General features: G+C 69.2%; 60 protein-coding genes (2 of these 60 running past the window's edge). 12 read left to right on the top strand and 48 right to left on the bottom strand.

Annotated features, from left to right (window positions below; translation table 11 throughout):
* The 39 genes from rpsE to DEJ27_RS10800 form a co-directional block, all read right to left on the bottom strand.
* On the bottom strand, positions 1 to 615 hold the 5' portion of the coding sequence (rpsE, locus tag DEJ27_RS10990) for a 30S ribosomal protein S5 (protein WP_110859501.1). 210 nt of this gene lie to the left of the window's left edge; 615 of the gene's 825 nt are visible here — the first part of the coding sequence; its start codon is at positions 613 to 615; its stop codon lies off the left edge, out of view.
* The gene (gene rplR, locus DEJ27_RS10985; RefSeq protein WP_027466725.1) at positions 612 to 986 is read right to left on the bottom strand and encodes a 50S ribosomal protein L18; all 375 of its coding nucleotides are present in this window, start codon (positions 984 to 986) and stop codon (positions 612 to 614) included. Before rplR ends, rpsE begins: the two co-directional genes overlap by 4 nt.
* A 2-nt stretch (positions 987 to 988) precedes the next feature.
* Entirely contained in the window at positions 989 to 1,525 is a 537-nt protein-coding gene (gene rplF / locus DEJ27_RS10980; RefSeq protein ID WP_017885518.1) for a 50S ribosomal protein L6, read from the bottom strand.
* A gap of 6 nt (positions 1,526 to 1,531) precedes the next feature.
* Positions 1,532 to 1,930, bottom strand: a complete 399-nt coding sequence (rpsH, locus tag DEJ27_RS10975) for a 30S ribosomal protein S8 (RefSeq protein ID WP_017885519.1) — start codon at positions 1,928 to 1,930, stop codon at positions 1,532 to 1,534.
* A 153-nt stretch (positions 1,931 to 2,083) separates the two neighbouring features.
* Positions 2,084 to 2,674: a 50S ribosomal protein L5 gene (gene rplE / locus DEJ27_RS10970; RefSeq protein WP_110859500.1), complete on the bottom strand. Its 591-nt coding sequence runs from the start codon at positions 2,672 to 2,674 to the stop codon at positions 2,084 to 2,086.
* Positions 2,674 to 3,033, bottom strand: a complete 360-nt coding sequence (rplX, locus tag DEJ27_RS10965; RefSeq protein ID WP_017885522.1) for a 50S ribosomal protein L24 — start codon at positions 3,031 to 3,033, stop codon at positions 2,674 to 2,676. Before rplX ends, rplE begins: the two co-directional genes overlap by 1 nt.
* A 3-nt stretch (positions 3,034 to 3,036) precedes the next feature.
* The gene (rplN, locus tag DEJ27_RS10960; RefSeq protein ID WP_017885523.1) at positions 3,037 to 3,405 is read right to left on the bottom strand and encodes a 50S ribosomal protein L14; all 369 of its coding nucleotides are present in this window, start codon (positions 3,403 to 3,405) and stop codon (positions 3,037 to 3,039) included.
* Positions 3,406 to 3,436: 31 nt separating this feature from the next.
* Positions 3,437 to 3,721, bottom strand: coding sequence for a 30S ribosomal protein S17 (gene rpsQ, locus DEJ27_RS10955; protein WP_017885524.1), 285 nt, complete (start codon positions 3,719 to 3,721; stop codon positions 3,437 to 3,439).
* Positions 3,721 to 4,041, bottom strand: a complete 321-nt coding sequence (gene rpmC, locus DEJ27_RS10950) for a 50S ribosomal protein L29 (RefSeq protein ID WP_017885525.1) — start codon at positions 4,039 to 4,041, stop codon at positions 3,721 to 3,723. Before rpmC ends, rpsQ begins: the two co-directional genes overlap by 1 nt.
* Complete coding sequence (gene rplP, locus DEJ27_RS10945; protein ID WP_017885526.1) at positions 4,041 to 4,460, bottom strand: 50S ribosomal protein L16; 420 nt, start codon at positions 4,458 to 4,460, stop codon at positions 4,041 to 4,043. The genes rpmC and rplP overlap by 1 nt, the downstream gene beginning before the upstream one ends.
* Positions 4,461 to 4,462: 2 nt before the next feature.
* Entirely contained in the window at positions 4,463 to 5,275 is an 813-nt protein-coding gene (gene rpsC / locus DEJ27_RS10940) for a 30S ribosomal protein S3 (protein ID WP_017885527.1), read from the bottom strand.
* Positions 5,275 to 5,667 (bottom strand): 50S ribosomal protein L22, encoded by a 393-nt coding sequence (gene rplV, locus DEJ27_RS10935; protein WP_035809257.1) that lies wholly within the window; start codon positions 5,665 to 5,667, stop codon positions 5,275 to 5,277. The genes rpsC and rplV overlap by 1 nt, the downstream gene beginning before the upstream one ends.
* Before the next feature lie 25 nt (positions 5,668 to 5,692).
* Entirely contained in the window at positions 5,693 to 5,974 is a 282-nt protein-coding gene (rpsS, locus tag DEJ27_RS10930) for a 30S ribosomal protein S19 (protein ID WP_017885529.1), read from the bottom strand.
* An 11-nt stretch (positions 5,975 to 5,985) separates the two neighbouring features.
* The gene (gene rplB, locus DEJ27_RS10925) at positions 5,986 to 6,825 is read right to left on the bottom strand and encodes a 50S ribosomal protein L2 (RefSeq protein ID WP_027466728.1); all 840 of its coding nucleotides are present in this window, start codon (positions 6,823 to 6,825) and stop codon (positions 5,986 to 5,988) included.
* 18 nt (positions 6,826 to 6,843) lie between these two features.
* Complete coding sequence (gene rplW, locus DEJ27_RS10920; protein WP_027466729.1) at positions 6,844 to 7,143, bottom strand: 50S ribosomal protein L23; 300 nt, start codon at positions 7,141 to 7,143, stop codon at positions 6,844 to 6,846.
* Positions 7,140 to 7,799, bottom strand: coding sequence for a 50S ribosomal protein L4 (gene rplD / locus DEJ27_RS10915; protein ID WP_027466730.1), 660 nt, complete (start codon positions 7,797 to 7,799; stop codon positions 7,140 to 7,142). Before rplD ends, rplW begins: the two co-directional genes overlap by 4 nt.
* A 2-nt stretch (positions 7,800 to 7,801) precedes the next feature.
* Positions 7,802 to 8,458: a 50S ribosomal protein L3 gene (rplC, locus tag DEJ27_RS10910; RefSeq protein WP_027466731.1), complete on the bottom strand. Its 657-nt coding sequence runs from the start codon at positions 8,456 to 8,458 to the stop codon at positions 7,802 to 7,804.
* Between the two features lie 12 nt (positions 8,459 to 8,470).
* Entirely contained in the window at positions 8,471 to 8,779 is a 309-nt protein-coding gene (rpsJ, locus tag DEJ27_RS10905) for a 30S ribosomal protein S10 (protein ID WP_017885534.1), read from the bottom strand.
* A 521-nt stretch (positions 8,780 to 9,300) separates the two neighbouring features.
* Positions 9,301 to 10,128, bottom strand: a complete 828-nt coding sequence (locus DEJ27_RS10900; protein WP_110859499.1) for a DarT ssDNA thymidine ADP-ribosyltransferase family protein — start codon at positions 10,126 to 10,128, stop codon at positions 9,301 to 9,303.
* An 80-nt stretch (positions 10,129 to 10,208) separates the two neighbouring features.
* Complete coding sequence (locus DEJ27_RS10895) at positions 10,209 to 11,186, bottom strand: DNA topoisomerase IB (protein ID WP_110859498.1); 978 nt, start codon at positions 11,184 to 11,186, stop codon at positions 10,209 to 10,211.
* A 174-nt stretch (positions 11,187 to 11,360) separates the two neighbouring features.
* A complete protein-coding gene (gene tuf, locus DEJ27_RS10890; RefSeq protein ID WP_110859497.1) occupies positions 11,361 to 12,548 on the bottom strand; it encodes an elongation factor Tu in 1,188 nt (395 codons plus the stop codon).
* 147 nt (positions 12,549 to 12,695) lie between these two features.
* The gene (gene fusA / locus DEJ27_RS10885) at positions 12,696 to 14,813 is read right to left on the bottom strand and encodes an elongation factor G (RefSeq protein WP_110859496.1); all 2,118 of its coding nucleotides are present in this window, start codon (positions 14,811 to 14,813) and stop codon (positions 12,696 to 12,698) included.
* Between the two features lie 97 nt (positions 14,814 to 14,910).
* Complete coding sequence (gene rpsG / locus DEJ27_RS10880; RefSeq protein ID WP_017885539.1) at positions 14,911 to 15,381, bottom strand: 30S ribosomal protein S7; 471 nt, start codon at positions 15,379 to 15,381, stop codon at positions 14,911 to 14,913.
* Between the two features lie 5 nt (positions 15,382 to 15,386).
* The gene (gene rpsL / locus DEJ27_RS10875; protein WP_017885540.1) at positions 15,387 to 15,755 is read right to left on the bottom strand and encodes a 30S ribosomal protein S12; all 369 of its coding nucleotides are present in this window, start codon (positions 15,753 to 15,755) and stop codon (positions 15,387 to 15,389) included.
* 228 nt (positions 15,756 to 15,983) lie between these two features.
* Positions 15,984 to 17,159: a hypothetical protein gene (locus tag DEJ27_RS10870; protein WP_111090911.1), complete on the bottom strand. Its 1,176-nt coding sequence runs from the start codon at positions 17,157 to 17,159 to the stop codon at positions 15,984 to 15,986.
* 35 nt (positions 17,160 to 17,194) lie between these two features.
* Positions 17,195 to 17,680 carry a DUF6121 family protein gene (locus DEJ27_RS10865; protein ID WP_110859494.1) on the bottom strand — a complete coding sequence of 162 codons (486 nt, stop codon included), beginning with the start codon at positions 17,678 to 17,680 and terminating at the stop codon, positions 17,195 to 17,197.
* 27 nt (positions 17,681 to 17,707) lie between these two features.
* The gene (locus tag DEJ27_RS10860; RefSeq protein ID WP_111090910.1) at positions 17,708 to 18,256 is read right to left on the bottom strand and encodes a hypothetical protein; all 549 of its coding nucleotides are present in this window, start codon (positions 18,254 to 18,256) and stop codon (positions 17,708 to 17,710) included.
* 224 nt (positions 18,257 to 18,480) lie between these two features.
* Positions 18,481 to 19,158, bottom strand: coding sequence for a type 4a pilus biogenesis protein PilO (locus DEJ27_RS10855; RefSeq protein ID WP_110859492.1), 678 nt, complete (start codon positions 19,156 to 19,158; stop codon positions 18,481 to 18,483).
* Positions 19,155 to 19,883 (bottom strand): hypothetical protein, encoded by a 729-nt coding sequence (locus DEJ27_RS10850; protein WP_110859491.1) that lies wholly within the window; start codon positions 19,881 to 19,883, stop codon positions 19,155 to 19,157. The genes DEJ27_RS10855 and DEJ27_RS10850 overlap by 4 nt, the downstream gene beginning before the upstream one ends.
* Positions 19,880 to 20,932 carry a type IV pilus assembly protein PilM gene (gene pilM / locus DEJ27_RS10845; RefSeq protein ID WP_110859490.1) on the bottom strand — a complete coding sequence of 351 codons (1,053 nt, stop codon included), beginning with the start codon at positions 20,930 to 20,932 and terminating at the stop codon, positions 19,880 to 19,882. Before pilM ends, DEJ27_RS10850 begins: the two co-directional genes overlap by 4 nt.
* Positions 20,933 to 20,967: 35 nt before the next feature.
* Complete coding sequence (locus DEJ27_RS10840; protein ID WP_110859566.1) at positions 20,968 to 21,810, bottom strand: A24 family peptidase; 843 nt, start codon at positions 21,808 to 21,810, stop codon at positions 20,968 to 20,970.
* Entirely contained in the window at positions 21,807 to 23,702 is a 1,896-nt protein-coding gene (locus DEJ27_RS10835; RefSeq protein WP_110859489.1) for a hypothetical protein, read from the bottom strand. Before DEJ27_RS10835 ends, DEJ27_RS10840 begins: the two co-directional genes overlap by 4 nt.
* Complete coding sequence (locus tag DEJ27_RS10830) at positions 23,699 to 24,403, bottom strand: PilW family protein (RefSeq protein WP_027466743.1); 705 nt, start codon at positions 24,401 to 24,403, stop codon at positions 23,699 to 23,701. Before DEJ27_RS10830 ends, DEJ27_RS10835 begins: the two co-directional genes overlap by 4 nt.
* Complete coding sequence (locus tag DEJ27_RS10825; RefSeq protein WP_146238509.1) at positions 24,403 to 25,854, bottom strand: prepilin-type N-terminal cleavage/methylation domain-containing protein; 1,452 nt, start codon at positions 25,852 to 25,854, stop codon at positions 24,403 to 24,405. The genes DEJ27_RS10830 and DEJ27_RS10825 overlap by 1 nt, the downstream gene beginning before the upstream one ends.
* A 73-nt stretch (positions 25,855 to 25,927) precedes the next feature.
* Positions 25,928 to 26,386, bottom strand: a complete 459-nt coding sequence (locus tag DEJ27_RS18120; protein WP_309146760.1) for a prepilin-type N-terminal cleavage/methylation domain-containing protein — start codon at positions 26,384 to 26,386, stop codon at positions 25,928 to 25,930.
* Positions 26,387 to 26,569: 183 nt separating this feature from the next.
* Entirely contained in the window at positions 26,570 to 27,793 is a 1,224-nt protein-coding gene (locus DEJ27_RS10815) for a type II secretion system F family protein (RefSeq protein ID WP_110863226.1), read from the bottom strand.
* Positions 27,793 to 29,391, bottom strand: coding sequence for a type IV pilus twitching motility protein PilT (locus DEJ27_RS10810; protein WP_309147036.1), 1,599 nt, complete (start codon positions 29,389 to 29,391; stop codon positions 27,793 to 27,795). The genes DEJ27_RS10815 and DEJ27_RS10810 overlap by 1 nt, the downstream gene beginning before the upstream one ends.
* 20 nt (positions 29,392 to 29,411) lie before the next feature.
* On the bottom strand, positions 29,412 to 31,079 hold the full coding sequence (locus tag DEJ27_RS10805) for a GspE/PulE family protein (RefSeq protein ID WP_110859486.1): 1,668 nt from the start codon (positions 31,077 to 31,079) through the stop codon (positions 29,412 to 29,414).
* Positions 31,080 to 31,257: 178 nt separating this feature from the next.
* Positions 31,258 to 32,286, bottom strand: a complete 1,029-nt coding sequence (locus DEJ27_RS10800; protein ID WP_110859485.1) for a GNAT family N-acetyltransferase — start codon at positions 32,284 to 32,286, stop codon at positions 31,258 to 31,260.
* Between the two features lie 85 nt (positions 32,287 to 32,371).
* On the opposite strand from DEJ27_RS10800, the gene DEJ27_RS10795 reads away from it, so the two are divergent.
* Positions 32,372 to 32,767 (top strand): VOC family protein, encoded by a 396-nt coding sequence (locus tag DEJ27_RS10795; protein WP_017885546.1) that lies wholly within the window; start codon positions 32,372 to 32,374, stop codon positions 32,765 to 32,767.
* Between the two features lie 129 nt (positions 32,768 to 32,896).
* Here DEJ27_RS10795 and rpoC read toward each other — a convergent pair whose 3' ends face one another.
* The 6 genes from rpoC to DEJ27_RS10765 all read right to left on the bottom strand — a co-directional run bounded on the left by rpoC (position 32,897) and on the right by DEJ27_RS10765 (position 44,134).
* Positions 32,897 to 36,778: a DNA-directed RNA polymerase subunit beta' gene (gene rpoC / locus DEJ27_RS10790; RefSeq protein WP_110859484.1), complete on the bottom strand. Its 3,882-nt coding sequence runs from the start codon at positions 36,776 to 36,778 to the stop codon at positions 32,897 to 32,899.
* Positions 36,779 to 36,822: 44 nt separating this feature from the next.
* Entirely contained in the window at positions 36,823 to 40,311 is a 3,489-nt protein-coding gene (rpoB, locus tag DEJ27_RS10785) for a DNA-directed RNA polymerase subunit beta (RefSeq protein ID WP_110859483.1), read from the bottom strand.
* A 451-nt stretch (positions 40,312 to 40,762) separates the two neighbouring features.
* Positions 40,763 to 41,398: a hypothetical protein gene (locus DEJ27_RS10780; protein ID WP_111090909.1), complete on the bottom strand. Its 636-nt coding sequence runs from the start codon at positions 41,396 to 41,398 to the stop codon at positions 40,763 to 40,765.
* 332 nt (positions 41,399 to 41,730) lie between these two features.
* Positions 41,731 to 42,390 (bottom strand): response regulator transcription factor, encoded by a 660-nt coding sequence (locus DEJ27_RS10775; protein WP_111090908.1) that lies wholly within the window; start codon positions 42,388 to 42,390, stop codon positions 41,731 to 41,733.
* The gene (locus DEJ27_RS10770; protein ID WP_110859480.1) at positions 42,387 to 43,601 is read right to left on the bottom strand and encodes a sensor histidine kinase; all 1,215 of its coding nucleotides are present in this window, start codon (positions 43,599 to 43,601) and stop codon (positions 42,387 to 42,389) included. Before DEJ27_RS10770 ends, DEJ27_RS10775 begins: the two co-directional genes overlap by 4 nt.
* On the bottom strand, positions 43,598 to 44,134 hold the full coding sequence (locus DEJ27_RS10765) for a hypothetical protein (protein WP_110859479.1): 537 nt from the start codon (positions 44,132 to 44,134) through the stop codon (positions 43,598 to 43,600). The genes DEJ27_RS10770 and DEJ27_RS10765 overlap by 4 nt, the downstream gene beginning before the upstream one ends.
* A gap of 130 nt (positions 44,135 to 44,264) precedes the next feature.
* On the opposite strand from DEJ27_RS10765, the gene DEJ27_RS10760 reads away from it, so the two are divergent.
* The 6 genes from DEJ27_RS10760 to DEJ27_RS10735 all read left to right on the top strand — a co-directional run bounded on the left by DEJ27_RS10760 (position 44,265) and on the right by DEJ27_RS10735 (position 49,805).
* The gene (locus DEJ27_RS10760; RefSeq protein WP_110859478.1) at positions 44,265 to 45,107 is read left to right on the top strand and encodes a spermidine synthase; all 843 of its coding nucleotides are present in this window, start codon (positions 44,265 to 44,267) and stop codon (positions 45,105 to 45,107) included.
* 109 nt (positions 45,108 to 45,216) lie between these two features.
* Complete coding sequence (locus DEJ27_RS10755; RefSeq protein WP_146238508.1) at positions 45,217 to 45,933, top strand: DUF308 domain-containing protein; 717 nt, start codon at positions 45,217 to 45,219, stop codon at positions 45,931 to 45,933.
* A 140-nt stretch (positions 45,934 to 46,073) separates the two neighbouring features.
* A complete protein-coding gene (locus tag DEJ27_RS10750; RefSeq protein ID WP_110859476.1) occupies positions 46,074 to 46,904 on the top strand; it encodes a hypothetical protein in 831 nt (276 codons plus the stop codon).
* Complete coding sequence (locus DEJ27_RS10745; RefSeq protein WP_110859475.1) at positions 46,901 to 47,392, top strand: SprT-like domain-containing protein; 492 nt, start codon at positions 46,901 to 46,903, stop codon at positions 47,390 to 47,392. Before DEJ27_RS10750 ends, DEJ27_RS10745 begins: the two co-directional genes overlap by 4 nt.
* Before the next feature lie 47 nt (positions 47,393 to 47,439).
* Positions 47,440 to 48,135 carry a CGNR zinc finger domain-containing protein gene (locus tag DEJ27_RS10740; RefSeq protein WP_110859474.1) on the top strand — a complete coding sequence of 232 codons (696 nt, stop codon included), beginning with the start codon at positions 47,440 to 47,442 and terminating at the stop codon, positions 48,133 to 48,135.
* Positions 48,136 to 48,545: 410 nt separating this feature from the next.
* Complete coding sequence (locus DEJ27_RS10735; protein WP_110859473.1) at positions 48,546 to 49,805, top strand: Nramp family divalent metal transporter; 1,260 nt, start codon at positions 48,546 to 48,548, stop codon at positions 49,803 to 49,805.
* 28 nt (positions 49,806 to 49,833) lie between these two features.
* Here the strand turns inward: DEJ27_RS10735 and DEJ27_RS10730 are convergent, their stop codons facing one another.
* Together DEJ27_RS10730 and DEJ27_RS10725 are read right to left on the bottom strand one after the other, a co-directional pair.
* Positions 49,834 to 50,136: a DUF427 domain-containing protein gene (locus DEJ27_RS10730; RefSeq protein WP_110859472.1), complete on the bottom strand. Its 303-nt coding sequence runs from the start codon at positions 50,134 to 50,136 to the stop codon at positions 49,834 to 49,836.
* A gap of 42 nt (positions 50,137 to 50,178) precedes the next feature.
* On the bottom strand, positions 50,179 to 50,784 hold the full coding sequence (locus tag DEJ27_RS10725; RefSeq protein ID WP_258369843.1) for a hypothetical protein: 606 nt from the start codon (positions 50,782 to 50,784) through the stop codon (positions 50,179 to 50,181).
* 91 nt (positions 50,785 to 50,875) lie between these two features.
* Here DEJ27_RS10725 and DEJ27_RS10720 point away from each other — a divergent pair, with 91 nt between their 5' ends.
* The 4 genes from DEJ27_RS10720 to DEJ27_RS10705 all read left to right on the top strand — a co-directional run bounded on the left by DEJ27_RS10720 (position 50,876) and on the right by DEJ27_RS10705 (position 53,205).
* The gene (locus DEJ27_RS10720; RefSeq protein ID WP_027466757.1) at positions 50,876 to 51,514 is read left to right on the top strand and encodes a GNAT family N-acetyltransferase; all 639 of its coding nucleotides are present in this window, start codon (positions 50,876 to 50,878) and stop codon (positions 51,512 to 51,514) included.
* 133 nt (positions 51,515 to 51,647) lie between these two features.
* Entirely contained in the window at positions 51,648 to 52,130 is a 483-nt protein-coding gene (locus DEJ27_RS10715) for a hypothetical protein (protein ID WP_110859471.1), read from the top strand.
* A 132-nt stretch (positions 52,131 to 52,262) separates the two neighbouring features.
* The gene (locus tag DEJ27_RS10710; protein ID WP_110859563.1) at positions 52,263 to 52,835 is read left to right on the top strand and encodes a DUF1684 domain-containing protein; all 573 of its coding nucleotides are present in this window, start codon (positions 52,263 to 52,265) and stop codon (positions 52,833 to 52,835) included.
* Positions 52,836 to 52,845: 10 nt separating this feature from the next.
* Positions 52,846 to 53,205 carry a GntR family transcriptional regulator gene (locus DEJ27_RS10705; RefSeq protein WP_258369842.1) on the top strand — a complete coding sequence of 120 codons (360 nt, stop codon included), beginning with the start codon at positions 52,846 to 52,848 and terminating at the stop codon, positions 53,203 to 53,205.
* Between the two features lie 159 nt (positions 53,206 to 53,364).
* Here the strand turns inward: DEJ27_RS10705 and DEJ27_RS10700 are convergent, their stop codons facing one another.
* Complete coding sequence (locus DEJ27_RS10700; RefSeq protein WP_110859469.1) at positions 53,365 to 54,198, bottom strand: endo alpha-1,4 polygalactosaminidase; 834 nt, start codon at positions 54,196 to 54,198, stop codon at positions 53,365 to 53,367.
* A 288-nt stretch (positions 54,199 to 54,486) separates the two neighbouring features.
* Here DEJ27_RS10700 and DEJ27_RS10695 point away from each other — a divergent pair, with 288 nt between their 5' ends.
* On the top strand, positions 54,487 to 55,564 hold the 5' portion of the coding sequence (locus tag DEJ27_RS10695) for a DEAD/DEAH box helicase (protein ID WP_110859468.1). The gene runs 533 nt beyond the window's last position; only the first 1,078 of its 1,611 coding nucleotides appear in the window; its start codon is at positions 54,487 to 54,489; the stop codon falls past the right edge of the window.

Raw genomic sequence — 55,564 nt, 5'->3', positions numbered from 1 at the left:
GCACTCGAGCACGGCGCGGACCGGACCACCGGCGATGACACCGGTACCGGGGCCGGCCGGACGCAGGAGGACGACGCCAGCGGCGGCTTCACCCTGCACCGGGTGCGGGATCGTGTTACCGACGCGGGGGACGCGGAAGAAGTTCTTCTTCGCCTCTTCGACACCCTTGGAGATCGCCGTGGGGACCTCCTTGGCCTTGCCGTAGCCGACGCCCACGAGGCCGTTGCCGTCACCGACGACGACGAGCGCCGTGAAGCTGAAGCGACGACCACCCTTGACGACCTTCGAGACGCGGTTGATGGTCACCACGCGCTCGAGGAACTGGCTGTCGCCACCGCGGTTGTTGCGGTCGCGGCCCTGCTGACGGTCACGACCGCCACCACGACGGCCACGGTTGTCGGCGGAGTCGCGGTTGTTGGACGCGGAGCCCGCGGCGGTCTCGACCGGACGCTCGGCGACGGCAGGTGCCTCCGCCTCCTTGCCGGTCTTGGCGCCCTCGGTGGTCGCCTCGGCGGTTGCCTCGGTGGCCGTGGCCTCCGTGCTCGCCTCGGTGGTCTCCGTGGCCTCGACGGCCTCGGTCTTGGCGTCTTCGTTGGTGTTCGCGTTGTCGCTCACAGGTTCAGCCCTCCTTCACGGGCACCATCGGCGATCGCGGCGACGCGACCGGCGTACTTGCTGCCACCGCGGTCGAAGACCACGGCCTCGACGCCAGCCGACTTCGCGCGCTCGGCGAGGAGCTCACCGACGCGACGGGCCTTGGCGGTCTTGTCGCCGTCGAACGAGCGGAGGTCTGCCTCCATCGTCGAGGCGCTGGCGAGGGTGTGACCCTTCGAGTCGTCGATGACCTGCACGAACACGTGACGCGACGAGCGGGTGACGGCGAGACGGGGACGAGCCTCGGTGCCAGTGATCTTCTTGCGGAGACGGTTGTGACGACGCGCCTTGGCGGCCGCCTTGCTCTTGCCTCGTGTCTTGAGGAGTCCCATGATCACTTACCTGACTTTCCGGCCTTGCGGCGCACGTTCTCGCCGGCGTAACGGACACCCTTGCCCTTGTAGGGCTCGGGCTTCCGGAGCTTCCGGATGTTCGCGGCGACCTCGCCGACAGCCTGCTTGTCGATACCGGCCACGGTGACCTTGTTGTTGCCCTCCACCGCGAAGCTGATGCCCGCCGGCGGCTCGACCGTGATCGAGTGGGAGTACCCGAGCGCGAACTCGAGGTTCGAGCCCTTGGCCGCGACACGGTAACCGGTGCCGACGACCTCGAGGCCCTTGGTGTAGCCCTGGGTCACGCCGATGATGTTGTTGGCGATGAGGGTCCGGGTCAGTCCGTGGAGCGAACGCGACTCGCGCTCGTCGTCCGGACGGGTGACGAGGACCTGGTTCTCCTCGACCTTGGCCTGGATGGGCTCGGCGATGACGAGCGCGAGCTCGCCCTTCGGGCCCTTGACCGCCACGTTCTGACCGTCAACGGAGACGGTGACGCCGGCGGGGATGTCGATGGGGAGACGTCCGATTCGTGACATTGTCGATCACCACACGTAGGCGAGGACTTCCCCACCCACGCCCTTCTGCTCGGCTTCGCGGTCGGTCAGGAGGCCGGAGGAGGTCGAGAGGATCGCCACGCCGAGGCCACCGAGGACCTGGGGGATCTCCGTCGACTTCGCGTAGACCCGGAGGCCCGGCTTCGAGACGCGCTTGATGCCGGCGATCGAACGCTCGCGCTCGGGGCCGTACTTCAGGTCGATGGTGAGGGTCTGCCCGACTCGGGCATCCTCCACCTTCCACTCGCTGATGTAGCCCTCACGCTTGAGGATGTCGGCGATGTTCTTCTTGAGCTTGGAGCTCGGGAGCGCGACTGCGTCGTGGTGCGCGGAGTTCGCGTTCCGCAATCTGGTCAGCATGTCTGCGACCGGATCGGTCATCGTCATGATGTTCGTCCATTTCTCGCCTGGTTTCGACACCCGTTCCACGAATGCCGACCTGAGCGATCGAGTGATCCCGGGGCGGTTCCCCGAGATCGGTGTGTTCGTGCGTGCGGGCCGGAGGACGTGAATCCTCCGGCCCGCACCGCCCGAAGTAGTTTAGACCGTCTGCTCGTTGGAGCGGAACGGGAAGCCGAGCTGGCGGAGCAGCGCGCGTCCCTCGTCGTCCGTCTTCGCGGTGGTCACGACAGTGATGTCGAAGCCGCGGACACGGTCGATGCGGTCCTGGTCGATCTCGTGGAACACGGACTGCTCCGTGAGACCGAACGTGTAGTTGCCGTTGCCGTCGAACTGCTTGTCGCTGAGACCGCGGAAGTCGCGGATGCGGGGCAGTGCGAGCGTGACCAGGCGGTCGAGGAACTCCCACGCGCGGTCACCGCGGAGGGTGACGTGCGCGCCGATGGCCTGACCCTCGCGCAGCTTGAACTGTGCGATGGACTTGCGGGCGATGTTGACCTGGGGCTTCTGACCCGTGATCGCCGTGAGGTCCTTGATGGCCCCCTCGATGATCTTGGAGTCACGAGCGGCCTCACCGACACCGGTGTTCACGACGACCTTGACCAGGCCGGGGACCTGGTTGACGTTCGCGTAACCGAACTGCTCGGTGAGGGCCGACTTGATCTCGGCCAGGTACTTCTGCTTGAGGCGCGGCTGGATCTTGCCAGCGGGCGCAGCAGTCGTGTCAGTCATCAGAGCTTCTCACCAGACTTCTTCGCGTAGCGGACACGGACGGTCTTCTTGACGCCGTCCTTCTCCACCTCTTCGGTGCGGAAGCCGACACGCGTCGGCTTCTTCGTCTTCGGGTCGACGAGTGCGACGTTCGAGACGTGGATCGAGGCTTCGTGCTGCTCGATGCCACCGGTCTTCGAACCACGCTGCGTCTGACCGACGCGGACGTGCTTCGTGACGAAGTTCACGCCCTCGACGACGACGCGGTTCTTGTCCTTGAGGACCTCGATGACCTTGCCCTGCTTGCCACGGTCGCCGCCACGCTCCTGCGTCGCGCCCGTGATGACCTGGACGAGGTCACCCTTCTTGATGTTCGCCATGGCTTACAGCACCTCCGGCGCGAGCGAGATGATCTTCATGAACTTCTTGTCACGGAGCTCGCGACCGACCGGACCGAAGATGCGCGTACCGCGCGGGTCGCCGTCGGCCTTGAGGATCACTGCCGCGTTCTCGTCGAACTTGATGTAGGAGCCGTCCTGACGACGGGTCTCCTTCTTGGTGCGAACGATGACCGCCTTGACGACGTCACCCTTCTTCACGTTGCCGCCGGGGATGGCGTCCTTCACCGTGGCGACGATGACGTCACCGAGGCCGGCGTAGCGACGACCCGAGCCACCGAGCACGCGGATGGTCAAGATCTCCTTGGCACCCGTGTTGTCGGCGACCTTCAGGCGGGATTCCTGCTGAATCACTGCTGTCTCCTATTCCGAAGCAGGCCGAGGCCTACTTGGCCTTCTCGAGGATCTCGACCAGGCGCCAGCGCTTGGACGCGCTGAGGGGACGGGTCTCGCTGATCACGACGAGGTCGCCGACACCAGCGGTGCCGAGCTCGTCGTGGGCCTTCACCTTGGACGTGCGACGGATGATCTTGCCGTAGAGCGCGTGCTTCACGCGGTCCTCGACCTCGACCACGATGGTCTTGTCCATCTTGTCGCTCGTCACGTAGCCGCGACGCGTCTTGCGGTAGCCGCGAGTGAGGGCGGCGGAGTTCTTCTCTTCGTTCGCCATTACTTCTCCTCGGCGGTCTCGGCCTCGGTCGACTCGGCCGGCTTGTCAGCCTTCTTCGTCGTCTTCTTGGCCTTGGGGGCGGTCTCGACGGGCGCGGGAGTGGCACGGATGCCGAGCTCGCGCTCGCGGAGGACGGTGTAGATGCGGGCGATGTCGCGCTTGACGGCACGGAGACGACCGTGGCTCTCCAGCTGGCCGGTGGCCGACTGGAAGCGGAGGTTGAAGAGTTCCTCCTTGGCCTTCTTCAGCTCGTCAGCGAGACGCTCGTTCTCGAACGTGTCGAGCTCCGTCGGACGGAGCTCCTTGGAACCGATCGCCATTATGCGTCGCCCTCCTCGCGCTTGATGATGCGTGCCTTGAGGGGCAGCTTGTGGATTGCACGAGTCAACGCCTCACGGGCGATCTCCTCGCTGACGCCGGAGAGCTCGAAGAGCACCCGGCCCGGCTTCACGTTCGCGACCCACCACTCGGGCGAACCCTTACCGGAACCCATGCGGGTCTCGGCGGGCTTCTTGGTCAGCGGACGGTCCGGGTAGATGTTGATCCAGACCTTGCCACCACGCTTGATGTGACGCGTCATGGCGATACGAGCGGACTCGATCTGACGGTTGGTCACGTACGCCGGGGTGAGGGCCTGGATGCCGTAGTCGCCGAAGCTGACCTTGGTACCACCGGTGGCCTGACCCGAACGCTTCGGGTGGTGCTGCTTGCGGTGCTTGACTCGACGGGGAATAAGCATGGTTACGCCTCAACTCCTGCGCCGGCCGGCGCGTCCTGCGGGGCCTGCTGCGGGCGACGGTCACCGCGGTCGCCGCCACGACGGTCGCCGCCACGGTCGCCACGCTCACCGCGCGGGCCGCCACGACGCTCGGGGCGCGACGAACGCTGGTTCGCCTGCTCGCGAGCGAGCTCCTTGTTCGTGATGTCGCCCTTGTAGATCCAGACCTTCACGCCGATGCGGCCGAACGTGGTCCGGGCCTCGTAGAAGCCGTAGTCGATGTTCGCGCGGAGGGTGTGCAGCGGCACACGGCCTTCGCGGTAGAACTCCGAACGCGACATCTCGGCGCCGCCGAGACGGCCCGACACCTGGATGCGGACACCCTTGGCGCCGGCGCGCTGTGCACCCTGCAGGCCCTTGCGCATGGCGCGACGGAACGCGACACGAGCGGAGAGCTGCTCGGCGATGCCCTGCGCGACGAGCTGGGCCTCGGTCTCGGGGTTCTTGACCTCGAGGATGTTCAGCTGGATCTGCTTCTTGGTGAGCTTCTCGAGCTCACCGCGAACGCGCTCCGCCTCGGCGCCGCGGCGGCCGATGACGATGCCCGGACGAGCCGTGTGGATGTCCACGCGGACACGGTCACGGGTGCGCTCGAGCTCGATGCGTGCGACACCGGCGCGGTCGAGGGTCTTCTTCAGGTACTCGCGCACCTTGATGTCCTCGGCCACGTAGTCGGCGTAGCGCTGACCGGCCTTCTTGCTGTCGGTGAACCAGTGCGAGACGTGGTCCGTCGTGATCCCGAGACGGAAGCCGTACGGGTTGACCTTCTGGCCCATTACTTGCTCGCCTTCTTGCTCGTCGCGGCAACCTCGGCCTCGTCGGGCGTCGCGAGGACGACCGTGATGTGGCTGGTGCGCTTGTTGATGCGGAAGGCGCGGCCCTGGGCGCGCGGCTGGAACCGCTTCAGGGTCGTGCCCTCGTCGACGAAGACGCGGCTCACGTAGAGGTCGCGCTCGTCGAGGAAGCTGTTCGTCGAGTCCGCCTTGACCCGTGCGTTCGCGATCGCCGAGGCGACCAGCTTGTACACGGGCTCCGAAGCGCCCTGGGGGGCGAACTTCAGGATGGCGAGGGCCTCGTGGGCCTGCTTGCCGCGGATCAGCTCGATGACGCGACGGGCCTTCTGAGGCGTGACGCGGATGTGTCGCACGCGTGCGATCGACTCCACCATTTCGTTCCTCCTCTGCGTCGCCGCCTCAGCGGCGACGGCCCTTCTTGTCGTCCTTCACGTGACCACGGAAGGTGCGGGTCGGCGCGAACTCGCCGAGCTTGTGACCGACCATCGACTCGGTGACGAACACCGGGATGTGCTTGCGGCCGTCGTGGACGGCGATGGTGTGCCCGAGCATGTTCGGGACGATCATCGACCGACGCGACCACGTGCGGATCACGTTCTTGGTGTTGGCCTCGTTCTGCGTGACGACCTTGCGGAGCAGGTGCTCGTCGACGAAGGGGCCCTTCTTCAGACTGCGTGGCATCTTCTGAACTCCTACTTGCGCTTCTTGCCGGCGTTACGGCGACGGACGATGAGCTTGTCGCTCGGCTTGTTCGGCTTGCGCGTACGGCCCTCGGACTGACCCCAGGGGCTGACCGGGTGACGACCACCGGAGGTCTTGCCCTCACCACCACCGTGCGGGTGGTCGACCGGGTTCATGGCGACACCACGGACGGTCGGGCGGACGCCCTTCCAGCGCATGCGGCCGGCCTTGCCCCAGTTGATGTTCGACTGCTCGGCGTTGCCGACCTCGCCGATCGTGGCGCGGCAGCGTGCGTCGACGTTGCGGACCTCGCCCGACGGCAGACGGAGCTGCGCGTAGGGGCCGTCCTTGGCGACGAGACGCACCGAGGCGCCGGCGGAGCGAGCCATCTTGGCGCCGCCACCGGGGCGGAGCTCGATGGCGTGCACGACCGTACCCACGGGGATGTTGCGCAGCGGCAGGTTGTTGCCGGGCTTGATGTCGGCGCCGGGACCCTGCTCGATGACGTCGCCCTGCTTGAGCTTGTTCGGCGCGATGATGTACCGCTTCGTGCCGTCCACGTAGTGCAGGAGCGCGATGCGCGCAGTGCGGTTGGGGTCGTACTCGATGTGAGCGACCTTGGCGTCGACGCCGTCCTTGTCGGAGCGACGGAAGTCGATCACGCGGTACTGGCGCTTGTGGCCACCACCGATGTGACGCGTGGTGATGCGGCCGGAGCTGTTGCGACCACCGGTCTTCGGCAGCGGACGAAGCAGGGACTTCTCCGGAGTCGAACGGGTGATCTCAGCGAAGTCTGCGACCGACGAGCCGCGACGACCGGGGGTCGTCGGCTTGTAGTTACGAATAGCCATGATTTATCCCTCTGGTCCTCAGCCGACAGCCGTGAAGATGTCGATCGAACCGGACTTGAGCGTCACGATGGCGCGCTTGGTGTCCTTGCGCTTGCCGAGACCGAACTTGGTGCGACGGGTCTTGCCCGGGCGGTTCAGCGTGTTGATGCTCGCGACCTTGACGTCGAAGATCTTCTCGATGGCGAGCTTGATCTCGGTCTTGTTCGAGCGGGGGTCCACGATGAACGTGTACTTGCCCTGGTCGATGAGCGCGTAGCTCTTCTCCGAGACGACCGGCGAGATGATGACGTCGCGCGGGTCCTTGTTGAAGCCGCTCATGCGGTGATCTCCTTCGCGGTCTTCGACGCGATGAAGGCGTCGAGGGCGCTCTTGCTGAAGACGACGGCGTCCGAACGCAGCACGTCGTAGGCGTTGAGCTGGCCGTACGAGAGCGCGTGGACGTTCGACAGGTTGCGGATCGACTTGAGCGTCAGCTCGTCGTCCGTCTCGAGCACGACGAGCACGTTCTTGACGGGCGCGACCTTCTCGAGGAGCGTGCGGGCGGTCTTGGTCGACGGCAGTTCAGCCGCGACGAAGCCCTCCACAGCGGAGATGCGGCCACCGCGTGCACGGTCCGAGAGCGAGCCGAGCAGAGCAGCGGCGATCATCTTCTTCGGGGTGCGCTGCGAGTAGTCGCGCGGGGTCGGTCCGTGGACGACGCCACCGCCGGTGTGCTCCGGAGCACGGACGGAACCCTGACGGGCGCGGCCGGTGCCCTTCTGCTTGAACGGCTTGCGACCGGCACCGCGGACTTCGCCGCGGTTCTTGGTCTTGTGGGTGCCCTGACGCGCGGCTGCGAGCTGCGCGGTGACGACCTGGTGGATCAGCGGGACGTTGGTCTCGACGTCGAAGAGAGCTGCGGGGAGCTCGACGGTGCCGGACTTGGCACCCGATGCGTCGAGGACGTCGATCGTGGTTGCGGTCGTGGTGGCCATGATCACTTACCCTTCACGGCGGTGCGGACGAAGACGGAGCGGCCACGAGCACCGGGGACGGCGCCCTTGACGAGCAGCAGACCCTTCTCGGCGTCGACGGCGTGCACCGTGAGGTTGAGGACGGTCACGCGGTCGCCACCCATACGACCGGCCATGCGCATGCCCTTGAAGACGCGCGACGGGGTCGAGGAAGCACCGATCGAGCCGGGCTTGCGGTGGTTGCGGTGCGCACCGTGCGAGGCACCGACGCCGTGGAAGCCGTGGCGCTTCATGACACCGGCGAAGCCCTTGCCCTTGGAGGTACCGACGACGTCGACCTTCTGGCCCGCCGTGAACGTGCCGTCCACGGTGAGCTCCTGGCCGAGCGTGTACTCAGCGGAGTCGTTGGTACGGATCTCGGTGAGGGTGCGACGCGGGGTCACGCCAGCGGCCTCGAAGTGGCCAGCGGCCGGCTTGTTGACCTTGCGCGGGTCGATGGCGCCGGCGGCGATCTGGATCGCCTCGTAGCCGTCGCGCTCAGCGTTGCGGATCTGGGTGACCACGTTCGGGCCGACCTCGATCACGGTGACGGGGATGAACTTGTTGTTCTCGTCCCACACCTGCGTCATGCCGAGCTTCTTGCCGAGGAGGCCCTTGACGGTCTTGGTTGAGTTCGCCATTGGTCAGCCCCCTTACAGCTTGATCTCGATGTTGACGTCTGCCGGCAGGTCGAGTCGCATGAGCGAGTCCACGGCCTTCGGCGTCGGGTCGACGATGTCGATGACCCGCTTGTGCGTGCGCTTCTCGAAGTGCTCGCGCGAGTCCTTGTACTTGTGAGGGGAACGGATCACTGCGATCACGTTCTTCTCGGTGGGGAGCGGCACCGGGCCGACCACGGTTGCACCGGCACGGGTCACCGTGTCGACGATCTTCCGGGCCGACGTGTCGATGACCTCGTGGTCATACGACTTGAGCCGGATGCGGATCTTCTGTCCCGCCATGTGTCTCTTGTCCTCTCTGCGCCGCGCACCCTCTGGCCGCCTGACGCCGCTCGGTTCCGCATTCCTGCGGACCGTGCTGTTTTCCTGAACCAACCGGCCGCATCCACTGGGGATGACCGCTGTTCACCTGTCAACCTCGCGGGCGACCGTGGCCGTCCAGCGTGGGCAATCGACTGCCTCGTGATCCGGGCGCAGCAGTGGTGCACCGCGTCCGTCACATCTCGGGGAGTCGTGTTCTGCTGCCTGCGGCCCAACCCAGCCCTGCTGAACAAGGGGGTTGTGCACTGCCAGAGCAGTGATCCTGTGGGCATGCACCCACGGGGAATTCGGAACCGGACAAGTCTCGCATAGCCCCGGCCCACGTGCAACCCGGGCGTGTCGCGAATCGCCGGGCGTGTCCCGCGGGCTCGCTTGCCCGGATCCACGCGGATCGGACGGCCTGGAGGCGCGGCTCGGCCCCGCAACGCGGAGCACCCTCCGGACGTGGTCCGGAGGGTGCCTCGAAACGGGTCAGGAGACCGTCACTCAGCGGTCACCGGGGGCACGAACCACGGCGGGAAGACGGCCACTCGCGGAGCGTGTCCACCGTGGTCGGCGAGCACGGCGCGGACCGTCTGCCGGGCCTTGTCGTTGGGCACGCCGATGACCGCGACCGACGTGAACGGCACGCTCGGACCGGCGAGCAGCTCGAGGCCGTGCATCTCCGGGTCCGTGAAGTCGGTGCGACGGATCAGGTTCGTGGCGGCGTCGGGCCCGACGGCGAACCGGACGTCGTCGGCGTCGGCGTCCTGGTCGGCGACGATCACGGATGCCCCGAACGCCGAGACCGGCACGACGAGCACGACGTAGTCGATCGCCCGGGTGCGACGGGCGGCATCGGACCAGCGCTCGCCCTCGGCGCCCGTCCGGAGTTCGTCCCAGCGGGTGGCGTCGGGGGACAGCGTGAACGGCACGTGGCCGGCGATCGAGGAGCCGTCTGGTGCCTCGGCCTCGGCGCGGGCGGCGCGGGTGTCGGCAGAGCTCACGTCGACGACGGGCTCCGCCTGGTCGGACGCCAGGATCGCACCGGCGCCGACGATGCCGTCGAGGTTGTCGATGTGGGTGACGTGGTGGGCGCGGAGCGCTGCGAACTCACGCGCCTCGGGCAGGTCGGCGGACGACGAACGGAGCGACGTCGGCGACCGCAGCGACGTCCCGGGCCCGGAGGCTGGCGGGTCGACGCGCAGGTTGGTGGTGATGCGGGTCCGGCGTGGTGCCGGGGTGGCTGGGGTCTCCGACGCTTCGCGCTGCCGGGGTGCGCAGATGTCGCAGAGCTCGGTGGGGAAACCGTGGATGCACTCGTCGGTCACGACTGTTGTGGGTCCTTCCGTGCCGTGTGGGGGTGGTCCGGCACGTCGACCAACGCTACGTCATCCGGACGGCCCCCGGGTCATTGTCGGTAGAGCAGCGCCCGGACCTCGGCCTCGGCGGACGCCAGGCGGTTCGGATCGATGGTCTCCCCGTGGTCGTACGCGTCGAGCAACCGGGGGTCGATGTAGCTCTGTCGGCACACCGTCGGGGTGTTGCCGAGCTCCTCGCTGGCGGCCTTGACCGCGTGCGAGACGGCCTTCTTCCGCTTGGCCTGCGACGACTGCGGGCCGGTCTTCGCCAGGTCCACCGCAGCCGCGACCGTGCCGTGCAGGGTCCGGAAGTCCTTCGCGGTGAACTCGTCGCCAGCACGTTCCTTGACGTAGGCGTTGATGTCCTCGGCGGAGAGCGGCTCCCACTCCGCCCCGCGACGCTCGCGGAACGACAGCAGCCGCGCGTTCGGTCCGCGCCGCTTCATGCCCGCGATGACCCGCGCGAGGTCGTGGTCGTGGATCGACGACGACCACTCCTGCCCGCTCTTGCCGGGGAAGTCGAGCTCGATGTCGTCGCCGGAGACGTGGGCGTGCGCGCAGAGCAGCGTCGACAGACCACGGCTCCCGTGCTCGGTGGCGTACCGCTCGGACCCCACCCGGAGCGACCCCTGGTCGAGCATGCGGAACGCTGCGGCCAGTGCCCGGCGACGGTCCGGCTCGGGGCGACGGAGGTCCTGCGTGACGCCACGGCGGGCCACCGGCAGCGATTCGGCGAGTGCCAGCGCGCGGTCGTACTTGATGCGGTCCATCCGCTCCCGCCAGGACGGGTGGTACATGTACTGCCGCCGACCGGCGCCGTCCGTCCCGGTGGCGAGGATGTGTCCGTTGGGGTACGGCGAGATCCAGACGTCGTCCCACGCCGGCGGGATCACGAACTCCTCGAGCCGACGGCGCTCGTCCGGATCGGTCACCGTGTTGCCCTGGGGATCACGGTACGAGAAGCCGCTCCCGGATCGGACGCGGTGGTAGCCGCGACCGGAGGTCGCGGATCTGCGGAGGCGTGTCACGACGCCGAGCCAACTCCGTGACGCCTGTGACGGGTCACGGGGCGGACAGGAGGCGCGGCACCGGCCCGGCCCCGGGCCTCCGCTCCGGCGCCCTGTACGGCCCGTCAGCGGCCGGGGACGACGAAGCGGGGCCGGGCCCTGAAGGCCCGACCCCGCTGTCGCAAGGAACCGGAGTTACTTGATGATCTTCTCGACCGTACCGGCACCGACCGTACGACCACCCTCACGGATGGCGAAACGGAGGCCCTCTTCCATGGCGATCGGCTGGATCAGCTCGACGGTCATGGCGACGGTGTCACCGGGCATGACCATCTCGGTGCCCTCGGGCAGCGTGATGACGCCGGTGACGTCCGTGGTGCGGAAGTAGAACTGCGGGCGGTAGTTCGCGTAGAACGGGTTGTGACGCCCACCCTCGTCCTTGGTCAGGATGTACGCGTTCGCCTGGAACTCGGTGTGCGGCGTGACCGAACCCGGCTTCACGACGACCTGGCCGCGCTCCACGTCCTCGCGCTTGAGGCCACGGATGAGCAGACCGGTGTTGTCACCGGCGACCGCCTGGTCGAGCAGCTTGCGGAACATCTCGATGCCCGTGACGGTGGTCTTCTGCGTCGCGCGGATGCCGACGATCTCGACCTCCTCGTTCAGGTTGAGCGTGCCACGCTCGACGCGACCGGTGACGACCGTGCCACGACCGGTGATCGTGAAGACGTCCTCGATCGGCATCAGGAACGGCTGGTCGGTGGCGCGCACCGGGTCCGGCACGTGCTCGTCGACCTGGGCCATGAGGTCCTGGACCGACTTGACCCACTTCTCGTCGCCCTCGAGCGCCTTGAGCGCCGAGACCTGCACGACGGGGGCGTCCTCGTCGAACTGCTGCGAGCCGAGGAGCTCGCGGACCTCGAGCTCGACGAGCTCCAGGATCTCCTCGTCGTCCACCATGTCGGACTTGTTCAGTGCGACGACGATGTAGGGGACGCCGACCTGACGGGCGAGCAGCACGTGCTCACGCGTCTGGGGCATCGGGCCGTCGGTGGCGGCGACCACGAGGATCGCGCCGTCCATCTGTGCCGCACCCGTGATCATGTTCTTCACGTAGTCGGCGTGACCGGGGGCGTCGACGTGCGCGTAGTGACGCTTCTCGGTCTGGTACTCGACGTGCGAGATGTTGATCGTGATGCCGCGCTGGCGCTCCTCGGGAGCGTTGTCGATCTGCGCGAAGTCGCGGGCCTCGTTGAGGTCCGGGTACTGGTCGTGCAGAACCTTGGTGATCGCCGCCGTGAGCGTGGTCTTGCCGTGGTCGACGTGACCGATGGTTCCGATGTTGACGTGCGGCTTGGTGCGCTCGAACTTGGCCTTGGCCACTGTGGGTCCTCCTCAGGACTCGGAAGCGTCACCCCCGGCCGGCCCTGGATGGGCTCGGAACCGTTGGTGCGCGGTGTGTGTCTGTACTTTACTTGGTGGCGAGGGGCCCGTCGCCGGGCGCCCCCGCCTGTGGAGAAGCGCTGAGCGCTACTCCCCCGCGTTCTTCGCGATGATCTCCTCGGCGACCTTGGCCGGGACCTGGCTGTAGGTCTCGAAGGTCATCGAGTAGACCGCACGACCAGAGGTCTTCGACCGCAGGTCGCCGACGTAGCCGAACATCTCGGACAGCGGCACGCTCGCGCGGACCACCTTGACGCCCGAGGCGTCCTCCATCGAGGCGATCTGGCCACGACGGGAGTTCAGGTCACCGATGACGTCGCCCATGTACTCCTCAGGAGTACGGACCTCGACGGCCATGATCGGCTCGAGGATCGCCGGACCGGCCTTGCGAGCCGCTTCCTTGTAGGCGATCGAGCCGGCGATCTTGAACGCCATCTCGGACGAGTCGACGTCGTGCGCCGCGCCGTCCTTGAGGATGGCCTTCACGCCGACCGTCGGGTAGCCCGCGAGGATGCCGACCTGCATGGCGTCCTGGATACCGGCGTCGACCGACGGGATGTACTCGCGCGGGACACGGCCACCGGAGGTCGCGTTGACGAACTCGTAGACCTTCTCGCTCGTGACCTCCATCGGCTCGAGCGCGATCTGCACCTTCGCGAACTGGCCGGAACCACCGGTCTGCTTCTTGTGGGTGTAGTCGTAGCGCTCGACGATCTTGGTGAGCGTCTCGCGGTAGGCCACCTGGGGCTTGCCGACGCTCGCCTCGACGTGGAACTCACGCTTCATGCGGTCGACGAGGATGTCGAGGTGGAGCTCGCCCATGCCCTTGATCGTCGTCTGACCGGTCTCGGCGTTGAGCTCGACGCGGAACGTCGGGTCCTCTTCGGCGAGCTTCTGGATGGCCGTGGAGAGCTTCTCCTGGTCAGCCTTCGTGTTCGGCTCGATGGCGACCTCGATGACCGGCTCCGGGAACGTCATCGACTCGAGGACGACCTGGTTGGTCGGGTCGCACAGGGTGTCACCGGTGGTGGTGTCCTTGAGGCCGATGACCGCGTAGATGTGGCCAGCGGTCACGTTGGCGACCGGGTTCTCCTTGTTGGAGTGCATCTGGAAGATCTTGCCGATGCGCTCCTTCTTGCCCTTGGTCGAGTTGACGACCTGGGCACCGGACTCGATCGAGCCGGAGTAGACGCGCACGTAGGTCAGACGACCGAAGAACGGGTGCACCGCGACCTTGAACGCGAGGGCCGAGAACGGCTCGGACGCGTCGGGCTTGCGGATGATCTCCTTCTCCTCGTCCTTGACGTCGTGGCCGATCATCGGCGGCACGTCGAGCGGGGACGGGAGGTAGTCGATGACGGCGTCGAGCATCGGCTGGACACCACGGTTCTTGAACGCGGAACCGCAGAGGACCGGGTAGAGCGTGCTGCTCACCGTGAGGGCACGGATGGCTGCCTTGATCTCGGCGACCGAGAAGTCGGTGTCGCCCTCGAGGTAGCGCTCCATGAGGACGTCGTCCGCCTCGGCCACGCGCTCGATGAGCTTCTCGCGGTACTCGGCGGCACGGTCCTGCAGGTCGGCCGGGATCTCTTCGATCTCGTACTTCGCGCCCATCGCGACGTCACCCTTGGCGTCGCCGCGCCAGGTGAGTGCACGCATCTGGACGAGGTCGACGACACCTTCGAACGAGCTCTCGGAACCGATCGGCAGCTGGAGCACGAGGGGCTCCGCGCCGAGGCGGTTCACGATGGTGTCGACGGTGTAGTAGAAGTCGGCGCCCAGCTTGTCCATCTTGTTGACGAAGCAGATGCGCGGGACGTCGTACTTGTCGGCCTGACGCCAGACGGTCTCGGACTGGGGCTCGACGCCCTCCTTGCCGTCGAAGACGGCGACCGCACCGTCGAGGACGCGGAGCGAGCGCTCCACCTCGACCGTGAAGTCCACGTGACCGGGGGTGTCGATGATGTTGATCTGGTTGTTGTCCCAGAAGCAGGTCGTCGCGGCCGACGTGATCGTGATGCCGCGCTCCTGCTCCTGCGCCATCCAGTCCATCGTGGCAGCGCCGTCGTGGACCTCACCGATCTTGTGCGTGATGCCCGTGTAGAACAGGATGCGCTCGGTCGTCGTGGTCTTGCCGGCATCGATGTGCGCCATGATGCCGATGTTGCGGACCTTGTTCAGGTCGGTGAGCACGTCCTGTGCCACAGGGTTCCTCCGGAAGAGTTGTAGGAGATTGGTGGTCGGCCGGGCGCCGGGGGTTTTGCCCGTCGGCGCCCGGACCGATCAGCCAGCAGAGCCGGGACTACCAGCGGTAGTGGGCGAAGGCCTTGTTCGACTCGGCCATCTTGTGCGTGTCCTCGCGGCGCTTGACCGCGGCACCGAGACCGTTCGACGCGTCGAGGATCTCGTTCATGAGACGCTCGGTCATCGTCTTCTCGCGACGGGCCTTGGCGTACGAGGTGAGCCAACGGAGCGCGAGGGTGTTCGCGCGGTGCGGCTTGACCTCGACCGGGACCTGGTAGGTCGAGCCACCGACGCGGCGGCTGCGGACCTCGAGGGTCGGACGGACGTTGTCGAGCGCCTTCTTCAGCGTCACGACGGCGTCCTGCTGGTTCTTGGCGGAAACGCCCTCGAGTGCACCGTAGACGATGCGCTCGGCGAGGCCCTTCTTGCCGTCGAGCAGGATCTTGTTGACGAGCTGGCTGACGATCGGCGCACCGTAGACCGGGTCGGCGACGACGGGACGCTTGGGGGCGGGACCCTTACGAGGCATCTAACTCAACCCTTCTTCGCGCCGTAGCGGCTACGAGCCTGCTTACGGTTCTTGACTGCCTGGGTGTCCAGGGCGCCACGGATGATCTTGTACCGCACACCCGGGAGGTCCTTCACACGACCGCCACGGACGAGCACCATCGAGTGCTCCTGGAGGTTGTGGCCCTCACCGGGGATGTAGGCCGTGACCTCGGTGCCGTTCGAGAGCTTGACACGAGCGACCTTGCGCAGTGCCGAGTTCGGCTTCTTGGGGGTGGTGGTGTAGACGCGGGTGCACACACCACGCTGCTGGGGGTTCGCCTTCAGGGCGGGCGCCTTGGTCTTGGTGACCTTCGGCGTACGACCCTTGCGAACCAGCTGCTGAATAGTAGGCAACTGTTCTCCTGGTTCTTCGCTCGTGCTCTCTGGCCGGCGCGTTCCGCCGGCTTCCTCGTCCCGCGCTGATCACCGCCGGACGGCGGGTGTTCGAGTGGGGGACGGAGTGGTCCGGCTGGGCGATCCCGCTCGCCGGACTTTTCGGGCGCGCCCGAGGGCGCACACCCGGTAGAGACTACCCGCGTAACGGGACGAAATCAATCCGGGTCACCCCGGGAACCGACACCGTCATGAGCCGGTGTCGGAGGACCCGTTGCCCACCGCCGAGCGGAACGTGGCACCGTCGCTCGAGAAGCCGGTGACGTACCCGCTCGCGTTCACGTTGAGCGGCCCCGCGGACGCCGTTCCGGTGCCGGCCGCACCCGAGATGTCGGCCGTGTACTTCGCCCGTCCGAACGTCGTCGTCGTGATCAACCAGCCGTTCGTCGTCCAGTTGCCGACCCGGACCGTCGGCCGCGTCTCGAGTGTCCACTTCTGGTTCGAGTACGTGTACGCCGGGTTCTGCCCGTACGCGTAGAAGCTGCAGCCGGCGGGGGCGGCGTCGGTGGAGGCGATGCAGCCGTCCACCCAGTCGTCCACCGCTCGCTCGGCGGCCTGCTGCCCCGCGGTGGTCAGGGTCGTGGTCATCTGCACCGGGCTCGAGGTCGACCGCCCGAACCCGCTGACGCTGGCCGATCCCCCACTGGCCGTGGTCCACTTGTCGCCGTCGAAGGCGACGTCGTAGGTCCCGGGCAGCGCGCGGAGGCTCACCGTGCCGTCCTTCGCGGTCTTCACGTTGCTGCCGGCGACGGTGACCGCAGCACCGGACGGCCCTCGCACCGCGACGTCGACCGTGCCGAGTTCGGGGGCCTGCAGCTCCCAGATCGGGAACACGCCCCAGTCCGTCCCGGTCTTGTCGAGCGTGAAGGTCGCGGCGACGTCCTGCCCGCCCTGGCGCAGGTACGCGCGGACCGTGGCGGTGTCGCCCTCCGTCCGCGTCGCGGCGACCCGGTAGCCGGTGACCTTGTCCGATGCCTTCGCGTAGGCGGCTTCGCCGAGGAGCACGTCGGTCTTCTCGCGATCGATGCCCGCGTCGTCGAGGGCGTCGGCCACGCGTCCGGCCGTCAGGTCGTCGAGGAACGCCCGCACCGGGCGGTCAGCGGAATGCGTGGACGAGCCGATCAGGGAGCCGGCGATGCCGCCGACCAGGAGCAGCGAGAGCACCACGACGCCGGCGACGATCCCGGCGACTTGTCCACGGCGGAGCTTCCGACGAGGGCGCGCCCGCCGCGCGCCGAACTGCGCGCCGCCCCGCGGGTCCAGCGGGGTGCCGAGCGGCGCGTCCTGCGTCCCGCGGATCGTGGCGACGGGCGGCACCGAGCCCCAGCCGTGCGGGTCCGGATCCGCCGTCTGCTCGTCGCTCATCGTTCCCCCGTTGCGTGTCCGCGTACCCCGCGAGACTACCGCGCCGAGTGGTCCTCGCCCGCGACGGTGGACTCCGTCCGGGTGCCAGCCCCGTCGGTCGCGGTGCCGGTCCGCGCCTGGTGCCGGGCCATCGAGATCCCGCCGAGCACCGACAGGAGCGCCACCACGACGGACCCGACCACGAACGGCCCGAGGGCGTACCCCGCGGGGAAGACGAGGAGCTCCGTCGCGTCCGAGCGGACGAGCGCGTAGCCCACGGCTCCGACGCCGAGCATGACCAGGTAGACCGTCGCTGCGGCCACCAGGGCCGTCACGCCGGGGTTGCCGTCACGCGCACCCGCCGCGGTCGCGAGGAAGACCACCACCGCGGCGCCGACCACCATCGCGGGCCCGAGGTACGGGGTGGCGTCGGGCTGCGAGATGACCTCGACGTCGGCGAGCAGGGCTTCGAAGCCCGTGACGGCGATCACGAGCGCGATGAAGAGGACGGACGTCATCGTCGCGATCAACCACCGGGACATGCGCCGATCGTATCGCCGACCGGCTGGTCAGCGAGCGGGTTCGGCGTGGCCAGTGTCGTCCGCGTGCTCGCGACGGCCCGCCCGGTCGGACTGCTCGTGCGCTGCGGCGACCAGGGCGAGCGCGATCGTCGCCGTGATGATCGGGACGGTCTCGGTCATGGGGGCGGGCGCCTCCGGCACCGCGGCGGGTGCCGCATCCGGCTTCGTCGCGTCCGTCTCGTCCGTCGCGTCCGTCGGGTCGTCGGAGTGGAGGCCCGTGGCGGCGTCCGCCTCGGCGGGGGCCTCCGGCTCGTGGTCGCGCAGCGCCGGGCCGATCACCGGCAGGACCCCGGTGGTCGCGGCCGGCTCAGCGTGCAGGACCGCCGGCTCGGAGGACACGGATCCGTCGCGCTTCGCCGCGCGACGCGCTCGGCCCATCCTCACCAGGACGACGACGGCGACGATCGCCCAGATCCCGTTGACGATCGTCGAGGGGACGGCGTGGTGCGCGGCGACGTTGATCGCCACCGCGAGGCCGCCGACCAAGTTGAGCAGCTGGTAGAGCGGACCGTTCGGGATCTTGCCGGTGGAGAACAAGATGTAACCTGTTAGAACGGTTACGGCACCGAACCAACCGAGGAATTCCACGATTCCGACCAACACGCGCGACTCCGGGCACGACGAGGAACGGCCGATTCGAGCCGACCGTTCGAGAGGGGATGAGCAGCCGCGATCACGGCGTCTGGTGCATCGTAATCACAACGACGGGTGTCGCGGAAGCGGGGTCGGCGTGGCGTGGCCGGCCCCGGTCCGGGGGTCGTTCAGCCCTTCGCCGCGGTGTCCGACTCGGCGAGGACGTAGACCGATCCGGAGAGCGACCATGCCTGCGCGTCCATCGGGCTCGCTCCCGAGTCGGAACTCGTCGAGGCGATGCCGGTCACCAGGAGCAACCGCTGCCCGGACTGCACCGCCTTCGTGAAGGCGAGCGCCTGGTCGTACGAGCCCTGCACCGCCACGGTCACCGGGATGACGACGAAGTTCGATCCGTTGATCGCAGCGTCGGTCCGGGCAGTCGGCGCCGTCGGGGTCGGCTCGGCGCTCGGCGTGGCACTCGCCGGAGCCGCCGGCTCGTCGGAGGCTTGTCCGGCCGCCGGCTCGTAGGCCTTCGCGTCTCCGACGGTGATCGAGGTCACCGTGACGCCAGCGGTGGTCGCTGCACCGTTCAGTTCTCGGAGGAGAGCCTCCGTCGACGGCGTCGACGGCACCGAGACGCGGAGCGCGTCCAGTTTCGTCTTCGTCTCGGCGAGTGCATCACTCGCTTCCTGGAGCCGATCGAGCTCGGCCTGGTTCCGGGCGTTCGTGGCGTCGATGTCCGTCTGCTGCGAGGAGTTGTCCGCAGCCTGGGCGAGCTGCGGCTGCACCCCGAGGAACCACGCCCCGGCGAGCACGGCTCCGATCGCGACGAGCGCGACGACGAACGAGAGGCGGTTGCGGTTCACTTCGACTGCTCCTGGGTGTACTTGCCGTCGAACGCCCGTTCCCCGAGGTGGACCTGGACCGTCGCGGTGTACCCGCCGGAGTCCTCCTGCAACGCGACCGACGTGATGGTCGAGTCGGCGTAGCCCTTGAGCTGCGACAGACGAGCCGTCCAGTCGGGTACCGAGGGGATGGTCGGACTCGACACGGTCAGCTGCATCGATGCGACACGGGCCTTCTCGAGCGGGACCGCCGACTGTGCGAACGCCGTGGTGACGTCAGCGGAGTCGATGGTCATCGAGGTGATGGCGACGCCGGCCGGCAGCACGTTCTTGAGCTGGGACAGCGTGCCGTTCCAGTCGATCTCCGTCGACCCCCCGACGGTTCGTGCCGCCTCCAGGAGCTGACTGTCCTGTTCGACCTGCCGGACGTCGGAGAAACGTTGCTGCTGCTGCAGCAACGACGCCGTCTCGGCTTGCGCCGCGGTCAGTGACGATGCGGTGTCCAGCTGGTGGACCGCCGCTGCGCCGACGCCGAGTGCCGCGGCGGCCGCCGTGATGAGGACACCGAGCCACGCACGACGCGCGACGCCCCGCTCACGACGGTCGACGTGGACCTCGGAGGGCAGGAGGTCGACGCGGGGTTCACGACCGGCGATCGAGACCTGCGCGCCGCGAGCGCTCCGTCGGGGACGCTCCGGCCGTGCCGCACCGACCGCGTCGACGGGTCGCGCTTCTGTGACGGTCATGCTGCTCTGCTCCCTACTGCCAACCCGAAGGCGACCGTGATCGCATCGACGTGGTCGGCGACGTCGCCGGCCGGGATCGACCGTGCGAGTCCGACGCCGTCGAACGCGGCGCCCATCGTGACGGGTAGGCGCGTCTGCTCCGCCAGCGCCTCCCGCATGCCCTGCAGGCGGGTCCCGCCACCGGTCAGCACCACCCGGGTCACGGGTTCCGACGGCCGGGTGTTGACGAAGTAGTTGATCGTGTTCCGCAAGCTCGTCGTGAGTTCGTGGACCGAGGCCGTGATCACCGCGACGGCACGGGCGTCGTCCGGAGTCCGTGCCGATCCGCCGAGCCCGAGGTGGCGCTTCACGGCCTCGGCCTCGTCGAAGGTGATGTCGAGGGTCCCGACCAGCGCGCGGGAGATGTCGTTGCCCCCCATCGGGATGATCCGGACGAACTGCGGGATCCCGTCAGTCGCGATGACCACGCTGGTGGTGTCCGCGCCGAGCTGCACCACCGCCGCGGTTCCCGGGACACCCTGGCGCCCGAGCAGGACACGGGTGAGCGCGAACGGGATCATGTCGACCCCGATCGGGTTGAGTCCCGCGAGCTGCACCGCCTTGACGTTCGCCAGCACGGCGTCCTTGATGGCTGCGATCAGGAGCCCGTGGACGACGGGGCCGTTCTCGCTCTCCCCCTCGGACACGGGGTAGAAGTCCAGGATGGCGTCGCCGACCGGCACCGGGAGCATCTCCTGCACCTGGAACGGGAGGCTCTCGCGGATCTGTGCCATCGGGGCGAGGGGCACCGTGAGGTCTCGGGAGAGCACCCGTTGGTTCCCCATCCCCAGAACGACGTTCTTCGAGCGGAACCGCCCCGTCGACCACAGCTCGCGGAGGGTGGCCGCGACGGTGTTCGGTTCGAGGACCTCGCCACGGCTCACCGCGTCCTGCGGAGTGGGGACCTCCGCGAAGCGCACCACCGTCGGTCGTGCCTTGTCGGCGTCGACGACCTCGACCGCGCGGATCGACGACCCCGCGATGTCGAGGCCCACGATGCTCTTGCCCATGATGCTGCTTTCGTTGGAGGTGGAGTGGTGGTCGCTCAGGCGACCCCGAGGACCTGGAGGTACCCGGTCCAGAGGAGGTCCCCGAAGACGATCCCGAGCCATGCCCCCACCAGCATCGACGGCCCGAACGGCAGCCCGCCGCGCCAACGTGCACGGCCGGCGAGGAGGAGCGCGATCGCGACGGTACCGCCCACCAGGAACGCACCGAAAGCACCCACTGCGAGGGGTCCCCATCCGAGGTACGCGAGGACGAGGCCGAGGACCACGGCCAGTTTGACGTCGCCGAGGCCCATGCCGCCGGGGACCGCCAGCGCGAGACCGAGGTAGAGGGCACCGGAACCGAGGGCACCGATCGCCGCACGACCGAGAGCGGACCAGTCGCCGTCGGCAGCACTCGCGACGACGAGGAGCACCGTGAGGACGATCCCGGACGGGTAGACGATCGCGTTCGGGAGCGTGTGGGTGGCGATGTCGATCAGGGTGAGTGCGACGCTGATCGCCATCAGGTACAACAACGCGACGAGGATCACGACCTGCGCCACGGTGTCCTGTGCCGTCCCCGCAGGAGAGCGGCCCACGACCACGAAGGCGGTGAGCCCGAACAGGACCGCGGTGACGAGTTCGACGGCGGGGTACCGCGCGGAGATCGGCGCGGAACAGTCACGGCACCGTCCGCGCAGGACGAGCCAGGAGAGCACCGGGACGTTGTCGCGGCGTCGGATCGTGTGTCGGCACGCCGGACAAGCGCTCGGTGGCGAGACCACGGACTGGCCCGCCGGCACGCGGTGCACCACGACGTTGAGGAACGAGCCGATGAGCAGTCCGAACACGGCGGAGAGTGCGGGGAGTGCGGGCCCGAGCGCCTGGAGACCGGTCATCGGCACGCACCACCGGTCGTGGTCGCGCACGAGCCGCCGGCGGTGTACGCGGCCTGGACCTCGACCTGCGTCGTGACCCCGTACGAGGTCGACACCGGCTGCAGGAACTTCGGGGGTGCCGTCGTCAGCAGGCGCTGGTCGTAGACGTAGTTCTTCGAGAACCCGGTGTTGCCGGTCGTCGCGACCGCCCCTCGCCAGTTCTGCGCGATCGAACCGATGACCTTGAGGGTGCCGAGCTTCGAGCCGATGTCGTAGTTCTGGTTCCAGAACGTCCCCGCGTTGCTCGCGATCGCCGCCGACACGGTGATCGATTCGCCCGGAGACCGGTTCAGCAGACCCACGCCCGAGCTGTTGCAGCGCGAGGTGTCCGCCACGTACCCGACACCCCACTGGTAGGTCGTCGGGTACGAGGTGCAGCGGGCGGGGTTGGAGATCTCGACGGCGTTCTGGCCGACGAGCCCGAGCACGTCGTTCGTGGCGCTGACGTAGGTGATGTCGTCGGTGACCCACACGGTCCCGGATGCCGCGATCGTCATCGCACCGCTGAACGCCCCGCTGACGAAGACGTCTCCCGCCGTGCAGCTGTACGTGTCGGAAGCCGAACCCGTCTGGTACGAGGAACCCGACGATCCTCCGTTGATCCACTCGCCTGCGGCCGGGAACCCCTGCCCGTTGCTGAACGGCTGGTTGCTCGTGTTCGTCGCCGAACCGTTCGACCGCACGGTGACCGTGGTGGTGCAGTACGTGTTCGTGTACTTCGACGGGAAGGCCGCACCCCAGGCGTTCACGTTGTTCGACGCGGACGGGATGTCCTGCACGTACATCAGGTTCGAGGGGAGGGTCGGGATGGTGGCTCCGGCGGAACTCTGCAGATCCGAGACCGCCCCGCACAGCGCTGCGGCCTTCGCCGGGTCGTCCGCGGCGAGGACCGCCCCGCTCGAGCTGTTGACCTTGATCTGCGTGGCCCGGGACCACGGCGACCACACGGTCATCTTGCCGTTCCCGAGGAACTTCACGCGGGTCGGTCCGGTGTACATGCAGCCAGGCCGCGGAACGGTAGTGGGGAGGTCGGTCCGCGTCTCCTGCGACATGTTCGTGTTCAGCGCGGGCAGACCGAGGTACGGGACCGCGGTCGCTGCACCGCCGTTGAACGTCCCCGCGCAGGTGCCGCTCGACGGGCGCACGGTCGTGTCGTGCTGTTCGACCGACCCGTTGAACACCGTCGAGCACGCCGAGGTGAAGACGTCGTTGGTCCGGATCGGCCCGTTCAGGGTGTCGGTGCCGGCGAACTGCACCGCCGTGCACTTCCCGGCGACCGATTGCCACTGGTAGGCGGTCGTGCAATCGGTCCCGGTGAGCGCGGGGTTCGAGGACTCGTAGTTGGTGAAGTAGAGGTAGTTGATGAAGCCGTCGCCCTTGAGGTTGGCCACGAGCGACCGGACACTTCCCCCGGCCTTCCCGGTGACACGGACCCGCAGGACGCCCTTGCCGGAGTAGTCGGAGTTGTCGACCTCGTAGCGGAACCACTGGTCGCTCGAGCCGACGACCGGTGCCCAGTCCGAGCCGGAGTTGGTGAACGCGATGTTCTTGTCGGCGTTGACGAAGGTCGACCCACTCGACTTGCTGAACTGGGCGTTCGCGTTGCCGTAGAGCGCGTAGCCGTTGTCGTTCGAGAGCTTCGACTGGTAGTCGGCGAGTCCCGCGTACGCGGCCGCCATCGCGTTCTGGAAGTTGCGGTCCGACGCGGCCTTGACCGCCCCCGAGGTGGAGACGGCGATCATCGTCGCGACGAGCAGCATCATGACGGTGCCGAAGATGAGCACGTTGCCGAGGACCATGCCGCGCTCGTCGCGCTGGGCCCGCGCGAGGACCGCGCTGATGCGACGGATCATGATGAACCCGCTCCGATGCTGGTGCCGTAGACGACGTTGAAGAGGTACAGGGTGTTCTGCACGTGGGTGTTGCCGCTCGCACCGGCGGTGGTGGAACCGAGTTCCAGGTTCACGCGGACGGCTCGCACGTTGCCCAACTGCGCGGTCGCCAGTGTTCCGTCCGGCTGGGTCGCGAGTGTCTTGCCGTCGGCTCCGAGGTACGAGAACAGCGCGACACCGTCGCTCGTCGGCGAGGCGATCGGACCACCCACCACCAGGCTCCGCGCCGGGGTCTGGGTCGTCGCCGGGAAGGAGTAGAAGCCGTTCGTCGCCGTGCCGTCCCACTGGTCCACGACGAGGCGTTTCGCGTCGTTCAGTGAGTAGCGGATCTGCACGGGCTTGTCAGTGCTGTTGCCGTCGAGGTTGATGTACGCGAAGAACACCACCTGCGTCGGGGCCGCCCGGGTGACCGCAGCGGCGTAGGTGCCGTCCGACTTCGGCAACAGACTCGCGGCGTGCACGTAGCGCGTGATGGAGTTCATCGCGATCGACGCCGTCCGAGCGTTCTGGTCGGAGGACGTGTTCGTCACCCCCGCGCGCAGGGTGGCCGTGAAGAACCCGCCCACCGCGACGAGGATGATCATCGACACGCTGACCGCGACGAGCAGTTCGGACAGCGAGATCCCCGCCTGCTCGCGGTGGAGGCGTCGGAGGGCCCGCATCACGACGTCTGCCCGCGAGGGTCGAGGGTCAGGGTGTTGTCGTAGTTGATGAGCACCAGCGCGGTCTTCTGGTTCACCATGCCGTTGGTCACGGGCTTCACGTTCGAGGCCTTCGACGCGATCTCGTTCTTCGTCGTCGACCCGAACGTCGTTCCGGAGTAGAGCGTCCACGTACCGAAGGGCAGGGCGATGGTCGCGGTGTCCCCGGTCGAAACCGGGAACCTCATCGTCATGCCGGCGGCGCAGCCGGGGTCACCGGCGGCCGGGTTCGCCGACGAGACGGCAGTGATGTAGCGGTCCTTCACGCCGGTCACGGTCGCGACGCCCATCATCACGGAGGCCGACGACGGCTTCCCGGGAGCAGTGGCGACCGACGGCGGGCTCACACCGATCGCGTTGGCGGCGTTCGGTGTCGACCAGGACGAGGGGTTGGGACTGAGGCAGCTCGTCGCACTCCCGGTGCTGTTGGAGTACGGGCCGGCGTAGACCGTGTAGCCCGAGGCGAACGGGAACACCGGCAACGACGGCCGTGAACTCGAGGTGACGTTGAGCGAGGTGCTGGCCAGGTCCCACGGCTTGACGACGTCCAGCCCACCGGCAGTGCTCGACAGCGTCGTGGGCATGTTGGTCGGGATCATCGCCTTGGAGCCGGCTGCGTACTGCAGGGTCAGCTGGCTCGACTGGTCGTACACGAACGGGACCGGCGAGCTCGCGCCGGCGGTCACCGAGATCGGCGATTGCACGGACGGCTGCTGCTGGTTCGTGTCGATGCCGCCGGTGACGCTCGCAGAGACCGCGTAGTCGCCCTGCGACACGTTCACCGCGTACGAGCAGCCCTGTGCGTCAGTCGGGAGGACCGCCGCCGTCAGCGCTGCACCGCCACCGCCGCCGACGGGGGTGATCGTGATCCCGACACCCTCGTAGGGCGCTCCCGAAGCGGTGGTGACCGAGATGATCACGGTGCCGTACCCGGGATCGGTGACCGCGTCGCTCGGCGCGATCGCTGACGAGACCGATGTGGTGCTGGAACCGCCCCGCGGGTTCGGCCAGGTCACGGTCTCGACGACGCTCTTGTAGGCGAGCTTGCCGTTCGACGTCCCGCACGCGCCGGTCGCGCCGTCGCTCTGCACCCAGCTGACCTTCCGGTCGATGGCGTACTCGACGCCTCCGATGGTCTTCGTGTTGTCCGGACCGGCCTTGCTGAGGACGCGGAAGATCCCCCCGGTGGAGGCGGCCGCGGTCTGGCGGAGGGTGTCGATGTCCTGCGAGGCGAGGGCGACCGCGGTCTCGCGACCGCGATTGGTCTGCGTGAGCTGGAGGCTGTTCGCGATGCCGTAGGCGATCCCGATCGACATGACCGCGAACACCATCATGGCGACCATGACCTCGATGATGGAGAAGCCGGCTTCGGCGTCGTGCCGGTACAGCCGGTCGTGCAGTCGCTGGAACATGGTCACCTCCTCCTCGTCATGTGAGCAAACGAAGGGCGACCTGCCAACCGACAGGTCGCCCTCCTGGTGCGGACTACGCCGCGCCGCAGGCCTTCTCGACGACCGAGGTCGACTCGGTGATGCGGAAGGTCTTGCCCGTGGCCGACGTCTCCTGGATGCAGAACGTCGTGGCGCCGCTCACGGGGGTGGCGCCGTACTTCAGGTCCTTGGTGTTGTCGCTGACCGTCAGCCCGTACTTGCCGAGCTCGGTGGTGTCGGCGACCAGCTTCTGTCCGGTGGTGCTGCCGTCCGGGAGCTTGCCGCTTTCCGTCTGGTAGGCGATGACCGCGGTCTTCGCGTTCGCGAGGTCGCTCTTGACGGCCGAGTCCTTCGCGTTGTTCTGCACGTTCAGGTACACCGGGATGGCGATGGCGGCGAGGATGCCGATGATGATGACGACGACGAGGAGCTCGATGAGCGTGAAGCCCTTCTCCTTGTCCTCGAGGAGACCCTTGCGGCGAGCGTCGAGCTTGCCCATGAGAGCGAAGTACATGGTGGTTCCGTTCTTGGGGGAATGCGATGGGAGAATGTGCCGGGGAGTGCTCCGCCGCCGCTGACAAGAGTATTCAGCGGCGATTCGAGGCGGAATCCCGAGAACGGGGGGTCCGAGCCCTCGGAATTGCCCCCAGTAACGGGGGCGTCCCCTCGCGTTCCACCCCCGCACGAGGGGCGGCCCTTACTTCACCAACGACGTGATCTGGAAGATCGGCAGGTAGAGCGCGATGATCATGCCACCCACGACGACGCCCAGGAACGCAATGAGGAGCGGCTCGATCAGGGCAGTCAGCGACTCGGTCGTCGACTCGACTTCGGAGTCGTAGAAGACCGCTATCTTCTCGAGCATGATCTCCAGCGAACCGGCGTCCTCGCCGACGGCGACCATTTGCGAGACCATTGCCGGGAAAATGCTTTCCCGGGCCAACGGCGCGGCAATTGATTCGCCTTTTCGGACGTCTTCCGCAACGCGCTCGAGTGCTTTCTGGACCACGAAGTTGTTCGATACCTGGCCGACGATGGACAAGGCCTGCAGGATGGGGACGCCAGCGCCGATCATGTTCGAGAAGTTCCGCGCGAACCGCGCGATGACGATCTTGCGGGTCAGTCCCCCGAACACCGGCAGGCGGAGCATGATCGGGTCGCGGAAGCTCCGGAAGCGATCCGTGTTCTTGTTCGCCCGGAACCACAGCCAGCCGACGATCACGGCGACAGCGAGGACCGGTGCGAGCCAGCGCATCGCGTGCGACAGGGTCACCAGGACCTGCGTCGGCAACGGCAGCTGACCGCCGAGCGACGAGAACATGTCCTGGAAGATCGGGACGATGAAGATGAGCATGATCACGACGGCGGCGAGTGACATGCACAGCACGACCACCGGGTAGGTCATCGCCGACTTGATCGTCGAGCGGAGCTTGTGCTCCTTCTCGAAGTTCGTCGCGATGGAGTCCATGGCCTGGTCGAGGAACCCGCCGGTCTCCCCCGCACGGATCATGTTGATCATGATCGGCGGGAAGTCGACCGGGTACTTCGCGACGGCGTCGGAGAACGAGACGCCGCGCTCCACGTCGTCGCGGACCTTGCCGAGGATGTCCTTGAGCTTCTTGTTCTCGGTCTGGTCGGACAGGATCGTGAGGGCCCGCAGGAGCGAGAGCCCCGAGGTGAGCATCGTCGAGGCCTGCCGCGACATGATCGCGAGGTCCTTGAGCCCGACGCCCTTCTCGAACCCGGGGATCTTGATCTCGGTCTGCAGCCCGGTGCCGGCCTTCGCCTCGGTGATCGCGATCGGGGAGACGCCCATCCCCCGGAGACGCTGGACGACGGCCCCTTCGGACGCGGCGTCGAGGCGGCCCTTCACGAGCTTGCCGGCGCCGTCACGCCCGCGGTAGTCGAACGCGAGTGACATCAGTAACCTCCGGAGAACTTGTCGCCGAAGTCGATGCCGCTGGCGGCGATCGCGGCGGCCGAGGAGTCGGACGGGGACTCGACGCGCTGGACGAGCCGGTCGAAGCCCTCTTCGTCGTGCACCTTCTCCATCGCGGCCTTGCGCGAGATGGTGCCGACGTTGACCAGTTCGGCGAGGTTCTGGTCCATGGTGTGCATGCCGAGGTCACGGCCGGCCTGCATGGCAGAGGTGATCTGGTACGTCTTGCCCTCGCGGATGAGGTTGCCGATGGCCGGGGTGATCGTCATGATCTCGGTGGCGACGACCCGGCCGACGCCGTTGGCCTTCGGGACGAGGGTCTGGCAGACGACACCCTGCAGGGTGGCCGCGAGCTGGGTGCGGATCTGCCCCTGCTGGTGCGGCGGGAAGACGTCGATGACGCGGTCGATCGTGCCGGGTGCGCTCTGCGTGTGCAGGGTGGCGAACACCAGGTGGCCGGTCTCGGCAGCGGTGAGCGCGACGGAGATGGTCTCGAGGTCGCGGAGCTCACCGATCAGGATGACGTCGGGGTCCTGCCGCAGCACGTGCTTGAGCGCGGAGGCGAAAGAGCGGGTGTCGGCGCCGACCTCGCGCTGGTTGATGATCGACCGCTTGTGGTCGTGCATGAACTCGATCGGGTCCTCGACCGTCACGATGTGGTCAGCACGGCTCTCGTTGACCAGGTCGATGAGCGCGGCGAGCGTGGTCGACTTGCCCGAGCCGGTCGGGCCGGTGACGAGGACCAGGCCACGGGGCAGGCCGGCGAAGTCACCGACGTGCGCGGGGATGCCGAGCTGCTTGAGCGTCTTGATCCTGGTGGGGATGATGCGGAACGCCGCACCCCAGTTGCCGCGCTGCTGGTAGTAGTTCACACGGAAGCGGTACTCCGGCGACAGCGAGTACGCGAAGTCGAGCTCCTGGTCGTGGTCGAACTGCCCGGCCTGTTCGACGGACAGCAGCGTCTTGAGTGCCGCGATGACCTTGCCACGCGACCACGCGCCTCCGGGCACGGCCGGCCGGAGCGAGCCGTCAACGCGGACGGTGGGCGGGGCGTCGGCCGTGACGTGCAGGTCGGAGGCCCCCTGGTAGACGACCTGCGCCAGTGCCGTGATGAGGTCGGGGTCGGCGACCTCACGCGCGTGCCGGGCGAAGTCGATGTCACCAGCCGACGCAGCGGCGGGGGCGGGAACCGGAGCCGGTGCCACCGGTGCGGCGTGGTGGGCGCCGCTGTACGACATGGCCGGCAGCTGCTGGGTCGTCGGCTCGGCGTACCCGTAGGTGGCGGTCGACGACGGCACCGCGGCGGGCGGCGTCGCAGGAGCGGTGGCGGACTGCGCCACGGGCGCGGCGACCGGACCACCCACGGACCCGGTGACCGGGCTGGCCACGGGCGTGCCGGTGGGCGCGGGCCACTGCGCCGAGTCGTCCGTCAGGTCGTAGACCTGCTCGGGCGGGGCGGCAGCGGCCGCGGCCAGACGCGCGGCACGGCGGGAGCCGACCTCGGCGCCGGGGGTGCCGGGGTGCCATCCGGCGACGGGTTCGTCGCCGGGCATGGTGATGTCGTACACGGAGTCGGTCATCTGCTCGTCCTGTTCCCCGGTCACGCGACGACGCGCAGGATCTCGTCAACGCTCGTCATGCCGAGCTTGACCTTCTCGAAGCCGTCCTGGCGGAGCGTGAGCATGCCCTGCTGCTGGGCGACGCGACTGATCTCCGCGCTCGAGGCGCGACCGACGGCGAGCCGCTCGATCTCCTCGGTCACGGTCATGACCTCATGCAGCGCGATGCGCCCGCGGTACCCCGTGTTGGAGCACACCGCGCAGCCGACCGGGGCGAAGAACGCGGGCATCTCGTCGCCGGGGGCCAGGAACCCGAGCGCCTGGAGCTGCTCGATCTCGTACACGGCTGGCGCCTTGCACCGGTCGCACAGCCGGCGTGCGAGTCGCTGGGCGACGACGGAGTCGAGGGCGGATCCGACCAGGAACGGCTCGATGTCCATCTCGGTCAGGCGGGTCACGGCCGACGGCGCGTCGTTGGTGTGCAGGGTCGAGAGCACGAGGTGCCCGGTGAGCGACGCCTCGATCGCGATCTGGGCGGTCTCGTGGTCGCGGATCTCGCCGAGCAGCACGACGTCGGGGTCGGACCGGAGGATCGAGCGGAGCGCGGACGCGAACGTCAGGCCGGCCTTCGGGTTGACCTGCACCTGGTTGATGCCGGCCATCCGGTACTCGACCGGGTCCTCCACCGTGATGACGTTGATCTCGGGCTTCGCCACGGCGTTGAGGGTCGTGTACAGCGTCGTCGACTTGCCCGAACCGGTAGGACCGGTGACCAGGATCATGCCGTACGGCTTCGAGTAGGACCGCTGGTACGCCTGGAAGTTCTGCTCGAGGAGGTTGAGGTCCTTGAGGGTCAGCGAGGTGTTCGTGTTGTCGAGGATCCGCATGACGACCTTCTCGCCCCACACGGTGGGCAGCGTCGCGACGCGGAGGTCGATCTGCCGGCCGCCGTGCCGCACCGACATGCGGCCGTCCTGCGGCTTGCGACGTTCGGCGATGTCGATGTCGCTCATGATCTTCAGACGGCTGATCACACCGTTCTGGATGTTCTTCGGCGCCGGCGCCATCTCGTGCAGCACGCCGTCGATGCGGTACCGGATCCGGACCTCGTGCTCGCCCGGCTCGATGTGGATGTCGGATGCGTGGTCCTGGATGGCCTGCGACACGAGCAGGTTCACGAAGCGGACGATCGGGACGTCGTCGAGGGCACCGTCGGCGATGTCGACCTGCGCATTCGAGGTCGTCGACGCTTCTTCTTCCAGCGACGACGTGAGGTCGTTCAGTTCGTCGTCGGCGCGCAGGTACCGGTCGAGGGCAGCGACGAGGTCGCGCTCCTCGACCTGCAGCGGCTTGATCGTGCGGCCCGAGGCGGTGCGGGCGTCGTCGATCGCGAGCACGTTCGTGGGGTTCACCATCGCGAGGATGAGGAGGTCGCCCTCGAACCCGACACCGAGCACGCCGTGGCGACGGCAGAGTGCGGCCGGCAGGATCGACACGGCGGTGCCGTCGACCGGGTAGTCGCTGAGCGGCACGGTGCGCGAGTTGTTCGACGCGGCCCGCGCCGTGATGAACTGGGCCTCGCTCACGACGCCCTGGTCGACCAGGCCCCGGATCGCGCGCTCGTCGAGGTCCTCGTCGCCCGTCATCGCATCGAGGTGCTCGATCGGAAGCGCGCCGTTCAGGATGAGGATCTCGGACAGGGTCGCCATGAGTCCCGTGCCTCCTTGGACTCGCGCACGGCGAGACGTCGTCGGGTGATGCACCACCAGGGATGTGGCGCCCGACCACGCTACTTCTGGCGCCCTCGCCGACCGCAGTCCCAGAAAGAGGGGGCGGAGGGGGTCTGGCTGCACCCAGAACTGGGGTCCACGACCCGTTCGGCCCCGGTCAGAGGGACAACGCGGCCGTGACGTGGACCTCGCCCCGGGCGAATCCAAGGCGCTCGTAGATCCGGGCCGCGCCGCTCGGGTTCTCGGTGTCGACGTCCAGCACCGCAGCCGACAGCCCGTCCGCTCGCATCGCCGCGAGTGCAGCGCCGAGCACGAGCGGCGCCAAGCCGCGACCACGCGCCGAACGGACGACCCCCACCCAGTGCACGGAGCCGAACGCCCGTCCGCGTGCGGCGAACCCGTCCGGATCGACCTCGACGACGGCGAACGCGAGCACGTTGCCCAGGGGATCGAGCACGAGTCGGGACAGGTCGAGCCGACTCTTCGGTGCGGTGAGGAAGCCCCGCCAGTCGGACGCGACCATCGGCTGCGAGCCCCAGTGGTCGCGGAAGGCGTCGTTCTTGGCGGCTCGCATCGGCTCGATGTCGTCCGGGGCCGCTCGACGGAGGACCAGATCATCAGGGAACGCGGGCATCGGGAGGTCGTCGACGGCATGGTCGGCGAAGACGAGCTCCATCTCGACCCAGTGCCGGACCGACCGGAACCCGAGCCGCTCGGCGAGGGCGAGGACGGGAGCACCGGAGCGGCCTCCGACGTCGAGGGTCGCGGGAAGGTCGATGTCGAGCGCGGCGAGCCGTTGCCGCGCTCGACCGACCTGCCAGGCGAGGAGCCGGCGCCCGACACCACGGCTCCGGTACCGGGGGTGGACGGCACCGCCGAGCACCGCCCGTGCCGCGGTGACCCGCGAAGGGACGTCGATGACGATGCCGTAGGCCTGCACACGTCCATCAGCATCGACGCCGACGACCGTGTACTGATCGACGATGAGGCCTTCGGTGGACAACGAGCGGTCGAGGTCCGCTGTGGAGGGACGGGCAGGAGGATCGTCGAGTGCGGCGGCAGCGACTGCGACCGCGTGCATGCCCACCAGGTCGTCACGCGACCCCGGGCGGAAGACGACGCCGCTCACGGGTGACGGCAGCTCGAGCTGGGTCGGGGCGGGGATCCGTTCGCGCAGCGTTGCCATCACCCCACCCTGCCATGCGGGTCGGACAGCGCGGCACCGCGGAATCCCTCTCGACGCACACCCCCACCCGGGCACATGATGAGTCATGGACATCACGAGCGTGACCGTGGGGTTGCCCGTCACCGACATCGAGGCGTCCTGCCTCTGGTACGGCGCGGTCTTCGAGCGCACCGAGCCGGACCTCGAGCCCGAGGACGGCGTCGCCGAGTACGAGGTCGGCGGCATCTGGATCCAGCTCTACGTCGACGAACAGGCCGAGGAGAACCCGGTCAGCGTCCGCTTCGGCGTCGACGACGTCGCCGCGCAGCACGCACGCATCGGCGCGCTCGGCATCGACATCGGCCCCGTCGAGTGCGTCGACGGGGCGGTCGACTGGTTCGACGTCCGCGACCCCGACGGCAACGTGCTGAGCCTGTTCTCGCTGGTCGACGAGACCGGTCGCGGTTCCGGCCGCGACAACGGCGCGGGCCGCGCGCTCTAGCCGCGACCCCACGGCGGACGGGAGGCCCGTGGCGGCCCCGCACCGCGCCTCCAGGCCGTCACCTGGTGACGACACGACGAAGGCCCCGCCTCCTTGCGGAGACGGGGCCTTCATGGAATCACATCAGGCTCAGTTGTACGTGCCCGGCGTGAAGTCGTCCGACGAGAAGCTGTCGAAGTCGACGAAGCTCAGGTCGGCGTCCGAGAACGACGAGTCGTCGGCGAAGATGCGGTTGGGGTACCGCTCCGCCTTCGCCTCTTCGGTCGCGTTCACGTCCACGTCACGGTACCGGCTGAGGCCCGTCCCGGCGGGGATGAGCTTACCGATGATGACGTTCTCCTTGAGGCCGACGAGGTGGTCCTGCTTGCCCTCCATGGCCGCCTGCGTGAGCACGCGGGTGGTCTCCTGGAAGGAAGCGGCGGACAGCCACGACTCGGTCGCGAGGGACGCCTTCGTGATGCCCATGACCTCCTGGCGAGCCGAGGCGGTCTTGCGACCCTCCTGCAGCGCCGCACGGTTCAGCGCGTTGTAGCGCGACCGGTCGACGAGCTCACCCGGCAGCAGGTCGGTGTCGCCGTGGTCGACGACGGTGACCTTGCGGAGCATCTGGCGGACGATGACCTCGATGTGCTTGTCGTGGATCGGCACACCCTGCGAGCCGTAGACGTCCTGCACACCGTTGACCAGGTGCTTCTGGACCTCTCGGACACCCTTGACCCGGAGGACTTCCTTCGGGTCGACGGTGCCGGCGATGAACTGCTCGCCGAGCTCGACGTGCTGGTTGTCCTCGATGAGGAGCGTCGCACGCTTGAGCACCGGGTAGATGAACGGCTCGTCGCCGTTGTCCGGCGTGAGGATGATCCGACGACCCTTGTCCGTGTCCTCGACCACGACGCGGCCGGGGGCCTCGGCGATCGGGGACGCGCCCTTGGGGGTACGCGCCTCGAAGAGCTCCGTGACACGCGGCAGACCCTGGGTGATGTCGTCGGCCGAGGCCGAACCACCCGTGTGGAAGGTACGCATCGTCAGCTGGGTACCGGGCTCACCGATGGACTGGGCGGCGATGATGCCGACCGCCTCGCCGATGTCGACGAGGTTGCCCGTGGCGAGCGAACGGCCGTAGCACTTCGCGCAGACACCGACGGCGGACTCGCAGGTCAGGACCGAGCGCACCTTGATGCTCTCGACACCGGCCGCGAGAAGCTTGTCGATCAGCACGTCACCGACGTCCTCACCGGCCTCTGCCACGACCGTGCCCTGTGCGTCCACGGCCTCGGTGGCCAGGGTGCGGGAGTACACGGTGTTCTCGACGCGCGGGTCGCGGACGAGCTTGCCGTCGGCGTCCACGGTCGCGATCGGCAGCTCGAGGCCACGCGTCGTGCCGCAGTCGTCCTCGCGGATGATGACGTCCTGCGACACGTCCACGAGACGACGGGTGAGGTACCCGGAGTCCGCGGTACGGAGCGCGGTGTCGGCAAGACCCTTACGAGCACCGTGGGTGGCGATGAAGTACTCCGCCACGGTCAGGCCCTCGCGGTACGAGTTGATGATCGGGCGGGCGATGATCTCGCCCTTCGGGTTGTTCACCAGACCACGCATACCGGCGATGTTGCGGACCTGGAGCCAGTTACCACGAGCACCGGACGACACCATGCGGTTGATGGTGTTGTCGACCGGGAAGTTGTCGCGCATCTCCTGCGCGATCTCGTTCGTGGCCTCGGTCCAGATCTTGATCAGGTCGGCGCGACGCTCGGAGTCGGTGATCAGACCCTTGTCGAACTCGCCCTGCACCTTGGCGGCCTGGATCTCGTAGCCCGCGATGATCTCCTTCTTGCGAGGAGGCGTCACGACGTCCGACAGGGCGACGGTCACACCGGAGCGGGTGCCCCAGTAGAAGCCGGCGTCCTTGATCCGGTCCAGCGCAGCGGCCGTCTCGGTCTTGGAGTAGCGCTCGGCGAGGTCGTTGACGATCGCGGAGAGCACGCCCTTGTCCGTGACCTTCTGGACGAACGGGTAGTTCGCCGGCAGGGTCTCGTTGAAGAGCGCACGGCCCAGGGTCGTCTCGAGCAGCACGGTGTCGCCCTGCTCGTAGCCCTCGGGTGCTTCACCCTCGGCGAAGTGGACACCCGTCATGCGGATCTTCACCATCGCGTTGAGGTGCAGCGTGTGCTGGTCGTTCGCCAGGATCGCCTCGGCCACCGACGAGAACGCACGGCCCTCGCCCACGGCGCCCTCGCGGACGGTCGTGAGGTGGTGCAGACCGATGATCATGTCCTGTGCGGGCAGGGTCACCGGGCGGCCGTCGGACGGCTTCAGGATGTTGTTCGAAGCGAGCATCAGGATGCGGGCCTCGGCCTGGGCCTCGACCGACAGCGGCAGGTGCACGGCCATCTGGTCGCCGTCGAAGTCCGCGTTGAACGCAGCACACACGAGCGGGTGGAGCTGGATGGCCTTGCCCTCGACGAGCTGCGGCTCGAACGCCTGGATGCCCAGACGGTGCAGCGTCGGCGCACGGTTCAGCAGGACGGGGCGCTCGCGGATGATCTCCTCGAGCACGTCCCACACCTGCGGACGCGAACGCTCGACCATGCGCTTGGCCGACTTGATGTTCTGCGCGTGCGACAGGTCGATGAGGCGCTTGATGACGAACGGCTTGAAGAGCTCCAGCGCCATCTGCTTGGGCAGACCGCACTGGTGCAGCTTCAGCTGCGGGCCGACGATGATGACCGAACGGCCCGAGTAGTCGACACGCTTGCCGAGCAGGTTCTGGCGGAAACGACCCTGCTTGCCCTTGAGCATGTCGCTCAGGGACTTCAGCGCGCGGTTGCCGGTACCCGTGACCGGACGTCCACGACGACCGTTGTCGAACAGCGCGTCGACCGCTTCCTGCAGCATGCGCTTCTCGTTGTTCACGATGATCTCGGGGGCACCGAGGTCGAGCAGGCGGCGGAGACGGTTGTTGCGGTTGATCACACGACGGTAGAGGTCGTTGAGGTCCGACGTGGCGAAACGGCCACCGTCGAGCTGCACCATCGGGCGCAGCTCCGGCGGGATGACCGGCACGACGCCGAGCACCATCGCGGCCGGCGAGTTGCCGGTGGCGAGGAAGGAGCTGACGACGCGCAGACGCTTGATCGCGCGGATCTTCTTCTGGCCCTTGCCCTCGGCGATCTGCAGACGCAGTGCCTCGGCCTCGGCGGCCAGGTCGAACGCCTCGAGCCGGAGCTTGATCGCCTCGGCGCCCATGTAGGCGTCGAAGTAGATCCCGAACCGGTCCTGGAGCTCGTGGAAGACGGCGTCCTCGGGCTTGAGGTCGCCCACCTTGAGGTTGCGGAAGTCCTCCCACACACGCTCGAGACGGGTGATGTCCTCGTCGAACGACTTGCGGACCTGGGACATCTCCTTCTCGGCGGTGTCCTTGGTGCGGCGCTTGACGTCGGCCTTCGCACCCTCTTCCTCAAGGGCTGCGAGGTCGTCCTCGAGCTTCTTGAGGCGGTCGGCGATGATCGAGTCGCGCTGGCCCTCGAGGGTCTTGATCTCGAGACGCATCTCGTTCTCGAGACCCGGCATGTCCGCGTGACGGCCCTCTTCATCGATGTCGATGATCATGTACGCCGCGAAGTAGATGACCTTCTCGAGGTCCTTCGGCGCCATGTCGAGGAGGTACCCGAGGCGCGACGGGACGCCCTTGAAGTACCAGATGTGCGTGACGGGGGCAGCGAGCTCGATGTGGCCCATGCGCTCACGACGGACCGAGGACTTGGTGACCTCGACGCCGCAGCGCTCGCAGACGATGCCCTTGAACCGGACACGCTTGTACTTGCCGCAGGCGCACTCCCAGTCGCGGGAAGGACCGAAGATCTGCTCGCCGAACAGACCGTCCTTCTCGGGCTTCAGGGTGCGGTAGTTGATGGTCTCCGGCTTCTTGACCTCGCCGTACGACCACTGACGGATGTCCTCGGCGGTCGCGAGGCCGATCCGAATGGCGTCAAAGGAAGTTGCTTCGAGCAATGTTCTTCTCTCTTGCTGATTCAGGCTTCGATGTACGGGCGGGATCAGATGTCGTCGACAGAGGACGACTCGAACCGCGAGGAGATGTTGATGCCCAGCTCCTCCGCAGCGCGGAAGACCTCGTCATCGTTGTCGCGCAGGCTGACCGCCTGGCCGTCGGCCGAGAGGACCTCGACGTTCAGGCAGAGCGACTGCATCTCCTTCATGAGGACCTTGAAGGACTCGGGGATGCCGGGTTCCTGGATGTTCTCGCCCTTGACGATCGCCTCGTAGACCTTCACGCGGCCGAGGATGTCGTCGGACTTGATCGTCAGGAGCTCCTGGAGGGCGTAGGCGGCGCCGTACGCTTCGAGCGCCCACACCTCCATCTCACCGAATCGCTGTCCACCGAACTGCGCCTTACCACCCAGCGGCTGCTGCGTGATCATCGAGTACGGACCGGTCGAACGCGCGTGGATCTTGTCGTCGACCAGGTGGTGCAGCTTGAGGATGTACATGTAGCCGACCGAGACGGGCTCCGGGAACGGCTCGCCGGAGCGGCCGTCGAAGAGCTGCGCCTTGCCGGACGAGCCGATCAGGCGCTCGCCATCGCGGTTCGGGAGGGTCGAGTCGAGGAGGCCCTCGATCTCACGCTCGTACGCACCGTCGAACACCGGGGTGGCGACCTTGGTGCCGGGCTCGGCGCTGTGCGCTGCCTCCGGCAGGTTCTCGGCCCAGTCCTGGATGCCCTCGACGTTCCAGCCCTGCTTGGCGAGCCACCCGAGGTGGATCTCGAGCACCTGGCCGAAGTTCATGCGGCCGGGGACGCCGAGCGGGTTGAGGACGATGTCGACGGGGGTGCCGTCGGCGAGGAACGGCATGTCCTCGACCGGGAGGATGGTCGAGATGACGCCCTTGTTGCCGTGACGACCGGCGAGCTTGTCACCCGCGGTGATCTTGCGCTTCTGGGCGATGTAGACGACCACGCGCTGGTTGACGCCCGAGCCGAGCTCGTCGTCGCCGTCCTGCGCGTCGAACACCTTGACGCCGATGATCGTGCCCTCTTCACCGTGGGGCACCTTGAGCGAGGTGTCGCGGACTTCGCGCGACTTCTCGTTGAAGATGGCACGGAGCAGACGCTCCTCGGCACTCAGCTCGGTCTCGCCCTTCGGCGTGACCTTGCCGACGAGGATGTCGCCGGGGCGGACCTCGGCACCGATGCGGATGATGCCACGCTCGTCGAGGTCGGCCAGCAGGTCCGGGCTGACGTTGGGGAGGTCACGGGTGATCTCCTCCTTGCCGAGCTTGGTGTCGCGGGCGTCGACCTCGTACTCCTCGATGTGGATCGAGGAGAGCGTGTCGTCCTTGATGAGGTTCTGCGACAGGATCATCGCGTCCTCGTAGTTGTAGCCCTCCCACGGCATGAACGCGACGAGGAGGTTCTTGCCGAGCGCGAGCTCGCCGTTCTCCGTCGCGGGACCGTCGGCGATGACCTCGCCCTGCTCCACGCGCTCGCCTGCGGAGACGATGACGCGGTGGTTGTAGCTCGTGCCCTGGTTGGAGCGGTCGAACTTGCGCAGGTAGTAGGTCTGCGTGCCGCCCTCGTCGAGCTGCAGGGTGACGGCGTCGGCCGAGACCTCGGAGACGACACCGGCCTTGTCGGCGGTGACGACGTCGCCGGCGTCGATGGCCGTGTAGCCCTCCATGCCGGTGCCGACGAGCGGCGACTCGGAACGGAGCAGCGGGACGGCCTGACGCTGCATGTTCGCACCCATGAGGGCGCGGTTCGCGTCGTCGTGCTCGAGGAACGGGATGAGCGACGTCGCGACCGACACCATCTGGCGCGGGGAGACGTCCATGTAGTCGACCTCGTCCTTGGCGACGAGTTCGACCTCGCCACCCTTCTTGCGGACGAGCACCTTGTCGTCGGCGAAGTGGAAGTCGTTCGTCAGCGGGGCGTTGGCCTGCGCGACGACGAAGTCGTCCTCTTCCGAAGCGGTGAGGTAGTCGATGGTCTTCGTGACCTCGCCGTTGACGACGCGACGGTACGGGGTCTCGATGAAGCCGAAGGAGTTGATCCGACCGAACGACGCGAGCGAACCGATCAGGCCGATGTTCGGGCCTTCCGGGGTCTCGATCGGGCACATGCGGCCGTAGTGCGACGGGTGGACGTCACGGACCTCGACGCCGGCACGTTCACGGGACAGACCACCCGGGCCGAGGGCCGAGAGACGACGCTTGTGCGTCAGGCCCGCGAGCGGGTTGTTCTGGTCCATGAACTGCGACAGCTGGGACGTTCCGAAGAACTCCTTGATCGCGGCGACGACCGGACGCACGTTGATGAGCGTCTGGGGCGTGATCGCCTCGATGTCCTGCGTGGTCATGCGCTCGCGGACGACGCGCTCCATGCGGGACAGACCCGTGCGGACCTGGTTCTGGATGAGCTCGCCGACGGCGCGGATGCGACGGTTGCCGAAGTGGTCGATGTCGTCCACGTCGAGGCGCAGCTGCACCGGCTCGCCGTCACGGACGCCGTCGATCGTGGTGCGCTCAGCGTGCAGCGACACCAGGTACTTGATCGTCGCGACGATGTCCTTGACGGTGAGCACCGAGTCGGACAGCGGGGCGTCCATGCCGAGCTTGCGGTTGACCTTGTAGCGGCCGACCTTCGCCAGGTCGTAGCGCTTCGGGTTGAAGTAGAAGTTGTCGAGGAGCGCACGCGCGGCCTCGGCAGCGACCTGCTCGCCCGGACGGAGCTTGCGGTAGATGTCCTTGAGCGCCTCTTCCTTCGTGAGGACGGCGTCCTTCTCGAGGGTCGACTCGATCGACGCGAAGCCCTGGAACTCGTCCATGATCTCCTCGCTCGTCAGGCCGAGGGCCTTGAGGAAGACGGTCACGGACTGCTTGCGCTTGCGGTCGATGCGCACGCCCACCTGGTCGCGCTTGTCGATCTCGAACTCGAGCCAGGCACCACGCGACGGGATGATCCGCGCCGAGTAGATGTCCTTGTCGGAGGTCTTCTCCTGCTGGCGCTCGAAGTACACGCCGGGCGAACGGACGAGCTGCGACACGACGACGCGCTCGGTGCCGTTGATGATGAACGTGCCGCGTTCGGTCATGAGCGGGAAGTCGCCCATGAAGACCGTCTGCGTCTTGATCTCACCCGTCATGTGGTTCATGAACTCGGCGTTGACGTACAACGGAGCGGCGTAGGTCTTGCCGCGCTCCTTGCAGTCGTCAATCGAGTACTTCGGGTCTTCGAGCTCCGGCGCGGTGAACGAGAGCTGCATGGTCTCGCCGAGGTCCTCGATCGGGGAGATCTCCTCGAAGATCTCCTCGAGCCCCGAGTGCAGCGCGAGGTCGGTACGACCCTGCTCCTGCCCTTCGGCGAGGCGGGCCTTCCAGACGTCGTTGCCGACGAGCCAGTCGAAGCTCTCCGTCTGGAGTGCGAGCAGATCAGGAACCGTGAGGGTGTCCGTGATCTTGGCGAACGAGAGTCGCGAGTGGTTGCGACCGTTCTTGGGGTTGGTGGATGCGTTGGGCGCAGCAGCCAAGGGTGTGACCTCCGGTAGGCCCCGTCGGGCCGACACTGACGAGCAGTGTGTAGGTGAGTGGATTGATCGCTCGGCGAACCCTGAGATGCAAGCCCTGCGACCACGCCGACGCGTGCCTGACGCGGAACGTCGGTGCACGTGTGGGATGATCTCCGTGAGCGGTACCCGCCGCCATATACGGGTCCGGCTGCACCAGGGCGAGATGAGTCTGTACATCTCAGAACTCGGTGGTTCTGAAGACTCTGCGTCGACCGCAATATGACGACACGGATGCCAGGGAGCGCGAACTGTCATCATAGTTCGCTCCGTGGCGCGCTGTCCAGTCCCGGCTTGACCGGATTCGGCAGTGGCGTGTATAAGCCGCCACACGCCGCTTCCATTCCCAGCTCAGCCGGGTCCCTGCTCAGCCGGGTCCCTGCTCAGCCGGGTTCCTGCTCAGCCGGGTCCCTGCTCAGCCCAGACGCTCGCGCTCGACGCGATCCGCGCCTCCCGGGCCGCCCGGCAGTCCGGCCAGCGCACGGAACGCGTCCTCCGGGCGACGCGTGCGGACGAACGTGACCCGGCCTCGGTCGTCCGTGAGCTCGATCCCGAGCCCCGGGGTGAGGATGAGCGCACGCACGCCGCGACGGATCCGCAGGCCGACGCCACCGTAGGTGGCCGCGTCCGCCTCGACCAGGCGGACGTCGGTGATCCGCCGGCGCGGGATGCGCCGCGGCGGGAGCGGACGGAAGTGCAGGGTCACGTGCCGCTCGGTGACGGTGAACCCGGCACGGGCGAGCAGGAGCAGCGACCCGAGGGCGACGGCGAGCAGGGCCGGCACCAGCAGGGCGACCTCCGGCGCGTCCCCCGGCCAGCCGAGCACGGCGGCGGACAGGCCGGCGCCGCCGACGAGCAGCGCCGTGCCGACGACCCGCATCCAGGTGGGTGCCGTCTCGCGGTCGGCGTGGAACGGCAAGGAGGAACGGGACGGCCGGGAAGCGCGGGACGGCCGGGAGGCCCGGATCACCCGGGTCGGTCGGGTGCCGGCCCGGCGGGCGTCCGGGGTGGTGGAACGAGCGGTGGGCACGCTCATGGTGTCGGCGGTCATGACGGAGGTCTCCTGCGGCGGATCAGCAGTGGTGCACTCGTCATCGGGTGCGGTGCGTTCGACGGCCAGCGCGCGCGGGTGGCCGGAGGGGTGACGCGCAGCAGCACGCCGACGACGCGCACGCTCGAGCGGTGGGGGCGCTCACGGGCACGTCGTGGTCACGGTGTCCGGGCGGACGCGTGGTGTGTGGGGCACACACGCATCGACGCTCTGGCGTCGTGACGACAGGCGCCAACGGTACGCAACGAGTCTTGGTGTCCGCTGGTTGTCCATGTGTACGCATTCACGTGTCCGCAGTGCGTCACCCGGGAACGACGGTGTGCTGCTGACGGTCAGCGCAGGACGCGGGCGACGGCCTCGGCGCGGGTCCGGACCCCGAGCTTCGCGAACACCTGGTTCACGTACGACTTCACGGTCGGCACCGTCAGGAACAGCTCGGCGGCGATCTGGGGGTTCGTCCGGCCGTCCGCGATGCGCTCGAGGACGTCCACTTCGCGCGGGGTGAGGTCCGGGAACCGGGCACCGAGCGACGGACCGGCATCGTGGAACGCAGGCGCAGCGGCAGCGGCACCAGCGGCGAGGCGCGCCACCAGCCGCGCCCCCACGGTCGCGTCGAAGGTCGACTGCCCGGCGGCCACCGCGCGCACCGCGGTCGCGATCTCCGCCCGCCCGGCGTCCTTCGTCAGGTAGCCGCGTGCTCCCGCCCGCAGCGCGGTGACGATGGAGTCGTCGTCGGCGTAGGTCGTCAGCACCAGGACCGCCACCCCGGGGTGCTCGGCGACGATCCGCTCGGTGGCGGTCGGCCCGTCGACCCCCGGCATCCGCAGGTCCATCAGGACGACGTCGGGTACGTGCCGGTCGACGGCGGCGATCGCCTCGGCACCGTCCGTCGCCTGCCCGACGACCTGCAGGTCGGGCACGAGTGACAGCACCGTGACCAGGCCGTCGCGGACGATGGCCTGGTCGTCGACCACGAGCACCCGGATCGTCACGAGCGGTCGTCCTCGGCGACGACCGCAGCGTCCGCGGTCTCCGCATCGACCGAACCGTCGACGGGCAGGTGCATGGCGACGACGAACTCGTCGTCGGAACGCTCGGCCTCCACCGTGGCCTCGCTGCCGAGTTCCGCGAACCGCTCGCGCATCCCGAGCACCCCCTGTCCACCGCTCGGCAGCGGGTTGGCCACGACGACGTCCACGGCCTCGCCGTCCCGGATCACGGACAGGGACACGGGGCGGCCGGGAGCGTGCCTGCGGGCGTTGCTGAGGGCCTCCCGGACGACCTGGACCACGGCGGCCCGGTGGTCGTCATCGAGGACCGCCAGGGTCGCGTCGCCCTGCACGACGACCTCGCCGCCGAACGAGCGGTGCGCGTCGAGCAGGGCCGTCAGGCCCGACGCGTGGTCGGCGGACGGACTGGAGGCACGGGTCCGCTCCGGCTGGTCGGGCTGCGGTTGGTCACGGAGCGCGTGCACCGCACGCCGCGCCTCGGCCAGGCCGTCCGCGGCCAGCGCGCGGGCCTCGCCGGCTCGGCGGGTGGCCTCGTCGACGCGGCCGGCCTCGAGCAGGGCCTCGACCGCGTCGAGCTGCAGCACCAGGCCGCCGAGCGAGTGGGCGAGGACGTCGTGGATGTCCCGGGACGCCCGCGACCGGTCGGCGAGGAGCCGTGCGCGCTGCTGCTGCCGCTCGGTCTCGCGAGCCTGCGCCGTCGTGATCCGGACCTGCCGACGACCGAAGCCGACGAGCACGCCGAGCAGCAGCCCGCCGCTCACCCCGAGGACGAACTGCACCGACGTCTGCTCGAGCGTCGCGGTGACGGCGACCACCACGACGGCGGCGAGCGCGGCGACCGCAGCCGTCCAGACCGGCAGGCGGAGGTCGGCGGCGAGGACGACGAGCCCGACGATCACCGGGACGACCAGGAGCGAGTCGGTCGGCACCACGGTGCAGGATCCGGCGGCGATCATCACGCCGGCTGCGGCGACGAGCACACGGGGCGTGCGTGCCCCTTCGCGGACGGCCCAGGCGGCGAGCGCCACGGCCCCGAGGACCCAGACCCACGCGGGGTGGTGGAGCAGGAGGCCGTTCCGCACGAACCAGAAGGCGACCACGGCGATCCCGACGGCGTTGAGCCCCCAGGAGACGACCGAGCGGGACCGGACCCCGGCGGGATCGGTCCGGTCCGGGTCGGTCGGCAGGCTCACCGCACCATCATGCCGCGGCCGGCGCCCTGGCGACGGTCGCCGCCGGTGTCCGCGCCTCCCCGGGGGATGCGCTGGTCGACGACCAGGGCGCGGGCGGCGCGGTTCAGGGCGAGCACGAGCAGGACCGTGCCGGTCGAGGTGAGCAAGTGCGCACCGAGGTGGCCGCCGAGCACGTCGAGCCCGATGCGGGCGGCGATGAGGACGATCCAGAGGCCGGCGCCGAGCCAGCCCGTGCGGGACTGCAGGGTGCGCCCCTCGTCGTCCGGCGTCGTGACGGTGCGGAACCGGGTCATGGCCCCCATCGCGAGGCCGACGCCGACGGTGAGCAGGGCCTCGAGGCCGAGGAACACGACGTCGGTGGTGGTGACGGTCGTCGTGGTCTGTGCGAGGACGACCGCGCCGACGACCGCCATGACGAGGGGGCCCCGCCAGATCCGCGCCGGGTCGAGGGACCGCCAGGTCGCCTGTCGGTACGCCAGGAAGCCGACGAGGGCGAGGCCGATGAGCACGTTCGCGAGGAGTTGGACCGACATGGTGTGCCTTTCGAGGTGGTCCGGCGGCGTTCCGCGACCGGTGAGATCAGCCTCGTTCCGGGCGCTCCGCTGGCACACCAACCACGGGTGGGGGCGCGGGTGGTGATCGCGGTGGTGTTCCATTGACGGCATGGCTGATGCGTTCGACGGGTTCCGGATCGGTGCGGGGTACTCGGTGGTGGAGCCGGACCGGCACCGACCGGGGTCCTTCACCCTGGTGGTGGACGGCACACCGCAGTCGCACGTGGACCTCGAGGACCCGACGCACCTGGCGTTCGAGTACATCCGGCGGATCGGGCACGCGATCGACCTGCTGCCGGACGGCCCGATCACGGCACTGCACCTGGGCGCCGGCGCCCTCACCCTGCCCCGGTACGTCGCGGTGACCCGCCCGGGTTCGCGGCAGCAGGTGATCGAGCTCGAGCGCGACCTGGTCGAGCACGTGCGCGAGGCCCTGCCGTTCCCCCGCGGCGCGTCGATCCGGGTGCGGTACGGCGACGCCCGGGAGGTCCTCGGCAAGCTGCCCGCCGGACTTCGCGGCACCGTGGACCTGGCGGTGGTGGACGTCTTCGGCGGTTCGCAGATCCCCGCCCACGTGACGAGCGTCGAGTTCTACCGCGAGGTCGCCGCGTTCCTGTCGCCGACGGGCATCGTCGCGGTGAACGTGGCCGACGGCGCCGGGTTGGCCTTCGCCCGCGGGCAGGCGTCGACGCTGCAGTCGGTGCTGCCGTCGGTCGCCGCGGTCGCGGACACCGGCATGCTCAAGGGCCGGCGGTTCGGCAACATCGTGCTGCTCGGGTCGCCGACCGACCTGCCGGCGGCGGACATGCCCAGGCGGTACTCGTCCGACCCGATGCCGGCCAAGGTCGTGCACGGTGCGGAGCTCCGGTCGTTCATCGCCGGGGCGCCGATCGTCACCGACCAGACGGCGGTCGCGTCGCCCGAGCCGAACCGGAGCGTGTTCGGGGGCTGACGCCCGCCCGAGGGCGTCGCCGGGGACGGACTTCGGGCACTCGGCGGGTCCGGCTGTCAGGATGGTCTGAACGACCGCGCAGGTGCGCGACCGAGCGATGGGAACCCTGATGACGAACGACGACCGGAACGACCAGGACCGGACGGGCGACGGCCAGGCGCCGCGCTGGGGCGACGCCCCGCAGCAGCAGCCCGACGCCGGTGCCCCGCGGTACGGCGAGCGGGTGGACCCGGCGCCGACCTCGACCCCGCAGTACGGCGAGCAGTACGGGCAGGGCCAGCAGCAGTACGGCCAGCCGTCGAGCACGCCGAGCTGGAACGACCAGCAGCGCCACGACCAGGGCCAGCACCACGACCAGCAGCCGTACGCCGCCGCGCCCGCGCACTCCGGTGCCCCGGCCTGGCAGAGCCACGACGAGCCGAAGCCCAAGAAGAAGACCCTCGGTGTGGTGGCGTTCGTCCTCGGACTCGCCGCGCTCGTCATCGGGGTCATCGGCGGGTACGTGATGGGATCGGCGCTCGCCAACAGCGACGCGATCAACAACCTCGTGCCGAGCAGTGGTGCCACCCCTGACCAGCAGGAGCTGCAGCGTCAGCTCATGAACGACCCGGCCGTCATCTCGCAGATCGGTGTCGGTGCGGTGATCGCCGGCGTCGCAGCGATCCTCGGGCTCTGGGCGCTCGTGCAGGGCATCATCGCCGCGGTGACCAAGCGTGGTCGCGGCTGGGGCATCTTCGCGATCATCCTGGCCGTCGTCGCCACGATCGCGACGCTCGTCACCTACGTCGGCGTGGCCGCTGCCGCCGCGGTGGGCGCCAACTCCTGATCGACCACTCCGAACGGCCCGTCGCGCTCCGGCACGGCGGGCCGTTCGTCGTCCCGGGGGCAGGCGCGGACGGCGGCACCCGCGCAACCTGAGCGCGTCGCACCGACCGCTCCCGGGAGACCGCGGCTACCCTCGAACCGATGTCCCTCCCGCCCGACGACCGCCAGCAGCCCGACCCGTCCGACCGTTCCCGTGAACCGCGCCACGCGGCTCCCGTGACGGCCGGAGTCAGCCCGGGCAGCACCTTCGCGCCCATCAGCCTGCGACCCGCGGTCGACGTCGACGCCGTGCACCAGCGGCTCCGTGACCTCGGCCAGAGCCGCAGCACCGACGCCCTCGCCGAACGGGCCGAGCTCCTCCGCCTGCTCGGTCGTCTGGACGAGTCGCTCGTCATCGCCGAAGAGGTGTTCCGCCTGGCGATGTTCACCGGGGAGCGCCAGGACAAGGTCGCTGCGCGGATCCGCCGTGCGCACGTCCTGCACGACCTCGGGCGGCACGACCGCGCCGCCGCCGAGGCCGCCATGGCCCGCGACACCGCCGCGACCGAAGAGTGGCCGGAACTCGAGGGCGCCGCGGCCGAGATCGAGGGCTGGTCGCTGTTCGAGAACGACCGCTTCGACGAGGCCCGCGCCGCACTCTCGCGGGCGTACCAGGCCTTCCGGCAGGCGGGGGCGCCGTCCGAGCGCACCGACGCCTTGCGCACCGCGGTCGAGGCCGCCATGCGGGCATCGATCACGAACCCGGCGGAACCGTCCGACCGGCCCCGGACGGCCCGCGAAGTCGCCGCCCGCCGCGCCGAGGACGACGAACCCACCACCCGTGTCGCCGAGCCGGTGAAGCAGGTCCCGCCGATCCGCCGCCGCGTGCTCGGTGCACCCGACGCCGCCCGGACCGAGGCCGACGACATCTGGGGCCGGATCGCGGCCCGGGCAGCGAAGAAGGGCCAGGCCGACCCGCGCGCCGAGCAGTGACGGCGCTCGAGACCGTCCGTGTCCGCGCGGAGGCGCTCATCGCCGAACACCTCGGCGCCGGGACCTGGGCGTTCGGGTTCGACCACGCCAAGACCCGCGCCGGCCAGTGCGACTTCGCGCGGAAGCGGATCACGGTGAGCCGCCACCTGGCCACCCGGTTCTCCGACGACGACGTCGAACAGGTCCTGCTGCACGAGGTCGCGCACGCACTCGCCGGCGCCCGGGCGGCACACGGACCGAAGTGGAAGCGCACCGCCGCGTCGATCGGGTACACCGGCTCCCGGCTGCACGACGGGCCGATCGCCAGCGAGCTCGCCCCCTGGATCGGCACCTGCCCCGCGGGGCACGAGCACTTCCGGTACCGCACGCCCACCCGTCCCCTGGCCTGCGCCCGCTGTTCCCGGCGGTTCGATGCCCGGAACGTCATCACGTGGCGGCGCCGGACCGCGGACGACGACGCGGCCACGATGGCGTCGACTACCGCATGAGGGGCCCGACGCACGGAGGCGCGCCGGTAACCCGTTAGCCTGGGCGGATGCACACGGGGCAGCACATCCGCACGGACGCCGGTTCCTCCTGGTTCTTCGACGCCGGACGGATCGCTCTCGACTTCGCGCACACGGGTGGCTTCGCCGACGACCCCGCCGGACGCCGACCGCGGTCGCAGCTCGGGGAACTGCTCGCGAGTCCGGCCGACCTGGACGAGTGGCTCAGCGAGCACACCGAGCCGATCGACGTCGGTGCCAGTGCCCGCGAGCTGCAGGACGCCCGTGCCCTGCGTGCCGCGATCGCCCGGCTCGCCGTGGCCGCCGCCCCCGCGCCGGCGAGCACCGCCGCGGAACGCACCGCCGTGGCGGCGGGCCTGCGTGCCGGAGCCGGCCGCACGCGCCCCGCGCCCGACGACATCGACACCGTCAACCTGTTCGCCGCCCTGCCGGACGTGCCCCCGAGCCTCCCGGGTGGCCGACGCCGCGCCGGAGCGAACCGGGTCCGCCTGGCGCAGGCCCTGTCGAGCGTCGCGCGCGACGCCGTCGCGCTCTTCACCGAGGTCGGCTTCGACGACGTCGAGGCCGACGGCCGGCCGACGCGGCTGAGCCGGTGCTCGGCCGAGGACTGCGGCCTCGTGTTCTACGACTCGTCGCGCGGTGGGACCCGGCGCTGGTGCTCGATGCAGCGGTGCGGCAACCGGGCGAAGGTCCGGGCGCACCGCGCCCGCCGCGCCGCGGAGTGAGCACGACCTGAGCACTGGGCGACCACGTCCGTCGCGTGATCCGGACGGTGTGGGGTCCGGGGGCGGTCGCGACACCCCGCTCACCTTCGCCGAGCGGTCACCAACCGTCGCCCGACGGCGTCGCAACCGTCAGGTTGCGACCATCCGACGCGTAGCAAGCGACGAGTCGCGACCACCCGACCGCACAGGAGGCGCGTGGAGGCGCCGCCACGGGCCTCCCGTCCGCCTTCCGCGAGCGGTCAGGACACCCCGCTCACCTTCGCCGAGCGGTCACCAACCGTCCGCCAACGGCCTCGCAACCGACGGGCCGTGACCACCCGACACACGCACGCACGCGTGTCGACCGCCCAGCACCACGACACGACGAAGATAAAGATTCGGTCCGCCAAATCCTCTGGCAGTATCGGTGCATGACCGACACTGCCAGCCCCCGGCTCGACGAGCACCCATCCGGTGCCCCGCGTCGTCGCGCAGCCGGGCTCACCCTGCTCGGACCGGCCTTCGTCGCGGCCATCGCCTACGTCGACCCGGGCAACGTCGCCGCCAACCTGACCGCCGGCGCCGAGTACGGGTACCTGCTGCTCTGGGTGCTCGTGGCCGCGAACGCCAGCGCCGTGGTGGTGCAGTACCTGTCCGCCAAGCTCGGGGTGGTGACGGGCAAGTCACTGCCCGAACACCTCGGCCTGCGGATGCGGCGCACCCCGCGCCTGCTGTTCTGGGGCCAGGCGGAGATCGTCGCCGCCGCGACCGACATCGCCGAGGTCATCGGCGGCGCGCTGGCGCTCTACCTGCTCTTCGACCTGCCGCTCGTGGTCGGCGGGATCATCACCGGGCTCGTCTCGATGCTCCTGCTGACCCTGCACAGCCGCCGGGGCACGCGCCTGTTCGAGACCGTGGTGACGGCGATGCTCGCGATCCTGACGGTGGGCTTCTGCGCCGGGCTGCTGTTCGCCCGGGTCGCACCGGCCGACCTGGTCGCCGGGCTCGTGCCGCGGTTCGAGGGCGCCGGGTCGGTGCTGCTCGCGGCCTCGATGCTCGGTGCGACCGTGATGCCGCACGCGGTGTACCTGCACTCGGCGCTCGCCCGGGACCGCCACGGGGACGTCCCCGCCGGGCCGGAGCGTCGCCGGGTGCTCGTCGCGACCCGGTGGGACGTCGGGCTCGCGCTGATCGTCGCGGGCGGGGTGAACATCGCGATGCTCGTCCTCGCCGCGGCCACCCTGCCGGGCGTCGAGGGCACCGACTCCATCCCTGGTGCGCAGCGCGCCATCGCCGAGAACGTCGGCCCGGTCGTCGGAGTGCTCTTCGCCGTGGGCCTGCTCGCGTCCGGCCTGGCCTCGACCTCGGTGGGCTGCATGGCCGGCGCGGAGATCATGAAGGGCCTGCTGCACGTGCGGATCCCGCTCGTGGCCCGGCGCGCGATCACCCTGGTGCCCGCGATCGTGCTGCTCGCGCTGAACGCCGACGCGACGATGCTGCTCGTCGTCAGCCAGGTGGTGCTGAGCTTCGGGATCGCCTTCGCGATCGTGCCCCTGGTGGTCTACACGTCGCGACGGAGCGTGATGGGGACCGACGTGAACGCCGCGACCACCCGCGTGGTGGCGTGGGTGATCGCGGCGGTCATCGTGGCGCTCAACGTCGCACTGGTCGTGCTCACCCTGACCGGCTGAGGCGCAGCCGGTCAGGGACGGGCGGTCGTCAGTCGACGACCTGGACGTCCTTCCAGAACGCGACGTAGCCCGAGTAGTCCTTGCCGACGCGGTCGAACGACGACGGGATCGGCGTCGGGTACGACCACGCGCGGTCCTGCAGCGCCTGTCCGTCGACGTTCACCGTGAAGTACTGGGTGTCGCCCTTCCACGGGCAGTGGTACTGGGTGGGGCTCTCGGTGAAGAGCTCGGTCTTCACGCTCGACGGCGGGAAGTACCAGTTGCCCTCGATCTTGATGAGGTCCTCTTCGGGGGCCTCCGCGATCACCGTGTCGCCGACGACTGCCTTCATGGCGTTGCTCCTTCGCTCGCTGGTTCCGTGACGGGGCGAACGCTACGCGCGCTCCCCCGATTCCCGCAGGACGGTCAGGTCGGCGCCCGCGGCGAGCGCCGCGTGCACCTCGTCACGGCTCAGGACGGCGGCTCCCTCGGACGCGCTGACCAGGTGCCGCACTGCGCGGCGCAGCCCCGTGTACGCCGCGCAGGCCGCGGCGGCCTCGGGTGAGGTGTGGTCGATGCCGACCTCGGCGAGCGCGTCGACGACGGCTCCGGCGGCGAGCAGGTCCTCGACGGCGAAGTCGGGTGCGTCGGCGACGTCGACGGACTCACCCGCCGCCTCGGCCGCGTCGTCGAGGGCTGCGGTGTGGTGCAGCCCGGCGGCAACGATCGCGACGACGCACCGGTCACCGCGTGCGGCCTGGAGGCCCGTCACCCGTTCCGCGACCACCGCCGCGTTGCCGAGGTGGCCGAGCACGACCTCCGGACCCTGCGGCAGCTGGGCGGTCACGTTCCGCAGCGCGCGCCGCTGTGCTGCGGCGTCGGAGGTCGCCGGCAGGGCGTCGACCCAGACGAGCAAGTGGGCGCCGTGGGCGATCCGCGCCGCACCTCCGGGACCCCACGCGAACCGGACCTGGTACTTCTCCTGGGTGCGTTCTGCCACGTCCGTCACGATAGCCGCCCGGGCGATGCTGTCCCTCTCCACAGGGTCGGCGTCCGACCGGGTTCCGCCAGGGTCGGCGACCCTAGGATGCATGGTCATGGAGATCGCCCCCGTGCCCACCCTGACCGGCGACCGTGTGACGCTCGAGCCCCTCGGGCAGGAGCACGCGGAAGACCTGCGGGCGGCGGTCGCGGACGGCGATCTGTGGCGCACCTGGTACACCTCGGTGCCCGCCCCGGCACAGGTCGAGGCCGAGATCGACCGGCGGCTCGCCGAGCACGAGGCCGGCCGCATGGTGCCCTTCGCCGTGCGGGACCGCCCGACCGGCCGGGTGGTGGGTGCGACGACCTTCATGAACATCGACTCGGGCAACCGCCGTGTCGAGATCGGCAGCACCTTCCTGGCCAGGTCCGCGCAGCGTTCGGGGATCAACACCGAGTCGAAGCTGCTCATGCTGTCGCACGCGTTCGAGGCGTGGCAGTGCATCGCGGTCGAGTTCCGCACGCACTGGCACAACCTGCAGTCCCGGGCGGCCATCGCGGGCCTCGGCGCCAAGCAGGACGGTGTGCTCCGGAACCACGCGATCGGCCGCGACGGCACCCTGCGCGACACCGTGGTGTTCTCGGTGATCGCGTCGGAGTGGCCGGCGGTCCGCCTCTCGCTGGCCGAGCGGCTCCGGCGGCACGACCGCGCCGAGGGGTCCCGCCGTCGGTCGGCCCGGCACGCCTGAGTCGTCTCGCCTGCGTCGTCTCGCCTGCGTCGTCTCGCCTGCGTCGTCTCGCCTGCGTCGTCTCGCCTGACCGGGCGCCGTCGCGCAGTGGGCCACGGCGCGCCGTCCAGCCCGCGGGCGTAGCGTCACCGCCATGCACGTCGGCCTCCGGATCGTCCTCGATGCGCCGGTCGACGCCGTGCGCGATGCCCTGCTGTCCCCGTCCGTGATGGTGGCGGTGACGAAGCCGTTCCTGGCGTACCGCTCGCGCGACCCCCGGGGGTTCCCGGAGCGCTGGGAGCCCGGGCACCCGCACCCGATCACCGCGGACGCCTTCGGGCTGGTGCCGAGCGGCGACACGCACGTCGACCTCGACCTGTACGAGGTACAGGGGGTCCCCGTGCAGCGCGACAACGGCGGCGGCACGTCCGGGTTGTTCGGGCGGATGACGATGTCGCACCGGATGGCCGTCGTCCCCGCACCGGGTGGCCGCACCCTGCTGCTCGACCGTCTGACCTACCGGATGCGACCGGCCGTCCTCGGGCTCGCCCTGTGGCCCGGCATGTGGGTCATCTGGCAGTGGCGGGCGTTCCGGATGCGCGCCCTCGCACCCACCTGGCGGACCGACGGCGAGTGACGTGACGTGGGTCGGGCCTCCCGTCCACCGCGGAGCGGGCGTAGCCTCGACCACGTGAGCCAGACGCGCCCCCAGGAGCCGACGACCGACGACCGCGTGCGCAGCACGCTCGCGACGACGGATTGGCGGCGGATGACGTTCGACCTGTACCGCCGCGTCCGCGCCACCTCGGACCCCCAGACGGCGCACGCCCTCTGGCGTGAGACCCGGGACGCGATGTTCGCGGAGCACCCCGCATCGCCGCTGCTCGACGAGGACGCCCGCGACTTCGAGTCCCTGCCGGTGCCGGACTACGACCCCGCGTGGCGGTTCCAGGTGCGCGTCGAGGCCACGGAGCCCGCCGAGTTCGACTTCGAGACCGGCACCGACGGCGTCGTCCACTTCGACCGGCTCGGCCTCGTGCGGGTCCCCGGTGTCGGCACGCTCGACGTCTGGAAGCACGGCGGCTACGCGGGCGGGGTGTTCGTCCCGGTCAAGGACGCCAGCGCCGGCAAGGCCCGCGGCACCTACGGGGGCGGACGCTACCTGCTCGACACCATCAAGGGCTCGGACCTGGGCGGCGACGACCTCGGGTCGCTCGTGCTCGACTTCAACTTCGCCTACAACCCGTCGTGCGCGTACGACCCCGCGTGGGCGTGCCCGCTCGCACCTCCGGGCAACACCGTGCCGGTCCCGATCCCCGTCGGCGAGCAGTACGACTTCTAGGGTGGAACGCATGACAGGACTCGTCGCCCTCGACGTCGGTGGCCGCGTGCCGCCGTTCGAGCAGGTCCGATCGCAGATCGCCGCGCAGATCACCGCCGGGTACCTGGTGGACGGCGAACGACTGCCGAGCGTGCGTGGGCTGGCGGACGAGCTCGGACTCGCCGCCGGCACCGTCGCGAAGGCCTACCAGCTGCTCGAGGAGGCCGGGCTCGTGCACACCGCGCGGGGCGCCGGCACCCGGGTGGTGCGACCGGCAGCGGTACCGGAAGCCGTGGCCGAGGCCGCTCGCGCCCTGGCCGCCGCAGCACGCTCGGCGGGGCTGTCGGCCGACCAGGCCGCCACCGCGTTGCGGGAGGCCTGGCCGGCGTAGCGCTGGCTGGCGCTTCCTGGCGTACCCGGTCGTTCCGGGCGTACCCGGTCGTTCCGGGCGTACCCGGTCGTTCCGGGCGTACCCGGTCGGAAGTTCTGACCCGGTACGCCCGATTCGACCAGGCATCGCAGGCGTTCTGGGAAGAACCGTTCCGAGCGCTCAGCAGTGCTCGTACACGTACGCGTCGTCCTCCGGGGTCACCAGGTCGCGGTCGCGCAGGATCGTCATGGCCGGACGGCTCTCCAGCCCGCAGACCGACGCCCACGAGCCCTCGAGGATGTCCGAGTACTCGACGTCGATGACCCGTCCGCCGTAGGCCTTCGTGTAGGCGGAGCACTCCCGGTACTGCACGCACTCCTCGGCGACGACGAAGTCGAACCCGGTCTGCTCGCGCCCGGACGCCCCGAGCTGCGGCGTGTTCTTCTGCCCGACGGCCAGCCCGTGCCGGTGTCCCTCGGCGACGAGCGACTTCGCGAGCGCCAGGTTGCCGGCACGGGTGAGCCGCTTGCCGCTCCGGGTCCACGAGTCGAGGTTGTCGAACTCCACCGCGTCGAACCCGCGGTCACCGCAGCGGGCGACGGTCTTCGCGAGCACCTTCGTGATCAGGGCACGCTCGGCCGCGGTCCGGGTGTCGAGGAGCATCTCGTCCGGCCAACCCGGGTCCGAGACCGGCTTTCCCGCACGGTCGCGGAGGATCGCCGACGGGTACGACTTCTTCCACGTGCTGGCGGCCTCGGGCTGCGTCTGGAACCCGTTGACGTAGCAGATGTTGTACTTGCCCTTCGCCGGGCGGTCGGTGCTGTCGCGCTCGACGATCGTCACGCCGGAGGGCGGGGCGTACCCGCCGCCGAGCTGGTAGTCCACGCGGCCGGAGGTCGGCAGGTTGCGGTAGCTCCCGGCCGCGTTGGGCGTGGCGGCCTCGGCGCAGCCGGCGGTGCCGAGGACGGCCACCAGGGCCATCGCGGTGGTCAACAGGACGGATCGCGTGCGCACCCCGGAATCCTCGCACGCCACGGGCGAACGACCCTGCCCTCGCCGTTCCGGGGATGTGCACGCTATGCTGGTCGTACTCGAGGCGCCGATCGCCTCGTGCGTCGTACGGACGCCCCGAACTCCCGACCAGCTGTCTCCAGACTCCGGTCGATGATCGAGCACCTCACGAAGGTGCCCAGGCTTCTCTGCTGCGGCGACTGCGCCAGCCACATCCGTTGGCGCGCATCCCGCCCGCGCGCTGCCTCAGAGCGCGCCCACAGCCGGACTGCTCCGGCTCGAAAGGTCACCATGACCACCGAAGACATCCGTTTCTCCGACCTCGGCGTCCCCACGCCGATGGTCTCCGTCCTCGCCGACCAGGGCAAGGACATGGCGTTCCCCATCCAGGCGGACACCCTCCCGGACTCCCTGCAGGGCAAGGACGTCCTCGGCCGCGGCCGCACCGGCTCCGGCAAGACCATCGCCTTCGCGATCCCGCTCGTCGCCCGCCTCGCCGCCAGCGGCCGCAAGCGCCGCGCCGGCCGCCCCCGCGCCCTGGTGCTCGCGCCGACCCGTGAGCTCGCGACGCAGATCGACGTCGCCCTCGCCCCGCTCGCCAAGGCCATGGGCCTCAACACCACGACCATCTTCGGTGGCGTCGGTCAGGGTCGCCAGGTCGACGCCCTGCGCGGCGGCGTCGACGTCGTGGTCGCCTGCCCGGGTCGCCTCGCCGACCTCATGCAGCAGGGCCACGTGAACCTGGGCGACATCGAGGTCACCGTCCTCGACGAGGCCGACCACATGGCCGACATGGGCTTCCTGCCCGGCGTGACCAAGATCATGCAGGCGACGCCCGAGAACGGGCAGCGACTGCTGTTCTCCGCCACGCTCGACAACGGCGTGGACAAGCTCGTCAAGAAGTTCCTGCACAACCCGGTGATGCATTCCGTCGACGAGGCGAACAGCCCCGTCGAGGCGATGACCCACCACCTGTTCGAGGTCGCCGACGCCGACGCGAAGAAGCACCTCGTGAGCGCCCTCGCCTCGGGCAACGGTCGCCGCATCCTCTTCATGCGCACGAAGCACCACGCCAAGCGCCTGGCCAAGCAGCTCAGCAGCCAGGGGATCCCGGCCGTCGACCTGCAGGGCAACCTGTCGCAGGGTGCCCGTGAGCGCAACCTCGCGAAGTTCTCCTCCGGCGAGGCCCTGGTGCTCGTCGCCACCGACGTCGCCGCCCGCGGTGTGCACGTCGACAACGTCGAGCTCGTCGTGCACGTCGACCCGCCCACCGAGCACAAGGCGTACCTGCACCGCTCGGGCCGCACGGCGCGTGCCGGTTCGTCCGGTGACGTCGTCACGGTGACGATGCCCGCCGAGCGTCGCGACG

The organism is Curtobacterium sp. MCPF17_018, assembly GCF_003234135.1.
Classification (GTDB): Bacteria; Actinomycetota; Actinomycetes; order Actinomycetales; family Microbacteriaceae; genus Curtobacterium; species Curtobacterium flaccumfaciens.
This window is presented reverse-complemented; position numbering and strand designations above follow the sequence as displayed.

Bases quoted from the DNA above. Each gene is read 5' to 3' on its own strand.
- rplR (WP_027466725.1), bottom strand. From the start codon at position 986: ATGGGACTCCTCAAGACACGAGGCAAGAGCAAGGCGGCCGCCAAGGCG.
- rplF (WP_017885518.1), bottom strand. From the start codon at position 1,525: ATGTCACGAATCGGACGTCTCCCCATCGACATCCCCGCCGGCGTCACC.
- rpsH (WP_017885519.1), bottom strand. From the start codon at position 1,930: ATGACGATGACCGATCCGGTCGCAGACATGCTGACCAGATTGCGGAAC.
- rplE (WP_110859500.1), bottom strand. From the start codon at position 2,674: ATGACTGACACGACTGCTGCGCCCGCTGGCAAGATCCAGCCGCGCCTC.
- rplX (WP_017885522.1), bottom strand. From the start codon at position 3,033: ATGGCGAACATCAAGAAGGGTGACCTCGTCCAGGTCATCACGGGCGCG.
- rpsQ (WP_017885524.1), bottom strand. From the start codon at position 3,721: ATGGCGAACGAAGAGAAGAACTCCGCCGCCCTCACTCGCGGCTACCGC.
- rpmC (WP_017885525.1), bottom strand. From the start codon at position 4,041: ATGGCGATCGGTTCCAAGGAGCTCCGTCCGACGGAGCTCGACACGTTC.
- rplP (WP_017885526.1), bottom strand. From the start codon at position 4,460: ATGCTTATTCCCCGTCGAGTCAAGCACCGCAAGCAGCACCACCCGAAG.
- rpsC (WP_017885527.1), bottom strand. From the start codon at position 5,275: ATGGGCCAGAAGGTCAACCCGTACGGCTTCCGTCTCGGGATCACGACG.
- rplV (WP_035809257.1), bottom strand. From the start codon at position 5,667: ATGGTGGAGTCGATCGCACGCGTGCGACACATCCGCGTCACGCCTCAG.
- rpsS (WP_017885529.1), bottom strand. From the start codon at position 5,974: ATGCCACGCAGTCTGAAGAAGGGCCCCTTCGTCGACGAGCACCTGCTC.
- rplB (WP_027466728.1), bottom strand. From the start codon at position 6,825: ATGGCTATTCGTAACTACAAGCCGACGACCCCCGGTCGTCGCGGCTCG.
- rplW (WP_027466729.1), bottom strand. From the start codon at position 7,143: ATGAGCGGCTTCAACAAGGACCCGCGCGACGTCATCATCTCGCCGGTC.
- rplD (WP_027466730.1), bottom strand. From the start codon at position 7,799: ATGGCCACCACGACCGCAACCACGATCGACGTCCTCGACGCATCGGGT.
- rplC (WP_027466731.1), bottom strand. From the start codon at position 8,458: ATGGCGAACTCAACCAAGACCGTCAAGGGCCTCCTCGGCAAGAAGCTC.
- rpsJ (WP_017885534.1), bottom strand. From the start codon at position 8,779: ATGGCGGGACAGAAGATCCGCATCCGGCTCAAGTCGTATGACCACGAG.
- rpsG (WP_017885539.1), bottom strand. From the start codon at position 15,381: ATGCCTCGTAAGGGTCCCGCCCCCAAGCGTCCCGTCGTCGCCGACCCG.
- DEJ27_RS10870 (WP_111090911.1), bottom strand. From the start codon at position 17,159: ATGAGCGACGAGCAGACGGCGGATCCGGACCCGCACGGCTGGGGCTCG.
- DEJ27_RS10865 (WP_110859494.1), bottom strand. From the start codon at position 17,680: ATGTCCCGGTGGTTGATCGCGACGATGACGTCCGTCCTCTTCATCGCG.
- DEJ27_RS10850 (WP_110859491.1), bottom strand. From the start codon at position 19,883: ATGACCGTCACAGAAGCGCGACCCGTCGACGCGGTCGGTGCGGCACGG.
- pilM (WP_110859490.1), bottom strand. From the start codon at position 20,932: ATGGGCAAGAGCATCGTGGGCCTCGACATCGCGGGGTCGTCGATCCGC.
- DEJ27_RS10840 (WP_110859566.1), bottom strand. From the start codon at position 21,810: ATGACCGGTCTCCAGGCGCTCGGGCCCGCACTCCCCGCACTCTCCGCC.
- DEJ27_RS10835 (WP_110859489.1), bottom strand. From the start codon at position 23,702: ATGATCCGTCGCATCAGCGCGGTCCTCGCGCGGGCCCAGCGCGACGAG.
- DEJ27_RS10830 (WP_027466743.1), bottom strand. From the start codon at position 24,403: ATGCGGGCCCTCCGACGCCTCCACCGCGAGCAGGCGGGGATCTCGCTG.
- DEJ27_RS10825 (WP_146238509.1), bottom strand. From the start codon at position 25,854: ATGTTCCAGCGACTGCACGACCGGCTGTACCGGCACGACGCCGAAGCC.
- DEJ27_RS18120 (WP_309146760.1), bottom strand. From the start codon at position 26,386: ATGTACTTCGCTCTCATGGGCAAGCTCGACGCTCGCCGCAAGGGTCTC.
- DEJ27_RS10815 (WP_110863226.1), bottom strand. From the start codon at position 27,793: ATGTCACTCGCGTTCGACTACCGCGGGCGTGACGGCGCCGGCAAGCTC.
- DEJ27_RS10810 (WP_309147036.1), bottom strand. From the start codon at position 29,391: ATGACCGACTCCGTGTACGACATCACCATGCCCGGCGACGAACCCGTC.
- DEJ27_RS10805 (WP_110859486.1), bottom strand. From the start codon at position 31,079: ATGGCGACCCTGTCCGAGATCCTCATCCTGAACGGCGCGCTTCCGATC.
- DEJ27_RS10800 (WP_110859485.1), bottom strand. From the start codon at position 32,286: ATGGCAACGCTGCGCGAACGGATCCCCGCCCCGACCCAGCTCGAGCTG.
- DEJ27_RS10795 (WP_017885546.1), top strand. From the start codon at position 32,372: ATGGACATCACGAGCGTGACCGTGGGGTTGCCCGTCACCGACATCGAG.
- DEJ27_RS10780 (WP_111090909.1), bottom strand. From the start codon at position 41,398: ATGACCGCCGACACCATGAGCGTGCCCACCGCTCGTTCCACCACCCCG.
- DEJ27_RS10765 (WP_110859479.1), bottom strand. From the start codon at position 44,134: ATGTCGGTCCAACTCCTCGCGAACGTGCTCATCGGCCTCGCCCTCGTC.
- DEJ27_RS10760 (WP_110859478.1), top strand. From the start codon at position 44,265: ATGGCTGATGCGTTCGACGGGTTCCGGATCGGTGCGGGGTACTCGGTG.
- DEJ27_RS10755 (WP_146238508.1), top strand. From the start codon at position 45,217: ATGACGAACGACGACCGGAACGACCAGGACCGGACGGGCGACGGCCAG.
- DEJ27_RS10750 (WP_110859476.1), top strand. From the start codon at position 46,074: ATGTCCCTCCCGCCCGACGACCGCCAGCAGCCCGACCCGTCCGACCGT.
- DEJ27_RS10740 (WP_110859474.1), top strand. From the start codon at position 47,440: ATGCACACGGGGCAGCACATCCGCACGGACGCCGGTTCCTCCTGGTTC.
- DEJ27_RS10735 (WP_110859473.1), top strand. From the start codon at position 48,546: ATGACCGACACTGCCAGCCCCCGGCTCGACGAGCACCCATCCGGTGCC.
- DEJ27_RS10730 (WP_110859472.1), bottom strand. From the start codon at position 50,136: ATGAAGGCAGTCGTCGGCGACACGGTGATCGCGGAGGCCCCCGAAGAG.
- DEJ27_RS10720 (WP_027466757.1), top strand. From the start codon at position 50,876: ATGGTCATGGAGATCGCCCCCGTGCCCACCCTGACCGGCGACCGTGTG.
- DEJ27_RS10715 (WP_110859471.1), top strand. From the start codon at position 51,648: ATGCACGTCGGCCTCCGGATCGTCCTCGATGCGCCGGTCGACGCCGTG.
- DEJ27_RS10710 (WP_110859563.1), top strand. From the start codon at position 52,263: ATGACGTTCGACCTGTACCGCCGCGTCCGCGCCACCTCGGACCCCCAG.
- DEJ27_RS10705 (WP_258369842.1), top strand. From the start codon at position 52,846: ATGACAGGACTCGTCGCCCTCGACGTCGGTGGCCGCGTGCCGCCGTTC.